Here is a 57671-nt window from a genome sequence, read left to right on the forward strand (position 1 = left end):
GGTTCCTGTGTATGCCTTCTGAATGGCAAACTGGCTTTCCATGCCTGCCACTGCGTCGGGAACTATTCCGCTGTCAAGTAAAGGTGAAAGGGCTGCATCCACTGCAATGATGTAGAAGGCCTCTCTGGCTGTTTTGGACCAGTCTATGGCATCAAGACCTTCTCCAGCACCAAGAACAAGAATTGGCTTTTCTACGGTTTTCTCGACATCTTCAAGAAGATAGGAATGTCCAAGTCTCCCTAAGTTTGAAACAAGATTCTTTGAAAAGAGCCTGCCGAATTTAACCAGAGTAATTCTGTTCTTCCAGAAGGTTCCGATTATATCCTGGATTGCAAGGGCAGTGTAGTCATATAGATCCTTTGAAAACTGAACTCCTGCACTGAAGTCCAGTCTGAGGCTTCTTTTGATTTTTCCTGTTGAAAGGCACTTTTTTATTTCTGTTTCTATGATGGAAGCGTTGTCAAGATTGAATATTTTTATGTCAGTCTCCGTCCACAGTGCTGATTTCCCAAGTTTCATCCTTGCAAGCTCTTCAAGCTTTGGATCTGCTTCAATGGCAATTATGCTGCAGTCTTCAGGAAGCTTTTCAAGAAGCTTATCAAGGCCGTGCCAGAGGAGAGGTGAGAATATTAATATAAGGGTTCCTGGAAGTATTTCTGTCTTTTCAATTAAAGACTCTACAGCCTTCGTCGGATTATATTTCGAATAGAGGAAACGACCTTTATATTCAACGGTGTTTAAAAACGAAAAGCCCTGGCTGGCACTAACCAGACGGGGCTCCTCATTTTGGATAAGATTTTCCAAATTGTTTCCTGACTAGCTTAGTTCTGTCTTCCGCTGCTCATCATTTCAAGGTAAGTTGGGAAGAAGTTGTCCACTACCTTGTCGCTAGACATGAGTGTGTTCTGCATGCTGCTCATATCTGCCTGATACATGGTTCCAAGGAGGTTCAATGCATTTTCTGCAACATCGTCATACTGGATTCCAGAACACTTTGCAACTACGACTGTGTTTCCAAGCACGAAAGGAGCGCTGATTTCGTCCATCTTGAGGGAGAACATGGTCTTGTATGCAGATGCGTTGTTTGCGATAGAAGCGATTTCTTCAACATCTGAAGTCTTGGCATAAATTTCTGTGTTTCCATAGTTCACTGGGAAAGCTGCTACATCCTTTTTTTCTACATTGAACTTGGCACATGCATTGTCGAAAGATGTGATGGCTGCTTCGGAAGTGAAGTCTGCAGCGAGCTTTGTAAAGTAATCTTCAATGACTGCCTTTTCATTCTGCTTCATGTACGAAAGAACTACATTTACTGTCTCTTCGTTGTCGAAGTCTGCAACGATCTTGTCGCCTGTAGCCTTGAAGATTGAATAACCACGCTTTGTTCTGATAACTTCGCTTATTGTGTCCTTTCCAAGTCCTGTGATCTTTGCAAGATCATCAGTGTTGTCGATGGCGCCTTCAACCTGATATGAATATCCGCCAGTCATAGTTCCGTCTGCAGAAGAGTAGTATTTCTGCGACTTTTCGCTTACGGCATCTTCAAATGTGATTTCGTTTGCGTTGATCTGCTTGAGGATAGCCTTTGCTTCTGATTCTTCATCCACTGTGATCACAGCAAGGTTGTACTTTGTGAACTTGTCTGCATTGTTCTTTCCGAATGCTGCTGCTTCAGATGCTGGATAATTCTCTGTGTTGAATGCAGCAACTTCGAATGAGTGCTTTTCTTCACCCATCTTAGCAAGGAACTGCTTTTCTGAATCGCTGTACTTTATTCCGTAAAGCTTGATTTTTTCCTGTCCGTCAACGCCGCTTGTTGCAAAAAGGTCGTTGATATAGCGGGAATATGTAAGCTGACCTTCTGCGTTTTTCTTAAGCTTGTCAAGATCTGCCTGTCCAACCTGGTTGTACATTCTCTGTGAAAAGTTTCCGTTTTCGTCTGTGAATGCAGGGAGGATTGCACGGTTGATTGCTTCCTTAGAAACAGTGAAGCCAGAATTCTTTACAGCACCTGTAACTGCATAGTCGAGAACTGTCTGTCTGAATGCCTGGCTGAGGATGTAGTAGTACATCTGGTCGTTAACCTGATAGCCTGCCGACTGATAGCTCTGAGCAAGGTTTGATGCTGCGTTGTAGAATCTTGAACCTGGTTCGTAAGAAATCTTCTGTCCGTTGTATGAGCCGAATGTGTTGATGTGGCGCTTATTGAAGAAAGATTCGAAGATTGCGCTGGCTCCAAATGGGAGGAAAACGAGGGCAGAGATGATGAGGATGATCACTGCACCGATCTTTGAACTTTCCTTCTTTGATTTTTTTTCTGGGAAATTGATTACTTCACTCATGGAATTAAATCGTCCTTTTATATATTTTTCTTTTTTGATGACCTTGAAAACAAAGATTTCAAAGACTACCTATTTTAACATTGTAGATTTACTGTGTCAATTTGATTTAGGTTGAATGTAAGGAATTGCCTTGTCTCCGTGCACCTATGAATGGATTCCCTCCACTGCGGTTTTTGCCAGCAGCTTTATGGACTCAAAAAGCACCTTCCGTGTCGTTCTGTCCGCTTCGGAAAGGTTTTTTATCAGTGTGAATATCTCGTCATGGCTCATGGACGAAAGCTGGGTGTTTGTCTTGATGCCCGTGTCCCTAAGGAAGCCGAATATGCTTTTGACGAAAACTTTCTTTTGATCCATGTTGAGCCTGTCTATCCATCCGTTGACAGTCTTTTCTATATATTTGCTTTCGCTGTTTGTGTCTTCCGCATATGTAAACCTTGGTCCATATATCTGCCAGCTGAAAGGGTCATGCTGCATAAGGCCTTTTTCCGTGCTTTTGACGGTCTTGTAGTCATCTCCGTGTGAAAAAAGCATTCCGACGATGGAAAGCTCAGGCACAAATGAATTGATTTTGTCTTCGATGGCTTTGAATTCCTGTGTTTGGAGGAATTCAGGACTGAATCCAGGTCCGTCATTGTTGTATACGGCGACAATCCTGTCCTTTGTTTCCCTGGAGGCTTTAGCCGCTGCATAGATCGCAAGGTTTCCTCCCTTTGAATGGCCACCGACAAACAGGGAGTTCCTTGTGGAGGACGCTATCTTTTCAAGGTAATCTAAGGCATCCTCCTGTGCGGGAACCTTTTCCATGCAGGCAAGATTGAAGTCTTCGTTCCAACCCACCATGGTATCGTCGGTTCCTCGTAAAGCGACGAAGCTTAAGCTGTCTGTGGAGAAGGTTATTGCCGAGAATTGCTCGGTCTTTTCAGGGATATATCTGTCGATGAAGGCAGAAAGATCTATGTCCCTGAAGCGCTGGCATGATGCGGCCTTTTCAAGAAGGGTCCAGGTCTTTGTGTTTATGAATGCTCCCTGCGTCTTTCTTTTGTCGGCGTCTGGCAGCAAGGAGAATTTCTTCGGAAGCTCCTTAAGTTGTATCTTATTTGAAAAATCAGAGGATACCACGGAATTGTAGTCAATATAACTCAACTGGCAGAAAATAAGTGCATCTATTTCGTTGATGGGACTGCTTTCAAAGCTGATGTCTCCGCGCCATTCGATGTAATCAAGCAAATCTGACATAAGGTAAATATACAGACAATAGATTTTTTTTTCAAATTTATGGTAAACTTCAGACCAACGAGAATACTATTTTGGAGTTACTATGAACTTGAAGAACCTTGAAAAGACACTTTCTGAGAATGAATATCCTGGACGCGGAATCGTTATCGGCAAGTCTGAAGACGGAAAATATGCTGTTTCTGCATACTGGATCATGGGTCGCAGTGAAAACAGCCGTAACCGTGTTTTTGTGGAAGATGGTGAAGGGCTTCGTACTCAGGCATTTGATGAATCAAAGATGGTTGATCCCCACCTTATCATTTACTGGCCTGTTCGTGTCCTTGGAAACAAGACGATCGTAACAAACGGTGACCAGACAGATACTATCAATGACGGACTCAAGGCTGGAAAGACTTTTGAACAGTCCCTTCTTTGCCGCGAATTTGAAGATGACGCTCCAAACTACACTCCACGTATTTCAGGTCTCATGGATGTTGAAGGCGGAAAGTTTGACTTTGCCATGTCCATCCTCAAGAGCGACAACGGCGATGGATCAAGATGCAATCGCTATACTTATGACTACAGCAACCCAAAGGAAGGGGTAGGACGCTACATCCATACATACATGGGAAACGGTTCTCCACTTCCAAGCTTTGAAGGCGAACCTGAGCTTGTTGAGCTTAAGGGAAACATCGATGAGCTTACAGACAGAATCTGGAACAACCTCAATGCAGACAACAAGGTTTCTCTTTTTGTTCGTTACATTGACATTGCGACAGGCAAGTATGAAAGCCGTATCGTAAACAGGAACAAGTAATTCCTCGATTGGATGAACTGTGTTTTGTAGGGCAGTCAGCTATAGGCCGACTGCTTTTTTTATTCACCTTTGTCCAGAAGGGCAAGCATCTTATGGAAGGCAGAATCTTCCTTCTTTAGTTCCCTGCTGCCTCTTGTGATGTTGCATAGGGAGATGTTGTATTTCTTTGCGATTTCCCGCTGGGTAGTTCCAGCACGAAGCTCCTTTACAAGACTCCATCTTTTTGAAAAGTCGCTCATCTCGGATTTCGTAAAAAGACATCCAAAAAAATCATATACAAGATCAGGATCCTGGCTTTTGACGATGAGTTTACAGATTTCCTTGATCTCTTCTTCCGGTGTAGGTTTGCTGTTGTTTTCCGCCATTGAATCCTCCTGATGTTACAACTTATAGAAACAGTATAAGACAAAAAGGGGAAAGTTGAAAGTGGAAAATGGAAAGTTGCGGATTTCCTTTAGCCAAGTAAAAGCCGGTCGTGTTTCTACGCAAGGCTCAAAAATGCGCGGAGTCAGGGTTCTGGTCAAACTGCGTTTCGCGACCCACGATGAATCTGAGGGCAAAGCCCAAAGCTTTATGAGACTGAAGGGGAGTGCCCTAGCAGGCTTGACCAGGTTCCAGACGGAAGCGCATTTTTGAAGATTACTACAAAAAAAAGACCGGCTGTTACGCCGGCCATGCCATTACTGACAACCAGGTGTCAATGGGTGGGAGGGGATAAAATTGAACACCTGGTACATTATATATCGGCCCTACCTCTGAAAATCTTGAATGGTTTTTTTTAGATTTTTTCAGTCTTCCACTTCGTTGACCAGTGCTTCCATGCTGATGGCGATGTTATAGCTTCTGCCGTTGGAAACTGTCACGGAGCGTACGATCTCGTAGTCGCCTACCATGAATTTTACCGTATGGTCTCCCTGCGTTGTGTGGAATGGTTCGACAGGAGCGGTGTATTCATCATCGTCAAAGAAGATTCTCGTTTTTTCTGGAGCCGCAAGACGGACTATGGGTTTTATGTCTCGGAAAGAAAGGTTGACTTCCGTTGTCTTTGCCTTTTCAACAGTTACGGTTCTCAGTTCATTCCTGTAGCTGTCGCTTACAATGCTTACGTTGTGGTTTCCTGTGTCTGTCAGAATTCCTTTCCCCGCCATTGCTTTTGAATCCACCTGCTTACCGTCAAGGAACACTGAGTAAGGATCAGCCTGTGTTCCCTCTGGAGAAACTGCCTTCAATGTTATTATCCCCTTGTCGATGAGTATGGGTTTTGCGGAAACGTTGAATTCGGCATTGAGAAGGGCGTCGCTTACACCTTTCATGACCAGCTGGAATCTCAGGAATATAAAACCGTCTCTTTTATCTGCGACGAAATCTGCCAGGTGGGAATAGACATCCTTCTTTATGGTGTTGTTCTTGTCCACGGGAACGAGGAGGTTGAGGCTAAGGCTGTCAAAGGTTCCTGTCTCGGCACGGACACCGTTGTAGTCTATGTTCTTTTCGGCAGGCTTTGGTGTCACCGAGGAATACAGTGACCATGCGACGCTATCCCTCCATTCAGCGACGACCTTGGGTACCTTTATGTTTATTTCTATGCCCTGGATGAACGTGGTGTCCTCTGGAAGGATGACCGCAATGCTGTCATTCACCGTTGCCTGGACGGTATTTTTGCTGAAGGAATCCTCCAGCGCTATGACTTTTGCTGCATGGGTACGGAAATTCTCTGCATGGACATAAGACAGGAGGACAAGTGCTCCGTATAGAATGAGGTTTCTTGAAATATCCTTAACTGGTTTCAGTCCAAGCATACTGAAAGTATAATCTTATTGTTTTTTCAAGACTACTTTAAAACCTGCAAAAGACAAAAAAATGTTGAAAAACATAGCTGTTTTTGCATGATTTTACATTTTTTTTACTTTTTTAAGTAGTTTTCAGGGTTCAGGAAGGAACCGTTCTGTGTGATTTCAAAGTGCAGGTGAGGTCCTGTCGTGAGGCCTGTCATTCCTACCGTCCCCAAGGTCTGTCCCGTTACCACCTTCTGATCTTTAATCACGTTGACCGTATCCATGTGGGCATAGAGGCTTTCCATTCCATTAGGGTGTCTTAGGATTACATAGTTTCCGTAGATAGGGTTTCCATTTACAGCCTGCTTGACAAATCCTTCCCGACAGGCAAGTATCCTTGATCCTCTGGCTGCAGCAAGGTCTATGCCTTTGTGCATTTTCCATTTTCCGCTTATGGGACTGACCCTCATCCCGTAGGCTGAAGTCATTATGCTTTTTTCAAGGGGCATGCTCATTCCTGGGTTTAGAAAATATGCCCTTAAGGACATGCTGAATTTCTTTTGCGGCAAGAAGTAGAATTCTCTTCCCTTGCAGCTCACCTTTACCGTCGTTTCCGTTATGTCTGAGGAATGTTCATTTGCAAGAAGGACTTCAAAGGAGTTGTCGGGCTCAAGGGGGATGTAGAGCCCGTCGCAGGATGGTAGAAGTATCGTTTTTCCTCCTATGGGTTCCTTGCTTTCCTGTATTGAATTTATGGTTGCCAATGTGTCCTGCCTTATGGAGCAGCGGGAAGCGACGGAAATAATGGAGTCGTCTTTTCGTGCTTTATATTTATAGAAAAAAACATCAGGCTCAATACCCTTGAAGTAGCATTTGTTTGCTGCCTGTATGTCCTGCTGGTATTGGTCAAAAAGGAAGTTTGATGACTTGAGTTCCTTTATCTCTGGATAGAAGGCATCCTGTGCCGATTCCGCTTTGTTCTGACCGTGGACTGGGCATAGTAGGAATGAGAATATCAATGCTAAGACAGCTAAGGATTTTTCTCTGTACACCATGGATTTAAACAAAAAAAACGGCTTCCGCATACAAGCACAGAAACCGTTTTTCTTTGGGACTATTTGAAGAATTACTCTTCAGCAATAGCTTCACAAGGACATGCACCTGCACATGCTCCGCAAGATACACAAGATTCTGCGTTGATTACGCGCTTGTCGTTTGCTTCGCTGATTGCGCCAGATGGACATTCACCTTCACATGCACCACAGTTGATACATGCATCTGAATTGATTTTGTAAGCCATAAATTTACCTCGAAAATAAGATACCATAAGTATAACATAATGGCCTCATTATTGCAAATTGCAAATTCTGAGGTAATTGTGGTAAAATCACTTGCGAAAACTGAAATATGTTCATAAATTCTAGCAATAACGTGCGAAATTTATTTTTTTACGGTTATTTATATTATAGGTATCTGTAAAGGGCACGTTGTGCATCAGATTCCGTATTTTTTTAGTGGGTAGGATATATATGGCAAAAACAGAAGAAAAAGCTCCTGTAGACATGTCTGAAAAGTTGAAGGCACTGGAAGCAGCCCGCCTTCAGATCGAAAAACAGTTTGGTACAGGCTCTCTCATGAAGCTTGGAACAAAGACTGATTCAACCGCAATCGATGTAGTTCCTTCTGGATCGATTCTTCTTGACGAGGCTCTCGGGGTAGGTGGATATCCTCGCGGACGCATCATCGAAATGTATGCTCCAGAAAGTTCAGGTAAGACCACACTTGCGCTCCATGCAGTCGCAGAGGCACAGAAGCTTGGTGGCATTGCGGCCTTTATCGATGCTGAGCATGCCCTTGATCCTGTATATGCAAAGAACCTTGGTGTAAACATCGATGAACTTTGGGTCTCTCAGCCAGATACAGGTGAACAGGCCCTCGAAATCTGTGAAAACCTTGTTCGTTCCGGGGCAGTGGACATCATCGTAATCGACTCTGTTGCGGCCCTTACGCCTCAGAAGGAAATCGAAGGTGAGATGGGTGACAGCGTAATGGGTGTTCAGGCACGCCTTATGTCGCAGGCTCTCCGTAAGCTTACTGCCATCGTTGGCAAGTCAAAGTGTATCGTTGTCTTCATCAACCAGATCCGCATGAAGATCGGCGTTATGTTCGGAAATCCTGAAACGACTACAGGTGGTAATGCACTTAAGTTCTATTCTTCCATCCGTCTTGAAATCCGCAGAATCGAGACAATCGATGGAAAAGGTGATGAGGAAGCTCTTGGTAACCGTGTCCGCTGTAAGATCGTAAAGAATAAGGTTGCTCCACCATTCCGCAAGGTTGAACTTGACATTTATTTCGGAAAGGGTGTGTCTGCATCCGCTTCCATACTTGACTCTGCCGTTAAGCACGGTCTCATCGACAAGCGTGGCGCATGGTATACACGCGGAGAAGAAAAGGTTGGACAGGGCAAGGAGAATGCCGTCAACTTCATCGAGTCAAATCCTCAGTATCGTATCGAGCTTGAGCAGACTATCCGTGAAAAGCTGTTCCCTGGACAGGTTCTCCGCACAAAGGAAGGAGAGGTTGTTACAAAGGAACAGATCGCCGCTTATGAACAGCAGATGCGCGAGAAGGGGGTAGGTCTTGGTGGCGCTGCTCCAGAGAAAACTGCGGAAATCGAAGCTGCAGCTCCTGAAACAGCACCTGCGACAGCACCAAAGGCGACTAAATCCAAGGCATCATCCCTTGCCAAAGCGGCTGCAGAAGACAAGCCGATGCCAGAGGAACTCTTCTAACCATATGTTTGTAGTTCTTGGTCTTGGTTCAAACAGATCCTTTGAATCTCATTCGTGTATGAGCCTTCTTTCTATGGCAATAGAGAGAATCGGCGGTTTTGTAGACAATCTATGTGTTTCTTCTGTCTATAGGACCGCTGCCATGTATGTTACAGACCAGGATGATTTCTACAACATGGTTGCTGCAGGTGATTTTCGGGGCTCCCCAAGGGAATTGCTGGACAAAATCCATGTTGTGGAATCAGAACTTGGACGCGACAGATCCAGGGAAATAAGAAATGGACCTCGTTCCATTGATATCGATATTGAGATCTTCGGGTCGGAGACTGTGGATGACGGTGATCTTGTCATTCCCCATGAACGATTGACTGAAAGGGCTTTTGTATTGAAACCTTTGCTCGAAATCCTTCAAATCACGGAAAAAGATGCCGATAAACTAAGTACGGATATACCATTTACCGTTGCTTTCCTTGAAAAAAAGCTTGCGGCACTGGGTGACCAGCGTATAGAAAAATTGTCCGTTTAATATTTCAAATACCTGCGGAGTCAGCATCATGGAAGAAGAAACACTTGTAGAAACACAGAAAAGAAAATTTGCAATAGGCGAAGTTTTTGACGGACCTCTTGATTTGCTTTGGAGCCTTATCCGCGAGAATAAGCTTAACATCAATGATATTCCTATTTCTGAAATCACAGAACAGTTCCTTGATTATCTGGACTATGCGGTGGAACTTGATCTTCATGATCTCAGCGATTTTTATCTTTGGGCAGCAAAGCTTTGCAGCATTAAGAGCCGTATGCTTCTTCCTGTTGAAGTTCGTATCAACGATGGAGACAGCATGGAAGATCCTCGTGCTGAACTTGTCGAGCAGCTTATTGAATACCAGAGATTCAAGAAGCTTTCAATGTTGATGGAAGAAAGGGAAGAGCAGAGCGAATGGAGCTTTGAACGCAAGAAAATTGAAAGAATACTTCCTTTTGGTGATGATGAGTCTCAGTGGAAGAAAATGGATACATGGTCACTTTTGGAAGATATGCAGAAGATTTTCCGCAACATTACAAATGTGAATCCTGACGGCTATGTGATCGAAAAGGATCTGGAAATTGCACCTAACGAAAAGATCGCCCTCATGCAGGAGCTTCTGGACAAGAACGGAACATGCATGTTTACGGAACTCATCACCCGCAAAGGTAATGAACTTGACGTAATTTGCGCATTTATGGCAATCTTGGAGGCCGTAAAACTGAAAATGGCAGACATTTATCAGAACAAAATGTTTGGAGATATTAAGATATGCAAGAAGGAAGCAGCGTAGACAAGGTTGAAAATGGAGAAATGAAGGCTGAATCTGAGGTTTCAGCTGGAACTCCAGTAGATAAAGCACCTGCTGATGAAAATACAAAGGCTGGAGATCCTGATCTTGGATTTGCTCCTGCTGAAGACAATAAAAATACAGAAGTAAAAACAGAAGAAGAATTCGAGGAAGAAGAAGATGAAGAGCTTGCTGCCCGCCGTGCAAACCTCAATCTTGATACTGAGACAGCATTGCTTGAGACAGTATTCTTCCTTGAAAGTGAACCACAGACAGTTGAGACTCTTTCAAAGATTACAAAGCTTGCAGTTCATGTTGTTGAAGAATGTCTTGACAGACTGAAGGAAAAATATACCAATGCTGACAGTGGAATCGAACTGTCCAAGATGCTTGGTGGCTGGATTCTTACTCCTAAAAGAGAATGCTTTGATTTTGTAAAGGAACGCTACGGCAAGAAGAATGAAGGCAAGCTTTCAAAATCAGCCATCGAAACACTTTCCATCATCGCCTATAGCCAGCCTATTACACGTGCGGAGATTGAAAGCATCCGCCATGTTAATGTTGACAATATGATGCGTGTTCTCATCGACAGAAAATTCATCTGTGAAAAAGGAAAAAAGGATATTCCTGGCAAGCCTACCATGTATGGAACTACAAATGAATTCTTGGAATTCTTCCATCTCCAGTCAATAGACGATCTGCCAAAGCTGGACGAAAACGAAAACGAGAGGTTCCTCAAACTTGCAAAGTAACAATAAAGCTACGATATTTCAGAAAAATCTCAATGCTCGGAATGCAGACAGAGAAGATATGCGTCTGCAGCAGTATATGGCACGCTGTGGAGTGGCTAGCCGACGTGCCAGTGAAGAAATCATAACCAGCGGACGCGTAACAGTTAATGGTCAGCTTGTGACTGCTTTGGGTACAAAGGTTACCTCAAAAGATACTGTTTGCGTTGATGGAAAAGAAATCTTTCTTGAGGAAACGAAGCGCTATATACTTCTCAATAAGCCAGCAGGGTATGTGGTTTCTTCGTCTGATGAAAAAGGTCGTCCTATCGCACTTGATCTCCTTAAGGAAAAATACAGTGAGAGGCTTTACAATGTAGGCCGACTGGACATGTTCTCCTGTGGCCTTATTCTCTATACAAACGATGGTGATTTCGCTGCCCGCCTTTCACATCCAAGTGCGGAACTGGAAAAGGAATATATTGTTGATACAAGTACACCCATGCCTCGGAACCTTGCTGAGGAATTCATGAAAGGTGTAAGGGTTGATGATGTTTTCTATAAATGCATAGATGCTCGTGAGCTTAATTCCCATAGGATGAGGATTGTCCTTGCCGAAGGAAAAAACCGTGAGATTCGCCGTGTCTTTGAAAGCCGTGAGGTTGGAATCAGAAGCCTCATGCGCATCCGTATCGGTTGTGTCGGTGTAGGTGATCTTCAGTACGGGCAGTTCCGTGAGCTTACGCAGGATGAAGTAAAGGCGTTGCTTAAGTTATGCAGGAATTAGTAAGAATTATCAGTGTTGATTGAGAGGAATAGAATATGGTAGTAGCTATTGACGGACCAGCAGGAACTGGGAAAAGTACAGTTGCACATAGGGTTGCCGAGGAACTTGACCTTACTTTCTTGAATAGCGGTAGTTTTTACCGTGCCCTTACATTGGCTGCAATTGAAGCTGGTGTAAATGTTGACGATTCGGATGCTGTGATGGAGCTTGCAAGAAAACAGCAGCTTGATTATGTTGATGCCCATCTTATCCTTAACGGTAAGGATGTTGATGATCAGCTCCATCAGGACAAGGTCGATGCAAACGTTTCAAAGGTTTCTTCGATCGTCCCTTTGCGTCACCTTGTAAACGACAGGATGCGGGAGATAGTCAAGTCCCTCAACATCATCTGTGAGGGCCGTGATATGACTACTGTCGTGTTTCCTCAGGCTGAATATAAATTCTACCTTGATGCAAGCATTGATGTTCAGGCACAGCGCCGTTTTGACCAGGGATGTTCAGGGCTTACTTTGGAAGAGGTCAAGGCATCCATCATAAAGCGTGATGAAATGGACAGAAACAAGGCTGAAGGCGCATTGAAGAGAGCAGACGATGCACAGTATATCGATACATCTGACTTGACGATAGACGATGTTTGTGCGATAATCGTTAGCAAAATTAAATCATAAAGGGTTTGCTATGGAAAAGGAAGTGGAAAAGAATGTATCTCAGGGCTCAGAGAGCATTCACTCACAATTAGAAGCATCATTAAACAAAATGGAGCCAGTTGAAGACGGTGCCAATGTAAAGGCTACTGTTGTTGCTGTTACAGATGACACAGTATTCGTAGACGTAGGTTGCAAGTCAGAAGGAAAGATTCCTGTATCTGAATTTGCAGGTGAATTGCCAAAGGAAGGCGATGTAATCACTGTTTACCTCGTTAGCCAGTTTGGTAAGAACGGACCAGTCGTTTCAAAGCAGAAGGCAGATGAAAAGCGCCTCTGGGAAGAATTTAAGGTAGCTGCAGAACAGAACACACCTGTTGACGGAACAATTTCTTCTGTTACAAAGGGTGGATATATGGTTAACCTTGGCGGTGGAATCAGTGCATTCCTTCCAATCAGCCAGGCTGACGCACAGAAGGTTGAAAAGGAAGACAAGCTTGTTGGCGTAAAGTCAAAGTTCTATGTTGTTCGCCTTTACAGCCAGGCAGGAAAGCGCAATGTAGTCGTTAACCGCCGCAAGTATCTTGAAGAACAGATCAACGTTAACCGCGACAAGTTCTTTGAATCAGTTAAGATCGGTGACTCTGTAAAGGGTGCTGTTAAGTCGTTCACAAGCTTCGGTGCATTCATCGATCTTGGTGGATTTGATGGTCTCCTTCATATCAATGATATGTCTTGGGGTCATGTTACACGTCCAAAGGATTTCGTAAAGAAGGGTCAGGAAATCGAACTTAAGGTTATCCGCCTTGATCCAGAGGGAAAGAGAATCAACCTTTCGCTCAAGCACTTTGCAGAAGATCCATGGGTACACTTCGAAGAGAAGTATCACCTCAATGATATCGTTGCGGGTAAGGTAACAAAGCTTACAGACTTCGGTGCATTCATCGAACTCGAAGAAGGAATCGAAGGTCTTGCACATATTTCTGAATTCAGCTGGACAAAGAAGATTTCAAAGCCATCTGACATGGTTAAGGAAGGCGATGAAGTTCAGTGTATGATCCTTGGATATGATATTCAGGAAGGTCGTGTATCACTTGGTCTCAAGCAGGTTACAGCTAATCCATGGGATTCTCTTGCTGACAAGTATCCTGTTGGAACAAAGGTTAACGGTAAGGTTGTAAAGATTACTAATTCAGGTGCTTTCGTTCAGCTTGAAGAAGGAATCGATGCTTTCCTCGCTGGAGAGGACCTTTCTTGGACAAAGAAGATCAAGCACCCAGGCAGCGAAATCAAGGCTGACCAGGAACTCGAAGTTATCGTTACAGAATGTGACGTTGAAAACCACAGAATCCGTGTAGGCGTTAAGCAGCTTACAGACAATCCTTGGAAGGCATTTGCTGCTGAATACAAGGTTGGCGGAACTCTCGAAGGTGAAGTTACATCTATCAACGACTTCGGTATCTTCGTAAAGGCTCCTAATGGAATCGAAGGTCTTGTAAACAAAGCAAACCTTAGCGATGACCGTGAAGTTCCATTTGAAGAAGCAGTTAAGAAGTACAATGTTGGTGACAAGGTAAACGTATACGTTGTTTCAATTGATGTTGAAAAGGAACGTGTTGCTTTCTCTGTAAAGGAATACAAGAGGGCACAGGACCGTGCTGAAATTTCACAGTACATGTCTTCAAGCAACGACGATGCTGCATATACAATTGGTGACAGCCTTAAGGATCAGCAGTAAAACTAACTGAAAGCAAAATTTCCAGGGCATGCTAAAAAGCATGCCCTGTTTACTTCTAGGGGAATGTTCCTTTTAGTGACCTATCCCTTAGTAATCAATTTCAATGATCATTCTATAGGGGTATTTACCGATGAGTGAACAGTTTATCACCCTTGACAGACTTAAAACTCTCGTCGAAAAATATTCTGTCGTTAACAGCAGTGTTTCTGATCCAGATATCCTTCTTAACTCTCTTCTTGAATCTGTTAAGCATCTAGTCAACTGTGAAGCTGCCTATCTTCTTCTCGCAAGGCGGGAAACCAACGATTTTGAATTTGGCATCTGCCTTGGAAAGAATAATTCTGAAGTAAGGAAACAGGTTGTTGATGGCAACAGCATTGCTGGTTGGGTGGCCAGGAACAATAAAACTGTTATTGTAAATGATGTTGCTTCTGATCCCAGGTTCAACAGGAAAATCCAGGAAAAGACCCAGTATATAATTCATAACCTGATCGGATTTCCTTTGACCATCGAAGGTGTCTGTTTTGGCGTCATTGAGTTGATGAACAAGCTTGATGACGAAGAATTCACCGAAGAAGATATTGCTCTTGTTGATATTTTTGGACATCAGGCTTCCATAGCCTATAAGAATGCTGTCAACCTTAAGAAAAGCAGGGATCAGCTTTCTCTTTTCAAGAATGCCTTTGAGGCTGGAAAAGAATATCATCCATTCATAGCAAAAAATCCTGTCATCATTTCTCTTATAGAAAGCATAAAGCAGGCATCGGCTATAAATTCATCGGTTTTGATAACTGGCGAAAGTGGTGTAGGAAAAGAACTTTTTGCAGAACAGGTTCATCTTCTTAGCAATCGAAAGGATAAACCTTTGGTTCGTGTGAGCTGTGCTTCTCTTAATCCAACATTGCTTGAGTCTGAGCTTTTTGGTCATGTTAAAGGTGCTTATACGGATGCCCATTCAGATACAAAGGGGCGTTTTGAGACTGCCAATGGAGGAACCTTGTTTCTTGATGAGATTGGCGAACTTCCATTGAATCTTCAGGCAAAGCTTCTGCGTGTACTTCAGGAAAAAAAATTCGAGCGTGTAGGTTCATCTGAGACCATCTGTGTCGATGTGCGCATCATTGCCGCTACAAACAGAGATCTGGAACAGATGATTACGGAAGGATCCTTCAGAAAAGACCTTTATTTTAGACTGAATGTTCTTCCAATTGCAGTTCCTCCTCTGAGAAACAGAAGGGATGAGATTCCAGACCTTGCCATGTACTTTGTAAATAAATCTGAAACCCATAAAGGATTTAAAGGATTTTCTGAGGAAGCTAAGAAGGCTATGCTTAAATACATGTGGCCTGGTAACATCCGTGAGCTTGAAAACACCATTGAACGTGCCTGTATTTTTGGAACCCCGCCTCTTATTAAAGTGGAGGATCTTCGTCTTCCTATGGATAATCCAGTGGAAGAAACTGATGGCAATGTACCTTCTGCAGGTGGAAGTTCCTATTATCCAAAAGAAAAGGTTTCTGCCATGCAGACTGCGATGGGGGAAGACAGGACGTTGAAGTCTGCCCTCAATCAGTTCAAGAAGGAATATCTTATTAAAATTCTCAATGAGACTGGATGGAACCAGACGGCAGCCGCAAAAATACTTGATATCCAGCGTACTTATGTATCAAAGTTGATGACAGAGCTTGGCATCAAGAAATAGGACAAAGAATTTCTGGTCTTGAAATAATAAGACCATTCATATATAATGTTTTAACTATTTGAAAACAAAAATGGAGTTGAAAATGACAGATACAAAGAAGGATTCAACAAATACTAAGCTTGAGAACTTTATCTTCAAAAATAGAAAGGCAATCATCGCAGTCGCATGTGTTGCAATCGTTGCTGCGGTTGTGGTATGCGTAGTTGTTGGTATCAGCGACGCTCAGACAAAAAAAGGACTTGATGCAATCGATCAGATTGAGTTTACATACACAGCAAAATCAATCAGCATTTCGGATTCTGAGATTTCGGCAAGACAGGATAAGGCAATTGCCGATGTTGCACCATTGTGCGAAAAGAATGGAATTGTTGGAGTTCGTGCCAACATGCTTGCTGCTGATGTTTATTATGCAAAGAAGGACTATTCTTCAGCACTCAATGCATATCTTGCTGCTGCTGACAAGGGAAAGAAAATCTATACTGCATCAATCTGTAAGTATAATGCTGCTGTTTGCTCTGAAGAACTTGGAAATAAGGAAGAAGCTGTAAAATATTTTGTTGCATCTGCAGAGGATAAGGATTTCTTGCTTTCAGCACACGCTCTTTTCAACGCCGCAAGAATCCAGGAATCTCTCGGTCTCCTTAATGAGGCTGCAGAAAACTATAAAAAGGTTGTAGACGGCTATAACAACGATACATGGGCAAGTCTTAGCCAAAGCAGAATCATCGATCTTCAGGCAAAGGGTAAGATCGACTGATAAGGTCTTTTTTGACTTGACAATAAGGAAAGCAGATATGTGCGGTGGTGTTTTATGAGAAAATTTTCTCCCGTTACAGTCTGCTTTTTTTTATGCTCATTTCTTTTTTGTGCCTGTGGCCTTGAGACCCTTTATTATCTTGATGAACCGAGAGTAAAGCATAGACCTGAAATAGGTGAAGACATCCAGAGAAATTATTTTGAATTCCAGACTGGCAATAATTCTGAGTATGAAGGTTCTGGTTCTGAATTCACTCTGTACGGTACTGAAATATATTACATGATTTTTGCCAATGAATTTGACTGTGAATCTTCAAGCAGCTCCATTCAGAATTCAAACAGTTCCAGTGATGTATCAGCGGCAGCAAACTACATAATCAATACAAAAAAATATATGCCTTTGGTTTCTCAGGAAAATTCCGATAGACCTATTGTTAAAGGCAACGATGTAAGCGTAAGGATCAATCTTCACAAAATATCCGATGATATATTGCAGGGCATATATTTCAACGGCAACAGCTATCATCCAAGAAGGTTTTATACAAACGGAACTAGGATGCTTGGATTTGAATTCAATAAAGATAAGAACACTGATGATAATCCACTTCCACAAAAATCGAATGAAGATGTATATTGGCCTGATGCGAGCACTCATAGTGATGGAGAATGGTTCATTGATGTCTGGGCTTTTACTTCTGGCAGGGACAACAGCTATACGCCATCCTACAGCAGGGCTGTGAATTTAGGAAAAATCAAAATCAGGGAATCCTATTTCGACTGAAATCGCATTTTCAAAGTTGTTCCTAAAAATTGCAATGTTTAGGGACTACAATTGGTCTGAACTTTTAAAATACCAACGAGCTGTTTCAGGTTTTACATTTTGATTTCAATTCCTAAGAAGTTCTTCTAGCCACCTTGCCGCTTCTTCCATTTTTTCCTTGAGCATGTAGGGTGGATTCATTATGAACATTCCGCTGCCATACAGGTGTGGACCTGCTTCTTCATTCATATCTTCAGGATTGCAGACTGTAAGCTCAACCTTAAAGCTTTCGCAAGGGTTTGTTCCAAGCTTCCCAAAATCTTCAAGTTCAGTAAGCATCTGGATGGTTTCATTTTTTCGGCGTGTAATCAAAGGATACCAAAGGGCAATGATGGCGGTATTCCACTTGCGGCGTGCTGTCTTGAGTGCTTCGATGACCTTTTTGTAATCCTCTCCATCCTCGTAGCTTGGGTCGCATATTATAAGCCCTCTCTTGATCAATGGAGGAGTAAGGGCTGTTACGGTCTTGTATGAATCCTGATCATGGATGTTAGGCGTTATGGAAGCCTTTGAAAGACCGCCTTCTACATGTAATGGCATGTCCATGTTGTTTTTAAGGTTTTCAATTGCCTGAGGATGTTTTTCTATAAGGTGTAGCTTGTCTCCTTTACGGGCATAGAGTCGCTCCAGTTCTGGACTTCCTGCATATAGTCCCTGGGCAAGATATGGAAGTTCTTTCTTAAGGTATATTCCAACAGCTTCTGGACAGCTTGTGAGTGTAAGGGAATTAAGATATTCGATACCTCTCTTTGCTTCACCAGTCTTTAGGAGACGTTCATCATTCAGGTCAAAGATTCCCGCTCCAGAATGGGTGTCGATCACAGTAAAAGGCTTCTCTTTTTTACAAAGTGATTCAAGGATCATGCATAGGCAGGAATGCTTGAGTATGTCTGCATGGTTTCCTGCGTGATATTCGTGCTGATAGCTTAACATAGATCTTCACATTCCTTTAGCCAGATGGCTGCGCTTGCATCGCTTGGCATTCTCCAGTCGCCACGGGGTGAAAGGTTTACGGTTCCGACCTTGGCACCATCTGGCATGCAGCTTCTCTTGAACTGCTGGGAGAAGAATCTTTTGTAAAATGACTTAAGCCATTTTAGTATTATTTCCTTTGTGTAGACAAGTTCAGTACCATCTGCCTTTTTACCTTCGAGGGCAACACAGGCAAGGTAGAATATTTTGCTTGGAGTGAATCCCCAGCGAAGGACATAGTAAAGGAAAAAGTCGTGGAGTTCATAAGGTCCTACAAGTTCTTCTGTTTTCTGGCTTATGGTTCCGTTTTCCGGAGGTAGAAGTTCAGGACTTACAGGAGTGTTCAGAATGTCGACCAGAACCTTTGAAAGTTCTCCATTTCCTCTTTCGAGAACGTCATCTGCAAACCAGGCAACAAGGTACCGTACAAGTGTTTTTGGTATGCTTGAATTTACTCCATACATGGACATATGGTCCCCGTTGTATGTGCACCATCCAAGGGCAAGCTCGCTTAAGTCGCCTGTTCCAATGACGATTCCGTTTGTCTTGTTGGCATAGTCCATGAGTATGTAGGTCCTTCCTCTTGCCTGACCGTTTTCATAGGTGATGTCGTGCACATTGATGTCGTGTCCTATGTCTGCGTAATGCTGGGTAACGGATTTCTTGATGTCTATTTCCCTTAGGGTAGCGCCGACTTTTTCTGCAAGCAGGCATGCGTTTTTATATGTCCTGTCCGTAGTTCCGAAAGCAGGCATCGTGATGGCATGGATGTTCTTGCGGTCCATGTTGCATTTGTCAAAGGCTCTGGCTGTAACGAGCAGTGCAAGGGTACTGTCCAGTCCTCCGCTTAAACCGATGACAGCACTTTTTGCGTGGATGTGGCGAAGTCTTTTTGCAAGACCTTCCGACTGCATTTCAATTACGGCAAGACAGCGCTCCTGTCTTTTGTTTTCATCAGAAGGAACAAATGGATGAGGATCTATAAAGTCATTGAGCTTTTCTTTTGATTTTGGACCTAGTTTATTATCATCAAATTCCGTGTAGACGATTCTATAGTCTCCGAAGGTCTGGTCTGCACCTTGAGTGAATGTAGTCGACTTGAGCCTGTCCTGCATTATCTTTTCAAGGTCAATGTCGGCAATAAAAAGCTTGTCGGTATCATTAAACAATGTACTTTCTGCTTTTACGGAACCGTTAAGGCAGATAAGATCATGTCCGCTGAAAACCATGTCAGTTGTGCTTTCATCATGTCCTGCATTAGCATAGATGTAGGCGCTGATGATTTTTGCTGAATGTGCCGAAACAAGCATTTTCCTGTAATAAGCCTTTCCTGCGACTTCATTGCCCGCACTCAGGTTTGTGATGATCGTTGCACCGTATAGGGCATGCCTTGTGGATGGTGCGAGTGGAACCCAAAGGTCCTCGCAGATTTCGCAGGCAATCTTTATCCTGCTGTCTTCCTTGTCCTGTATGATCAGGTCCGTTCCAAAAGGAATGGCTTCGAATCCTTTCCCCAGTGAAATTTCAGTCGTGCTTCTGTGCCAAGGTGTGAACCATCTGGCTTCGTAGAATTCTCCGTAGTTTGGAAGAAATGATTTAGGAATTATGGTAAGAATTTTCCCGTGATGTACAAAGGCTGCGCAGTTGTATCTGTCGCCTTCAAATGAAATTGGCAGTCCTATTGCGAAAAGAACATCTGTCGATTTTGTTTTCCTGCAGATTTCCTTAAGGGCTTCGATTGCCGAGTTTTCCAATGTCTGTTGCTGGAAAAGATCCTGGCAAGTATAGCCCGTTATGGAGAGCTCTGGAAAAACAAGCAACTTGACACCTTTCCCATGTGCCTTCTTGACGAGTTCAATTATTGAGTCTTTATTGCTGCAGGTATCTGCAACAGTAAGGGAAGGGCTTGTGCAGCCAACCCTGAAATAACCGTAATTCATACGGCAATTATACTGTTTAGATGCTATCTTGCAAAGTGAGAGACAATGTCATCCTTGCTTGCTGCAAGCAGGTCGTAAACATCAGGACGGAAGGCGTCTCTGTCTTCGTCGATCTTGCTCATTGCCGCCTGGTAATCTGCGGCAGTAGGATCCTCTCCTGTTGTAGGGAAGAAGTTCTGGCAGAATTCGATGGCGATGGCTGTCATCTGAGTATAAATATTGTTGATTGTTGTCTTGAGTCCATGTGGCATTCCACGACCGTCGTAGCGTTCATGATGATGCATGCAGATGTCGGATGCGGTCTTAACAAAGAATGCGACATTAGGGTTGGAGTTTACGGCTACAAGATCAGCGCCTGCGATGGTGTGAGTTGCAGGAATTTCATCTATGTCTGCCTGTGACACGACCTTGAATTTTTCCTGGTGGACAATGGCGCGGCCGATATCGTAGAAATATGCAGCCTGGCTTATGATCTCAATTCCCTCTGGCGTAAGGTCACGGGGAGCCTTGATTGCAAAGTAGTTTTCAAGAAGAATATGGACAATTTCGCTTACATGGATATAGAGCTCGTCGTTTTTCTTTTCTGACATAAGGTAAGTAAGATATACACGGCGGAGCTTCTCGGCATAGACAGCAGTCGCACGAAGTTCATTGTCTGTGATGGCTCCGTTTGTAGTGGTGCTGGCTGCAGCAGGTGTAGCATCTTTCTTTGCGTACAGTGCCTTGAGCTTTGTGAGTACCTGGTCCTTATCGTAAGGTTTTTTAAAGAAACCAGAGCATCCAAAGTTTGCTGCCTTGATGATATTGTTTTTCTGAGCTTCCGCAGAAATAAGGAGGATGTGCATGCCTGCGTGGCGTGATTTGTCCAAAAGACTGAGAACTTCAAATCCTCCAAGTCCAGGCATGTTTATGTCAAGGATGAGTCCATCTATTTTAAGGGTTGGATTGTTCAAAATTTCAAGGGCCTGATAGCCAGAACCTGCTTCAATTACATTGTAAAAAGATGCCAGAATGTTTTTAAGGATGGCGCGGTCAATTTCTGAATCATCAACGATAAGTAAAGTTGTCATATCTTCCCTCAGTCTTCAAATATAATGCGATATTTTCAAATTTCAACTTTTTGCGATGAATTTAGATACTTTCAAACAGTATAGCAGAGATTTTAGAGAATTAGTAGTAAAAATCTTAAAAAAATCTGAAAATTGACGAAATCAAACTTTAATAGCTAATGTTGTGGACTTTTTTGAAATTTGATATAGTAACTTACTTCTTTTTATATAGGAATTTTATATGTCAGACGATTTGTCAAAGATGAGAAACATCGGAATCATGGCTCATATTGATGCCGGAAATACAACTACAACAGAACGTATTCTTTATTACTCAGGAAAAATTCATAAAATCGGTGAAATCGATGATGGCGCCGCAACCATGGACTTCATGAAGCAGGAGCAGGAGCGCGGAATCACAATCGCTTCTGCTGCCATCACCACGGAATGGAAAGGCTACAAGATTAACATCATCGATACTCCGGGCCACGTTGACTTCACTGCAGAAGTTGAACGCTCCCTCCGTGTTCTTGACGGAGCAGTTGCCGTAATCTGTGCCGTAGGTCATGTTCAGCCTCAGACAGAAACAGTCTGGAGGCAGGCTGATGAATTCAATGTTCCTCGCATCTGTTTTGTAAACAAAATGGATAGAATCGGTGCGGACTTCTTTGAAGCAATGGCTGATGTAAAAACAAAATTCGGCTGTGAAACAGTTGCCCTTGAAGTTCCAATGGGAGCAGGACAGAACTTTGAAGGCGTCATCGATCTTTTTGAAATGAAAGAAATCCGCTGGAATGCGGAAGACGACGGCGAGACTTTTGAAGTTACTGATTTGAGCGATGCAAACAAGGCTCTTGCAGAAGAATGGCGCGAAAAGATGATCGATGCCATTGCTTCCGTTGATGATGATCTTGGAATGCTTTACCTTGAGGGCGAGACGATTACAAATGAACAGCTTAAGACTGCCTTGAGAAATGCTGTAATCGCAAGAAAGATAGTTCCTTTCCTATGTGGATCAAGCCGCCACAATCAGGGAATCCAGCCTTTGATGGATGCAATTACAGAATATCTTCCATGCCCAACAGACATTCCTCCTGCTAAGGGAATACAGATCAAGAAGCACGAGGAAACTGAAGTTGAGGTTCCTTGCGATCCTGATGCAAAGACTCCTATCGGCCTTGTATTTAAAATCCAGTACGATAGGGAAGCCGGAATTCTCTGCTTTGTGCGCATGTACTCAGGAAAGATCACTACAGGTTCACAGATATACAATGTAGCAAAAAAGAAGCGTGAGCGCGTCAACAGAATCCTGCGCGTTAATGCAAACCACATGGAACAGATGGACAGCGTGAGTGCAGGTGACATCGCCGTATTCGTTGGCCTTAAGCTTGCCCAGACCGGTGACACCATCGGCAGCGAAGGAATGCCAGTTCTTCTTGAAAGCGTAAACTTCCCGGAACCTGTCATTTCCATTGCCATTGAACCAGAAACTTTAAGTGACAGCGACAAGCTTAAGGAAACTCTTGAAATCCTTAGCCGCGAAGACCCGACATTCACATCCCGTGATGATGAGGAAACAGGTCAGCTTGTCATAAGCGGAATGGGTGAACTCCACCTTGACGTTCTTGTTACAAGAATCCGCGATGACTTTAAGGTTGCCTGCCGTGTAGGTGCTCCACAGGTTACTTACCGCGAAGCAGTTACAAGTTCTGCAGATTACACAGAAGAATACAGCCGCGTACTTGCAGGAAAGGAAAATGCCGCTGGCCTTACAGTTCATTGTGAACCTCGCGAAACTGGCAGCGGTAATCTGTATACATGTGAAGTCCATGACAACTCCATTCCTGATGAGATATATGATGCCATCCGCAGCAGCATGGAAGCCTGTTTCGCATCCGGAATCAAATGGGGATATCCTTGTACTGATACTGGAATCACAGTTACTGCAATCAAATACGATGAGGCGACTGCTTCTGAAGTTGCATTTTCAGCAGCTGCCGCTGAAGCCTTTGATAAGGTCTGCTGTTCCGCAAATCCTGAAATGCTTGAACCTGTCATGAACGTTGACATTGAAAGCCCAACTGAATTTGTTGGTGATGCCATGAGCCAGGTTACTCAGCGCGGTGGCATGATCCAGAGCATGGAAGACAAGGCTGGCGGTTCCGTTGTTCACGCACAGGCTCCAATGGCTAAGATGTTCGGATTTACAACAACCCTTCGTTCTGTAACCCAGGGACGTGCAAGTTTTGGCATGACATTCAGCCACTTCCAGAAAAAGACTAACTAAAAAAAATATACAAATCTACCAGGGAGGAAAAACATGAAAAAAACTGTTCTTTGTGTTACTGCCCTGGTAGAAACTTCTCCTCAGGCACTTCCTTTGGGAGCGGCCTGCATCTGTTCTTCAATAAATCATTCTAAAGAAACTAGGGATATTTTCTCTGCAAGACTCTTTGACTTTTCTCTTGAAGAGAAATATGACCTTGGAAAAATTGCATCGGATATTTGTGCAGACAAGAATCTTTTTGCCATTTGTTTCAGCGTCTATGTCTGGAATAGAAAAGTCCTTGAAGAATTAAATTCTATTGTAAAAAATCAGCGTCCAGAAATTGTTACCATGGCTGGTGGTCCTGAAGTAACAGCTAATCCTTTCAGCTTCAATTCCTTTGACTGGCTTACTGCAGGTGAAGGGGAATGTTCCGTTGTAAATCTTCTTGCTTCTCTTGATGCGGACAATGAAATTGACATTCAGGGAGTTTATAAAAGTGACGGGGAAAAATTTGTTGAATCCTATGCAGGAAAGGCCTTGCGTTCCATGCCTTGTCCTGTTGAAAACCTTTCTTCTCCATACCTTGACGGAACCCTTGATGTAAAAAAATATGGTGGGGCACTTTGGGAACTTGCCCGTGGCTGTCCTTTTAAATGTTCTTATTGTTACGAAAGCAAAGGGGAAAAGAAAATAAAATATTTCCCTATGGAACGCATTGAAAAGGAACTTGATTATTTTCAGCGCAACAAGGTTCCTCAGGTTTTTGTTCTTGATCCAACATACAATGCAAGCAAGCAGCGGGCCCTTGAAATGCTTAAGCTCATCAAGAAAAAGACGCCTGATACTTTTTACTATTTTGAGGCACGTGCGGAATTTATTGACCGTCAACTGGCAAAAGCATTTGCGGAAATTCCATGCAGCCTTCAGTTTGGACTTCAGAGTGCAGATGAAGAAGTCCTTAAAAAAGTAAACAGAACCTTTAACAAAAAAACTTTTCAGAAGAACATCGGTTTCCTCAATGAAACTGGAGCAATCTTTGGCTTTGACCTTATCTATGGTTTACCAGGTGATACTTTTAAAGGATTTAAAAGCAGCATAGATTTTGCATTGGGGCTTTATCCAAATAACCTTGAACTTTTCTGTCTTGCAGTTCTACCGGGGACAGACCTTGCAGATCAGGCAAAAGAATTAGGACTTACCTGGCAGAATGAGGCTCCTTATCTTGTTACTGATTCATCAAGCTTTCATTCTGAAGGACTCGAGAGAGCAAGAAGCCTTTCTTTGTGCATAAATTTTTTCTACAATGATGGTCGTGCTGTTCCTTGGTTTATGAATTTAATTCGTCCGTTGAGATTAAAGCCTTCGGAATTTTTTACAGAATTTGAAAAGTTCTGCTGGCAGAATGACATCGATTGCGAGTCAAATGATTTTGAAAAGATTACTCAGATTCAGATTGATTTTGTTTCCAAGATTTATAAGGACCGTCATCAGGAAAAGATGATCCCTGCAGCAAAGGATTTGATTTCAATGAACAACGCATTGAGTCTTGTTACTGCTGAAGGAAAGGAATCTGTGGTTGAACTTTCCTATCATCCAGACGATCTGATGTGTGAATACGGTACGGATATTGTTTTCTTTTCCCAAAATGCAGGACGTTACAGAAACCGCACAAAAGTTTTTGCCAATAAAAATGGACCTGACTGGCAGGTCCTTAAAAAATAGTTTCTAGTAGTTGTACCATCCGCTTGCTGTCTGGTCTGCCATCTGAAGCAGAAGTACAAGTGGGTTTTCAAGAAAGTTGGAATAGTTCATCATTTCAGTATCAGTTACATCACTGAATCCCATGTGGCGGCTTACGGCTTCGATTACATGACGCTTTTTTAAGTAACTTGGCATTGTTTCAAGCAAAAGTAGAACCGATTCGTTTCCGTGTCCAAGGTTTCTGTTTCCGTCCTTAACAGTAAAGTAAGGTGTCTTCTTCCAGTTTCCAAATATGTCCTTTGTGTTTCTGAAGCTTGTCTGGTAAAACCCTGCCTTGCAGAAGTCGTGTGCAATTGCTGAAACAAAAATGTCTTCTGCTGTAAACGAATATTTTTCTGCATGATTTGTCTTCATAAAATCAATGAAGAAGGCTCCCGTAAATTTAAGGGCCTGATATGCCACCTGAAGTGAATGAACGCAAAGTCCGCCGTCAAAGTTTCCGTGGAATCTTGTGGACGCTGGGGAAGTGTAGTATTCGTGTTGTTCCATCCACTGAAGGAAAGCTGCGCATTCTTCCTTGTTTTCAATGCATTTTTCTGCCATAGCTTTGATTGTGGCCTTGATTTTTTCAATGTCATAGCCTTCATTTGTTATTGGCATGTTGTTTTCATATATTGAAATAAGGTCGTTTACATCGCATAAAAGTTTTTCAAATTCTTCTTTGTTCATCTATTTAACTCCATTTTAGATAAATATAGTTTAAAAGAACTGTTTAAGCAATTTATGTAATGGAGCTTGTTTGAATTTTTTTTGCCTATATGATAAATTGGTATATAAAATTTGGAGAATTCTATGTCTTTGTCTGATTTGTATAGAAAAGATTTTAATATATTCAAGGCCCCTGAAAACGAAGGTGTCATTTACCTTGATAATGCTGCAACTGCTCAGCGTCCACAGTGCGTCATTGATGCAATTTCTGACTTTTATAATAAGGACAATGCCAATCCTTTGCGCGGTCTTTACGGTTTAAGTGTCCGTGCCACAGATGATTATGAAAATTCAAGGGCTGTTGTAGGACAGTTCATCAATTCTTCCCGTGCTGAAGAAATCATTTTTACACGCAATGCTTCTGAAAGCCTTAACCTTGTTGCATATACTTATGGAATGCAGAATGTAAAGGAAGGTGATGAAATCGTCATCAGCTGTATGGAACATCATTCCAACATCCTTCCTTGGCAGATGGTTTGCAAGGCAAAGAATGCGAAGCTTGTTTGGCTTGAATGTGATGATCAGGCAGTCATTTCAAAGGAAGAATACGAAAGCAAGATTACTTCAAGGACAAAGATTGTTTCCATTGCCCATGTAAGCAATGTATTTGGAATTACAAATCCTGTAAAGGAGATTGCTGAATATGCCCACAAGGTTAACCCTGAATGCATAGTTGTTGTTGACGGTGCCCAGAGTACTCCTCACATGAAGGTTGATGTTCAGGCATTGGGGGCAGACTTCCTTGCCTTCAGCGGTCATAAGCTTTGCGGTCCTATGGGGATCGGTGCCCTTTACGGACGAATGGAGCTTCTTGAAAAGATGCAGCCTTTTTTACGCGGTGGAGAAATGATTGAATATGTTACCCGCGAGGATGCAACATATGCGGAAGTTCCTCACAAGTTTGAAGCAGGTACTGTAAACGCAAGCGGTGCTGTAGGACTTGCTGCTGCAATCAAATATATTGAATCCATTGGCCTTGAAAAAATTGAGGAGAATGACAACAACCTTGCAAAGATCATCATGGAAGGCCTTGCAGAGAATCCTTTTGTTCATGTGATAGGAAACAAGGATTACAGAAAGCACTGCGGTATTGTTACGTTTACAATTGATGGTGTTCATCCTCATGACATTTCATCGATTTTGGATTCTGAAAAAATTGCAATCCGTGCAGGACATCACTGTGCTCAGCCTTTGATGCAGAAACTTGGAGTCGGATCAACAGCAAGAGCCAGCTGCTATTTCTACAACACAGAGGAAGAATGCCGCAAGTTTGTAGAAAAAGTTGGACAGGTCCGCAAATGGATGGGATATAAGTAATTTATAATTAAGAATTAATAATTATGAATTAATAATTATGAATTATGAATTATGAATTATGAATTGTGAATTATGAATTGGAGTAAATATGGATCTTAAAGCACTTTATCAGGAAATACTGAACGAACATAATCTTAACCCAAATAACCGTGGTGAAACTGCAGATGCAAACTTTGTTTTACGCGGTGTAAACCCAAGCTGCGGTGACGACATTACACTTAACCTTAAGGTTGATGACAATGGAATCATTACAGGCGGAACTTTCGCAGGTTCTGGCTGTGCCATAAGCCAGGCAAGCGTTGACATGATGCTTGACAATGTTATCGGTAAATCAAAGGAAGAAGCCCTTCGACTTGCATCACTTTTCATGGACATGATCAAGGGAAAGGCAGAAGGCGATGCTTTGGAAGATCTTGATGAAGCCGCAAGCCTTCAGAATATCAGTACCATGCCTGCCCGTGTAAAATGTGCTGTTCTTGGGTGGCACACAATGGAAGAAATGCTTAAGAACGGAAAAACAGAAGCAAAGGGAACAGCAGAACACTGTTCTACAGAAGGAATGTAATATGAATCCAAATATAACAAGAGTATTGCTAAAGCCAAAAGAGGATAGGGAAATCAATCAGGGCTTCCCTTGGGTTTTTGACAACGAGATTGCTTCTGTAAAATACAATGCAAAGGACGGAACAGGTGTAAAGACTTCTTCCCTTGCAGAATGTGATGTTGACGACGGTACAGTTGTAGAAGTATGTACAAATGCCGGTGGATTCCTGGGTACAGGTGTAATCAACAGAAAGTCTAAGATTACAATCCGTATTTTCAGCCGTGAACATGCCGATCAGATTATGGCAGATACCTATGCTTACTGGGACAAGGTAATTCGCAATGCCGTAAATATCCGCAAGTTGAATTTTACAGAAAACGACAGCTATCGCCTTGTTTTCGGCGAGGCTGATTTTGTTCCTGGTCTCATCTGTGAACGCTATGTTGACGACGGAAATGTTTACATCGTAATTCAGTTCCTTGCCCTTGCCTGTGAAGTATTCCGTAAGGAAATTCTCAAGGCTATTGAAAATGCCTGCAAGCCTTATGCAATTTTTGAAAGAAGTGATGCCGGTGTTCGCGAAAAGGAAGGCCTTGAAGAACGCTCTGGTTGGATTGGAAGACATGGAAAGGAAGTCATTACAATCGTTGAAAACGGAATCCAGATTGAAGTTGACATTGCCCGCGGTCAGAAAACAGGTTACTTCCTTGATCAGAAATTCAACCGCGCCCGTGTTGCTGAATTCTGCCGCGGGAAAAAAGTTCTTGATACATTTACACATACAGGTGCCTTTGGTCTTAATGCTTTCAAAGCCGGAGCCAGGGATGTTACAAGCGTAGATATTTCAGAAGACGCAGTAGAGCTTGTTAAGCGAAACATTAAGAACAATGGTGCAGAAAAGGTTGTAAAGGCTGTCTGTGCAGATGTTTTTGATGTTCTCAAAAAGTATGAGACAGAAGGCGAAAAGTTTGATGTAATCATACTTGATCCACCTGCTTTTACAAAGAAGGCAAAGGCCATAGAAAAGGCTTACGGCGGATACAAGGAAATAAACCTTCGTGCCATGAGAATCCTTAATGAAGGCGGAATCCTTGTTACATGTTCATGCTCCCATTACTTTGATGAAAATACTTTCTATGACATGATAATGCATGCCGCAAAGGACAGCCATAGAAGGGTACAGGTTCTGGAAAAGCGAGGTGCTGCTCCTGATCATCCTGTTCTTCTTGGATATCCAAAAAGCGAATACCTTAAGTGTGCCATATGCAGGGTTCTGTAAATACAGTTGTGCTTCTTGGACCTACAGCCGTCGGCAAAACTTGGCTTGGGGTTCAGCTTGCACGACATTTTGGATGGGAAATCATCTCCGCTGATTCAAGACAGGTTTACAAAGGCCTTGATCTTGGCAGCGGAAAGGATATCAACGAATATTCGGAAGGTGGGTCTCCCGTTCCATATCATCTCATTGACATTACGACTCTTGCAAGCGAATACAATGTCTTTAACTTTCAGCAGGACTTCTATAGTATTTTTTCTGAAAAACAAAAACGAAATGAGATGTCTTTCATCGTCGGTGGAACAGGCATGTACATTGATTCCGTTGTCCGTGACTATGAATTGATTCCTGTTCCTGAAAATCCAGAACTTCACAAGCAGCTTTTGGATACTCCCCTGGAAGAACTTGCAAAACAGTTGCTTTCTTTAAAACCAGACCTTCACAATAAAAGCGACCTTGTTCTTAAAGATCGTGTTGTAAAGGCATTGGAAATCGAATTGTTTAAAAGATCTCCTGAAGGAAAGGCAGTCCTTGAGGAAAAGAATTCCCGTCCAAAGGTAAAGCCTTTTGTCATCGGGACTACAATTAACCGCAATGAACTTCACAGTAACATAGAAAAGAGACTCTTTGAAAGAATCGATCAAGGAATGATTGAGGAAGTTGAAAAGCTTCACGAGGAATATTCCTGGGAACGCCTTGAAAAACTTGGACTTGAATACAGGTATGTAAGTTTTTTTCTTGAAGGAAAGATTCAGTCTAAAAAAGAAATGGCAGACGAGCTTTATCATGCCATCTGCCAGTTTGCCAAACGCCAGGAAACCTGGTTCCGCGGAATGGAAAGAAAAGGTGTAGAAATTCACTGGCTGCCTGAAGATAATGATAAGCAGGTTAAGCTTAAGGCTGCCTTGGATTTACTTTCTTAATAGTAATCTCGATTGCATCGCAATCGAGGGGCGAAAGTTAGCTCCGCAGTAAGTAACTTTTTAAGCAAACGCTTTCGCCCTAGATGTTTGCTGCCATTCTGTCTTCTGCAGTTTCAATCTTTGTAAGATATCCAGTTCTGATGCATGACTCGAACAATGACTTTGAGATGAAGTCTGTTGTGATGTCATCGTATCCGTCTTTGTCGCGAACGATTCTAACCACATAACCGTCTTCTGTTTCCTTGATGATTGTCATGTAGTCGCCTGAATTACCGATGCTTTTAAGTGTGTAGTATGCCATATTTTACCCCTCTGACAGGAAACCTGTTCTGAAACATGTCCCCAAAATATTAGCTTTTATTCCATAGGTCACTTAATAACCTTATACTTTATTTTCGGTATTTAAGTTGGATTGTTTAGTTTTTTTTCCCTTTAAGTTAAAATGTTGGCATTATGTATTTTGATGCTCATTTCCATCTTGTTCCCGCTGTTGAACAATGCGGTTTAGAAAAACTTCTGGAATTCTATAGATCCGAAAACCATGCAATTACCTGTGCCCATAGCGTGGATGAATTTGAAAAGCAGGATTCCTTTATAAGGGACAATAATCTTGAAGGAGTGATTCTTCAATCTTTTGGTATACATCCGCAGCTTCCATTGGTTTCCAATGCAGAATATCTTGAAGGATTGCTGAAAGAAAAGCGTATAAAATTAATTGGTGAAACTGGACTCGATTTTTTCAATGAGGAATTGAAATGCAAAAAAACTGAACAGATGGAAGCATTTCACATTTGCCTTGAACTTGGCCTAAAGTATAATGTTCCCCTTGTAATTCATAACCGGAAGGCCTTGGACTTGATGTTCACGGAAATAAAAAGCATTTCAAAACTTCCTTTGGTTCTTTTTCATTCCTTTGCCTTTTCAACTCGGGAAGCACTAAACATCCTTAAGCGTAATGTAAATGGTGTGTTTTCTTTTTCAAAACAGATTCTTAATGGCAACAAAAAATCAATTTCATGCCTCGAGGAGCTTCCTATGGATAGGCTCTTTATGGAAACCGATGCTCCTTTTCAGACCTTAAAGGGAGAGGAATTTACTTTGATATCGGATATAAAAAGGGTTTATGAAGAAGGAGCTAGGATAAAAAAAATGTCCCTTGAAGCTTTCATGGAAGAAACAGGGGACAATTCTAAAAAACTATTTTTTTGTTTTTGAAACCTTTGCCTTTTCTGCGGACTTAGTTTCTTTTTTTGTCCTTGTCTTCTTAACATCCTTTTCTACAGGCTTTGCCTTTGCCCTTGTTGCCGAAGCTTTCTTTTCCGTCGTCTTAACGGCTGGCTTTTTAGCTGGCGTTTTCTTGACTGCCGACCTTGTTGTTTTTACAGCCTTCTTTTTTGCTTCAATGGCAGTAGATTTTGCTTCAGTTGCATGCGGCACTTTATCTTCCTCAGGCTCTATGTTTATTATCCTGCGGTTTGCTTTTCTTGATTCGATGAAATATGGAATCCAAATTCCGCATAGCACATATGTATTGAAGGCGATGACTGAGAGCAACAGGAAAATGACAAACCAATCTCCGCATCTTGAATAGATTGTAGCCTTTCTTTCGTATATTGGAATGGAGTAGGCAAGTGATCCTTCTTCAAATAAAGGAAGGTCTGCAAGGATTTTTCCTGCAGGATCCAATACGACCGTGTAACCTGAATTTGCGCAGCGTACAAGGGTTGTCCTGAATTCTGTCGCAAGGTAGCTTGCTACGATGAAATGCTGTATTTCTGATGATCTTGTCTTTGACCACGAGTCGTTGGTAATGTTTAGGAAAACCTCACTGCCCATGGTGTAAAGATTTCTGCAGATGTTAGGAAAAGCATCCTCAAAGCATATGGGGGTCGTAAAGCTTATGAAAGTATCGGGATTTTGAGCGGCTCCGTTTATGTACTTGTTTGTTTTATCTGCATTTGAAAGGCCTGAGCTGTCTAATTCAATGGTCTCAAAAACCTTATGTCCTGTATTCAAAGGTGGAAGATCTGACATGTATGACTTAAGTGGAACCTTGAAAAGAACATACTGAAAGCCTGAAGTAAAGGTTGAATTGAATCCGACAAGATTTGTCATAAGGGCATGCATGATGGGATTGTCATAGTATGGAATTTTTTCCGCAAATGGGACCAGCTGAATTTTGCTGTAAAATCCTGAATAGGTGCCTTCCCTGTCAAAAAGGATAGCGCTGTTTGCAAACTGTCTTTTTCTGTGGTTTACTTTTGTTGCACCGCCGATTAGGAAAGGAACCTGTTTGCTTCTGATGAAATCTGAAAGGGATTCATCTTCTGGGAAACGGGAATAGAAATACCTTGCTCCTGGAAAATTTTTAGCAAGGACTCCTTCGCTCCAGACAACAAGGTCGGTTTCCTTTCCTTCATTTAGAAAACTGTCGATTCCCTGCAGCGTAAGTTTTTTTGAAATCTCTATGGATTCCTTGTCACCTGATTCCCAAGGGTCTACATTCTGCTGGACAAGGACTGCATTGAAATATTTTTCAGGAATCCTAGGTAGAAGATATTGGAATATTCCGTAAACTCCAGAAAGGGTAAACAATGCTACCGTAAAGCAAAGTGCCTGCCTGTAATTTTCAATGGCCTTCTGTTGTGCGCCTGAAGAAATAAGGTTGATTCCTTCTGCAAAAAGGGATGAGAACACTGCGTAGATGAACGATATTCCATAGACACCAGTTACATCGGCAATCTGGGTGAACAGTTTCCAGCTGTATGCAGCCATTGAAAGGGTTCCCCAGGGGTATCCCATGGCTCCAACGGATTTTTCGTATTCAAAAAGTACCCATATCGCTGAAAACCATAGCATCCTTTTGAATGGTAAATAACAATCTGTTCCAGATCTTTCTTTTAGCTCATGGTTTCTATCAAAGTTTGCTGGCAGTGCATAGGCAAGGACTCCCATAAGCCCACCTTGAAAGGCTGTTCCTGCTGCGCTTGCGCCGAGGGTAAAGGCTGCAAAACCATGGAAGTTGGCAAGCCAATAGCTTGAAATCAGATGAACGGTGAGAACCTGTATGAAAAATATAACAAAAGATTCTTTGTAGGACTTGCTTTTATAAAGAGCGATGTAAAGCGGTGCCAGACAGAAAAGGGCAAGAAAAGGTGAACCATAAGGTATAAATTCGTTTGCGATCGCAAAGCCCTCTATGACACCGGAAAATACAGCATAAAAAACTTGTAAAACCGTAAGATTCATTGTATTATTTTAGTAGTATATATAGAAAATTTCAACATTTTCCATATTGAAAAAAGTGGGGAGGGCCCATCACAATGAATAAAATCCTTAGTGATAATGTTCTATGCGATAAGGTTATTGAAGAACATAAAAGAGAATACGGCAAGAAGCCCGATGTAATAGCGCAGGCGCCTGGACGGTTTCATCTATGCGGTGAGCATTCATGGATGTTCAGGGACAAGACACTTTCTATGGCGGTGAATCTTCCTGTTTATGTTTCTGGTTCACTTCGCGATGATACCACATTCAAATTCAATTTTGTTCAGCTTGAAGAAAAGAAGCATGCGAATCTTTCTTCACTCAAGTTAAAAAAAGAAGATAAATGGGCAAATTCCGTAAAATCTGTTCTTTACGGTTTTACCAGTGGGAATTTCAGCCTTAAGGGAATTGACTTTACAATCTACACCGACATACTTCCATCGGCAGGTTTCGGAATCACGACAGCAATAAAGATAGCTTCAGCCTGGGTAATCAAAGAACTTTGTGGATTAAAATGCAATCAGGATCAGATGCTCATGGTTCTGGACAGGGCAAACCGCAACTACTATGGAACGGACAATCACTGTGCAGATACATATTCCGCAATCTTTTCAAAGGAAGACAGTCTTGTCCTTACGGACTATGCGGAAAAATCATGGGATATCGTTCCCTTTAAGTTCAAGGACAAGACCATCATCCTTACAGATGCAAGTGTTCCTCGCATCGTAACCTGGAATGAGGACAGTCTTATGCAGCCAGAAAATGTTCTTCTGCTGGGAGAGCTCAAGGCTCGCAAGGTAAATGTCTATGGCGGTTGGCAGTATGAGGAAAGTCCTGCAGAGCTCAATGAAGTCCTCGGAGTGGTCAATGAGGATACGAAAAGAAGACTGGGCTGCATCATGAGGGAGCATAAATGTGTCCTTGACTGCATCTCTGGAATCCAGAAGGATGATTTTGCGTCTTTTGCCCGTGCCGTCAACAGAAGCCACGACAATATGAAGGATTATGAAATTTCCTGTCCTGAAATCGACTGGATAATAAAGCGGGTTAGGAACCTTGATGAAAATCCTGATGACCTTAGAACACCTGTAAACTGTGGAAGGATCACAGGAAAGGGGTTTGGCCGTGGAATCTATGCGGTGCTCAGAAACGAGGATGTGGATAAGTATAAGGAGCGTCTTGCAGAATACGAACGCATCTTTGGCTTTTCTGCCCGTTGCTATGAAGTTAAGCCTTGCAGAGGAGTTCACCTTATATGAGAATTCTTCTTGCCAATGATGATGGAATCCATGCACCTGGGATTGCTGCCTTGGCTAAAAGGTTCAGCATGGAGCATGAGGTTTTCATTGTAGCACCAAGCTCCAACAGATCTGGGGCTTCATCTTCCATAACAGTTGCCGTTCCTCTTGCATTGGAAAAAAGTGAATCAGAAGATTTACCTTCAAAGGTAGCCTACGGACTTGCTGGTTCTCCTGTTGACTGTGTTCTCTGTGGAATAAACGGAGAGCATATTCCAGATGTGGATGTGGTAATCTCTGGAATCAATGATGGTCCAAATGTTGGGACCGATGTTATTTTCTCAGGGACCTGTGGGGCGGCGAGATATGCTAGCATGATGGGAATTCCTGGAATAGCCTTGAGCGTTGACTGCAATTCCTATAGGGATCCAGATGATAAAAGCGATGACCTTTACTATGATTCCATGGCGGATTTTGCCTGCAAGAATCTTTCTAAGCTGATTGGGCTTTGTGGAGAAAGAAAAAAGTACGGAGATCGGTATATCTACGATTGCTTTGTGAACGTCAATTCTCCGTGCCTTAAGGAATACAAAGGTGTCAGGTTTACGACCCCTTGCTTGAGGCGTTATTTTGACAGGATCGTTCTTGAAAAGAATTCCGACGGCAATATGGTTTCCAAGTGTATTGGAGAGGCAAAGGTCTTTAGCCATGGCGATGAGACAGCTGATTTCAGGGCGACTGAAAGCGGTTATGTTTCCGTTAGCGCGGTCTACACGGAAGTTGCAGCCATGGACTTGAGAGGAATGGAAAATAGTTTTATTCTATAATAGAATATTCAAAGAAATACTTGAGTCTGTTATTTTTGGGTGGGAAAAATATGGCAGAGAATGTTTTAAACGAAGGTCTTTTACTCTATAAAAGCGGGGACTATTCCAACGCCCTGGCTTATTTCATTTCATTGCCTGACGATTGTGGCGCAAATCCAATCGACCTTGCATATTATCTTGGACTCTGCTATTCAAAGCTTAAGCGCTATGATGATGCTCTTCTTTACCTCGAGCAGGTTGTGACGGATTCCAATGATAAGAAGACTCTTTCTGAAAAAGAGCAGGACAGGGTTCTTCAGTGTCGATATCTTCTTGCCGTTCTTTACTGTCTTAGCGGTCGAAAAAAGCTTGCTGATTTTGAACTGAACAAACTTCTGGACATAGGATATAAGCCTGCTTCTGTTTATGCTTCCCTTGCTTATATTGCATGGGAGCAGGGGAATTCTGGCTTGAGCTGTGAATATTATGAAAAGTCGCTTTCCTACGATGGGTCAAATCCTACAGCCCTTAATGGCATGGGATATGTGCTTGCCTGCGAGGGTGCCGATCTTACAAAGGCATTGAGCTGCTGCAAAAAGGCACTTGATATCCTGCCCGATAGTGCAGCCTGCCTGGACAGTCTTGGTTGGGTGTATTATAAAATGGGACTTTATTCAGAAGCAAAGAAATATCTTGAGCGCGCAAGAAAAGAAGACAACAGCAATACCATCATCATGGATCATCTTTCAGAACTTGCCAACGCTGAACAACTTTAAATTAGGAATAGGATTTATTTGACATGAAAAAAATATCAGCCATATTCACTTCGATCTTGCTTGTCGTTGTGGCATCCTTTGCTCAGGTCAATCTCAAGGATACTGCAAGGGAAGAAAACCAGAAGACAAGAACTGCAAATTCCGGTTTTGCAGAAGAAGAATTCCGCCGTGGTGTCCAGAGCTACTACAGAGGTGCTTTCAATGAAAGCATCATGGAATTTGAAAAAGCACTTTCCTATCTTCCTGGAGAACCTCTTATTCTTGACTGGCTTGGAAAGGCATATTACAGGGCGGGAATTGAAGGGGCTGCCCTTCAGCAGTGGAACTATGCGTTGGATTCAGGCTATGGTGGAATCCTTCTTCAAAACAGGGTTGAGGTTGTAAGCAATCGTCGCGTCACAGAAAGTGAATACGGTTTTACACAGCGTTACACTGAATCTGGTTCATATCCAAATACGAGCGGTAATAATCTCATTTACAGTCAGCCAGTTTCATCTCTTGCCAATTCTGATGGTTCCATCTGGGTTGTCGCATATGGTTCAAATGAAATCCTCAGGTTCAACGCAAATGGAATCGTCGTAAAAAAAAGCGGTGGACCTATCAACGGCTTTGACCGCCCTATGGACATCATAAGGCTTAAGGACGGAAATCTTGCAGTAAGTGAAAGTGCAGGAGACAGAATCTCCATCCTCAATCCCGATGGAGGTTTCATAAAATATGTCGGAAGCAAGGGACGTAAGATAGGTCAGCTTGTTGGACCTCAGTATCTTGCGGAGGATGAATTTGGAAATATCTATGTAACTGAATTCGGCAACAACCGAGTGTCTGTCTTTGATTCAGAAGGTAACGGACTTCTTTTCTTTGGTGGCAAGACATCTGATTTTCCAGGCTTTAAGTCGCCTACAGGTATTGCTGTTGTTGATGGCAGGATCCTTGTTGCCGACAGTGTACTTGGTGGAATTTATGAATTCGACAGAGCTGGAAACTATACAGGAGTCTTTGTCAATGATAAGACTTTCGCACGTCCTGAAAGCCTTAAACAGTGGGGTACGCATCTTCTTGTTACTGATAAAAACAAAGTCTTTGCTGTAGATGTATCTGACGGTTCCGTTTATGAAAATTCTGTAGTTGGAAAAGGCAGAAACATGCTTACAAGTGCGGCAAGTGACAGAAACGGTAACATCATAGTGACTGACTTTAAGGCAAATGAGATCTATGTCATGTCAAAGATGACTGAACTTGTCGGTGGATTCTATGTCCAGTTTGAAAGGGTCATTGCTGATAAATTTCCTGAGGTTACGGTCGAGGTTCGTGTTGAAAACAGAAGACGCCAACCTGTCATCGGTCTTGAACGCTCAAACTTTTTCATGACGGAAGGAAAGAAGCCTGTTGAATTTGAGCTTGTTGGACAGGCCAACAATAATGATGTTGTTGATATAACTGTTCTTATTGATAGAAGTGTTTCCATGAAGACTTATGAAGAACGGCTCAATGCTGCTGTTCGTGAGATAACTGCATCGATGAATGGAAAGGGAACTGTAAGGGTTGTCAGCGCAGGAGCTGTTCCTGTGCAGGAATTTACTGGTAACCCAGCACAGCTTGCAGATTTTTCTGCAAAGGCGCTCAAGTGTCCATACTCTGATAATGTTGCGGCTGATCTTGCCGTCAGACTTGCATCCAACGGTCTTATAAATGGTGAAAAGAAAAGAGGAATCGTGTTCATCACTGCTGGTGAATCCGACAACCTCACATATACACAATACAGTCTTTCGGATCTTACTACATATATGAATAACAATGCGATTTCATTCAGTACGATTCAGCTTACACAGACTGCCTTGTCGGATGAAACCACATACATCACAAGTGATACAGCAGGAACAAGTTATTTCATCTACCGTCCAGAGGGACTTTCCAATGTCATTTCTGATATTGTAGGTCTCCCTTCTGGGCTTTATCAGTTGAAGTATACCTCTGGCCTTTCTACGGAATATGGAAGAAAATATCTTCCTGTCGAAATAGAGACATACCTGCTCAACCGTTCTGGTCGTGATGAAACTGGATATTTCGCACCGCTTCAGTGATATAGAATCTAATTTTTAGTTTCATCGTTTTTAGTACCAAGGTTTCTTCTTTCAATATCTATGAGCCTTGCCTTCCTTAGCTTGAGGGCAGGGTTTTTATTTTCCATGTTGAATATGGCTTGCTCTACCTTTGCTTTTTTTGCATCGCCAAAATCAAAAAGGAATCCCTGTGTCGGTTCACTGGACTTTTCGACATTTGAGACGCAGACTCCAAGAAGTCTTATCCCTTTGCTCCTGTCATATTTTTTTTCAAGAAGCCTTCTGCATCTTTCATAAAGGTCATCCGCGTTGGTCACTGGATTTTCTGATGTTTCCTGTATTGAGACTGTCTTGAAATCCTCGTATCTTATTTTTATTGAAATGGTCCGTGACCTTACGTTTTCCGCATGCATCCTCCAGATCAGCTGGTTTGCAAGATCCATGATTGCGGTTTCTATTACATAGAGATCCGTAAGGTCATAGATAAAGGTTGTCTCTGCACTTAGTGAATGGTTTTTTGGATCGTCTCCAAAGATCATATCCTTGTTGCCACGGACTGCATTGTAAAGAAAAGTTCCTGTGGATTCGCCAAAAAGGGTTACAAGCAATGGTTGCGAGGTTTTGTAGATGTCTTTTGTAGTTGTTATTCCGCAAGCCTTCATTCTTTCCAGTGTCTTTGATCCTGCTCCCCATAGCTTGTCCAGTGGAAGCGAAAGCATAAAGTCTGTTTCTTTTCCTTTGGGAATCAGGGTAATTCCGTCTGGTTTATTATATCCAGATGCAATCTTTGCTATGTACATTGTGTAGGCGATACCAACGCTGACAGTGAGTCCAGTTTCCTTTCTGACTCTTTCCTTGATTTTCTTAGCGGTTTCCAAAGGCGTGCCGAATATGTGTTCCGTTCCAGTGATGTCGATAAAGGCTTCATCAATGGATATTTGGATCACAGTAGGAGAAAAGTCTCCGAATATGTTCATTATTTTGTCTGAGATTTCACTGTATCTTTTGTAGTTGCCTCTTGTATAGATTCCGTTAGGACATAGCTGAACTGCCTTGAAGGTAGGCATGGCGGAATGGACTCCGTATTTTCGCGCTTCATAAGAGGCAGTTGAAACTACTGATCTTCTGTCCCCAGGAAGTCCTCCGACGATCACTGGTTTTCCACGATATTCAGGATGGTCCAGCTGTTCCACAGAGGCAAAAAAAGCGTCCAGGTCAACGTGAAGGTAAACCTTGTCAAATTGCTTTTCCATCGCTCATTTTTCCTGTAATGTCCAATTCCTTTGTTTCATGGATTGCATTGAATTCATCCGTCAGAATGTAGAAGTCCATTTTTGCGTGGATCGGTACTCCGTAGTCGGCGCTGAAAATCAATGACAGTGTTCCTTCAACGCCGTCAGGAATTTCAATTTCCGCTTCTGTTGTAGAAATCATAGTGTAGTTGAAGTTGCATTCATAGAGAGGATTTGAGTCTGCGCTGAGTGTCACCATACACCTTAGGATTCTTCTATCTTCTCCACATGATATGTCTATTCTGTGCGTAACAAGGTCAAAATTGTCCGTAGTTGAATAGAAGTAGTCTAGTTCTTTCCCAGTGCCGTTCTGTGTCGAGATGATTCTGTGGTTGCCTTCCTTTGAAGTTTTTTTTGCGATGAACATTGTGCCTGAAATGAAGGAAGCAAAAAGCAAGGTCGGGCAGATGATTGAGACGGCGATTGCATATAAGATGTTGTTGATTTTATTGCCGCCACTTGTCCTATCCTTCAAATTGAACAGGAGTATGCATCTTATCCATTGGAATGCTATAGGAATAAGAAGAAGTGAGAACAGCAGGTGTCTAGCATATGTGGATGTAAAAAGTTCGGAAAGCCTGTCTTGCCTTATGTTCATGAAAATACTTGTCGAGGGCTGCAGGAATAGTGCGACCATCATGAGGAGTACGATGACCGAGATTGTACGCCTGTTTGTTTTTCTTGCCATCAAAGCAATGATGTATTCAAGGATGAAAACAAACATGAGGGAAAGGTCAATGAATGCAAAGATAAAGATGTTGAGGGCGCAGAGTATTAGTATCTGAAATGATATGGATGCAAGTGAAATCCTGAATTTATAGTAATGCTGTATTGTAGAAACTATGAATAGACAGCATAGCGAAAAGATCATTTTCAGCGAAAAGTATAGCAAGGGGGAGGATCTCGCTGCGGTGAAGACCCACTGGAAAACGGTCAGGAACAACGCAGAAAGAAGAAGGTATGCAGGGGCAAGAAACCAGGTTCTTGAAAGATCTTTGAATATGGCGATGTTTCTTGCGTTCTGTGCAAAGGATGAAAAGCATACCGTTACCAGGGCTATGATGGCAAAGGTAAGATAGATTACGGCAAGGAGAGATTCATTTATCCAGATGGAAAATGTCCTTGCTGAAATCACGTTGTAAAGAGTGTTGCCACCTTGTTTTCTTGATGTGATTATTTCTTTTTCCAACACATCAAGTATGTTCAGATCCGACAGGCTGTGTCCCAGGGGAAATGCTGTGCTGATGATTTCATTTTTATTGAAGGCAGCAAGACGTCTGTTTTTTTTAAAGAGATCACTTTTGCTTAGATAAAGTATGCTTTGCTGCACGCTTACATATTTTTGATTTGCCTGAAAGGCCCTTTGTACTGAACGGACGATCCACATTGGAGAGATGTGTCCAGCACCAGTGGTTTCGATCTGAGATGAGAAAAAATCCTCATCGTTGATTATAAAGGCACAGATGTTGTTTGTTTCATATAACCTGTCTGAATAATAGTCGCTTGCGCAGGGAACTTCTTTTTTTGTTTCGAGTATTACCTTTTCATCGTCGCTTGTCAGAAGAATAGTACATGCATATGGGAGCTTGTTTTCCCTTGTCTTTTCAATGAATGAAACGATGAAGTCTGGATCCTTTATGAAAAAATCCTGGGTAAAAGAAAAAATTACCTGGTCGATGGTGTCTTCTGCTGGCTGTATGCCTTCTTCTTCCACTGCAGGAATTTCTACCGTTATGTTCGAAGGGAATAGACCCATGTATTCTGGAACGATTGTGCTTTTCTGGGCTTCGATGCCTTTCCCCAAAAGGTAGTTTTCTGTATAGGTGGAACGTTCGTATCTTGAGAAACTATTTTCTGAATAACAGGGCAGTCCACAAAGGATGGAAATTAAGGATGTTATAAGGACTACCTGAATTGGATTTCTCATATTCTATGATTTTACTGTAATCAACTGGAAAATGCAATTTATAGAGGTTTCCTTGGCTGTTAGATCAAGTTTGTTTATGAAGCAGTAAAAAAATCCCGTTTTTTTTCATATGGTTTACATTTGCCACTTGTTGATGTATAATTTACCATGTAGGTGGGGTGCTTTAAAAGCAAAGGAGCTTAACATAGAATGTGTGCGGAAAAAAAGAAATTCATACTCGATTTACCGCTTAAAGTAATTCTTACAGAGGAAGGAACTTCTCATTTTCTCAGTCATAAAAAGCAGCTTCTGAACCTTAAGCTTGCCGACAATCGTTCTGCACACGGAGTAAGCATGGAGCATTTTTCTCCAGGTTCCCTCCAGAACATGATTCTTCTTGACTATATTTCAAAGATGGAAATTTCCATGCCTGAATTTGTTTCTCATCGTCAGGAAGTAATGGACCTTTCAAAGCTTATAGTTTTTTCAATTTTATATAAGCAGTTTGACCGTGAAATCTATGGACAGATAATTCAGTGTGAGTGTGTCCGTCTTTATAACCGCTCTCATCCTTCTGCGTTGATTGATGAGAAAACACAGATTCCAGAAAAACAGTTGAGGGCAACCCTTGCCATGAAGGATTCCTTGATTCAGGCTGCAAGAAAGACAATCCTTGATCCAGTCTGGAAAAGCATCATGGCAAACAATGAATATTCTCCAGAAGAAAAGAATGTGTTCCTTCTTATGACGGAAAAATTCCTTAACCGCCTTAGCCTTATGAACTGGTATATCATCATCAAGTTCTACAAGGAAGATGGTTTTACGGAAATTCTTTCGATCCTTAGACAGCAGCTGGCAAATTACATGACAAAATCCAAGGTCGCAGAATATATTTCCGTAATGGTGATGGAACTTGCGCTTAATAATGAAAACAACAATGTCAAAAAGGCTGCCAAGTATCTTTATCAGGGAATTGATAATGCCGATACATTGATTTTTGATCCTAAGGTTCGTTCTGAAATTGTCAAGGAACTTCAGCGTAGACATGAGCTTGTATTTATCTCATGGACTCTCGGTGGTGGATCAATGTCCATCGGTAAGCAGGGCCTTCTACAGATTACATTGTTCAATAAGGACGATGAGTTCCAGGAAGTAAAGGAAAGCATTGAAAGCAAGATGGCGTCCAACAACAAGAAAAAATCCCTTATTGATTTCTATCGTCAGATGCCAGAAGGACAGGAAGGTACAGATCTTGGTCTTTACTATCTTTCTTATCTTGAAGATGCCTGTAAAAAAGTAAACATCAAGTTTGAATCTCTTGTTAACCAGTCATCTGCTAGTGACCTTACAATCATCAACTTGAAATTCAACTTTTAAAGAATGAGTAGCTTTCCCAAAAGACTGAGCCCTTTTTTTCTCTTCCTTATTGTTTTTTTCTTTTCCTGTGCAAATGATAATCCTGAATCTTCATTCGTTGACTACAGGGTTGTCTATGATTTCAGTGACAATGAAGTTTCTCCTGAGTTGAAACTTTCTGTTTTTGTTTCTGTTGAAAGCAATGTCCGTATGGGCTCATCATTGAAGCTGATACATGAGGACAGTGGTCTTGAATGGAAATGCAGTTCCCGTTGTCTTAACAAAATCGATATGAACAGCAATAAGTGGATTGGAAGCACAAACTTCATACCTGTTAAAAATGATTCATTTCCCAAAGGAAACTATAAGGTGATTTATGAGGATATGGCAGAAAGGGAATGCGATGTTTCTTTCAATATGCTTTATCCTGATGGTATACTTGAATGTACTGCAAAGGACATTCCCACCGTGTTCAAGACTCCAGCTGTAAAAAAAATAGCTGTTTATTCCAATGAAGATGTACTGCTGTATTTTGGCGAAGAACCTTCTCATTGGAGAACGGGAGAAGATATCATTATGGAATACAAAAATGCATGGTGCACCAGGACATGCTATACACTGAACAAGGATTCGGTGTATTGCCTTATGCCTCCTGTTGAACTTGGCAATAAAAATTATGTAAAAGAATCTAATAGAGAGGAAAATTAATGCCCGACAACGTCAATGAAAAAATGGACATGAATGAAGACTATCCGGCGGATGGTGAGAAATCGATTTTCAAAAGACCTATCAAGACTTTCGTCATACGCGCAGGAAGAATGACTGGCAGCGAACGCAGATGCTATGATGAGCTTCACCATGTATGGTGCATTCCATTTGAGCACAAGACCCTTAACTACACTGAAATTTTCAGCAATACAAATCCTGTCATTATGGAAATTGGTTTTGGAATGGGAACTGCTACAGCAATGATCGCAGAGAACAATCCAGATACAAACTATCTTGGAAGCGAAGTTCATGTTCCTGGTGTAGGCAAGCTTCTCGGTGAAATAAAAAACAAGAACCTTAAGAACCTTTATATCATTGATCATGACGCCTTGGAAATCCTTGAGACAATGATTCCTGACAATTCTCTGGCAGGCTTCCATATTTTCTTTCCTGATCCTTGGCCTAAGAAAAAGCATCATAAAAGAAGAATGCTTCAGCGTCCTAGGACAGACCTACTTGCAAGAAAGCTTGCTCCTGGAGGCTATCTTTATTTTGCAACAGACTGGCAGGAATATGCTGAAAGTGCCCTTGAAGAATTGAAGCTTACTGAAGGCATTCATAATAAGTACGACGGTTTTGCTCCCCATCAGGAATGGAGACCGCGCACTAAGTTTGAGCAGAAAGGAATTGATGCAGGACGTGATATTTACGAGCTGTATTTCATAAAAGACGAAGAGGAGTAGGACAATATGGATCTTTTTGATATTGAAGCTGCCGCAAAAGAAAGCGATAAGGCCGTAAAGGAAGCCAGGAAAAAGAAGGATTTCCTTGATCGTATCAAAGAGCTTGAAAAACTTATTGTCCGATATCAGGATTCCTACTACAACGGAGAAAGTGAAATATCCGATGCTGAATTCGATAAGCTTTGGGATGAACTTAAGTCACTTGATCCTTCAAATCCTATACTCCATAAGGTTGGTGCTGACAGCGGAAACTTTGCCAAGGTTCCCCACATAATGCCTATGGGCAGTCAGGAAAAAGCTGCGACTCCAGAGGAATTCAAGGAATGGGCGACTAAGCATTCCTATGGTGAATACCTTATTGAATATAAACTAGATGGTGCAAGTCTTGAACTGCAATATAACGGAGGAAAACTTCTCCGTGCCGTTACAAGAGGTGACGGTGTTATGGGCGATGTCATTACTGACAATGCTGTTAAAATGCACGGTGTCGTCAAAGAGCTTTCTGTTGATTTTACTGGCGGTATTCGCGGTGAAGTCATAATGACACATCAGGTACATAAGGAACTTTATTCCGACAAGGCAAACTGCCGCAATGCTGCCAATGGGCTTATGAAACGCAAGGATGGAGAGGGAAGCGAAAACCTTAACCTTATTGTCTATGATGTATGGGCAACGGACGGAGAACAGCCTTTCAAGGATGAAGAAGGAAAACTACAGTTTCTTAGGGACAATGGATTTGATGTTGTTCCCCTTGAGATTGTCAATACAGCAGATGAAGTAATTGGCTATCGCGAAAAGGTAATGGAAAAACGCAAAAACCTTGATTATGATATAGATGGTCTTGTCATCAAGGAGCGTGCCGTTGACCACGAGGATGCCAGCCGTGACAGACCTGAGCGACAGATTGCTTTTAAATTCAGTCTTGAGGAAGCTGTTTCTGTTCTTCGTGAGGTTGAATGGGGGGAGACAGGTGCTACATATACTCCCGTTGCTATTTTTGATCCTGTTGAACTTAATGGAACTACTGTAAAGAGAGCGTCCCTTGTAAATACTAATCTTATCAATTCCCTGGAACTTAAAATCGGTAGCCATGTTGTGGTCGTAAAGCGTGGTGAAATCATCCCTAAGATCATAAGTGTTGTTCCTGCACTTTCAAATGAAAAACTTGAGGATATCAAGATTCCAAACAGATGCAATACATGTGGAACAGAACTTGTCGATGAAGGCACAAGACTTTATTGTCCTAACAGGAACTGTGGGAAAAAGGTCCTTCATCAGCTTTTGAAGTGGGTTTCTGTTGTCGATATTCGTGATCTTGGGGAAACCCTTGTAACGGAACTTTTCAATTCTGGAAAAGTGAGATCCATTTCTGACATATATCGCCTTACCGTTGAAGACCTTACTCCTTATTTCCTTGATGAGGAAAGTCTTAAGGCTGGAAAGAAGTCCTTAGGCGCGGAGAAGGTTTTTGCTTCAATCCAGTCCCATAGGAAGGTTTCACTGGCAAAGTTCATTGCTGGTTTTGACATTGAAGGAATCGGTGAAACTGTTGTGGAAACATTGATGCAATCTGGTTACTCAACATTGGATAAGATGATTTCTGCCAGTGAACCAGAAATTGCTTCGGTCTATCGTTTTGCGGAAATTCTTGCACATACTTTTGTAAGCGGCATTCAGGATAACAAGGATGAGATGCTTTCGCTTGTTGAGGACGGAGTCATAAACCTGGTACAGGGTGAAAACGCAGGAAACCTTTCAGGTCTTTCCTTCTGTTTTACAGGGGAACTTAAATCACTTAAAAGAGCTGATGCCCAGAATCTTGTAAAGGAAAAGGGCGGTTCAGTCAAATCTTCTGTAGTAAAGGGACTGAGCTATCTTGTTACCAATGATACTACAAGTGGCTCCTCTAAAAACAAAAAGGCAGCCGAGCTCGGCGTGCCTATTATCAATGAGGAAGAATTTCTTAAGCTAGTTCAATAGGAATCAGCTTTTTTTCTTTCCAAGGTAAGCTTCCTTGACACTTTCGTTTTCAAGGAGTTCCCTGCCGCTTCCAGAAAGAACAATGTTACCTGTTTCAAGTACATATGCAAGGTCTGCTGTCTTAAGTGCCATGTTGGCATTCTGTTCGATAAGAAGAATCGTAACGCCAGCCTTGTTTACTTCCTTGATGATGGTGAAGATGTCCTGAACGACCAAAGGTGCGAGACCAAGGGAAGGTTCGTCCATCATCATTAGTTTAGGACGGCTCATCAAGGCACGGCCTACGGCAAGCATCTGCTGTTCTCCACCAGAAAGTGTACCTGCATACTGCCAGCTTCTTTCCTTTAGACGTGGAAAAAGTGAGTAGACCCATTCGATGTCCTTTTCGATTTCTTTCTTGTCTTTTCTAAGATATGCACCGATCTTGAGGTTTTCGGCAACTGTAAGGTCTGTGAATACCTTGCGTCCCTCTGGAACAAGGGCAATTCCTTCGCCTACAGTCTTATAGACTTTGTTTCCAACGATGTTGTTTCCAAGAAATTCAATTGAACCTGAATCAGGAGTGACAATACCTGCTATGGTCTTGAGCAATGTGGATTTTCCTGCTCCGTTTGCTCCGATGAGAGTAACGATCTTTCCTTCTGGTACTTCCAGGCTTACATTCTGGAGTGCCTTGATTCCACCATATGATACGTTAAGGTTGTTTATTTTAAGCATTCCGTGTTCCCCTTATGATACTTTTTCTTCGCCAAGGTAGGCAGAGATTACTACAGGATCGTTCTGGACTTCCTGTGGCGTTCCCTTTGAAATGAGAGCGCCGAAATTAAGGACGTAAATTCTGTCTGAAATGTTCATTACAAGATCCATGTGGTGTTCTATCATGAATACGGTCAGCTTGAAATCATCTCTGATCTTGTAGATGAAATCAGTAAGTTCCTGTGTTTCCTGAGGGTTCATACCCGCTGCAGGTTCGTCGAGCAAAAGCAATGATGGATTTGTTGCAAGGGCTCTGGCAATTTCAAGACGGCGCTGAAGTCCGTATGGAAGTGAAGTACATTTTTCATTGCGTACGTCATAGAGTCCAAGGATGTTTAAAAGTTCTTCAGTTTCCTGTTTCTGTGCTTTTTCTTCCTGTGCATTCAATCTGAAGGTTGCTGTGAAAACGTTGCTTGTTCTACGACAGTGTTTTGCGATAAGGACATTGTCAAAGACGCTCTGACTTTTCCAAAGACGGATGTTCTGGAATGTTCGTGCAATGCCAAGCTTTGTAATCTTGTCTGGAGTAGGTTCAAGATGACCTCTGTAAAGTCCATTGTTCTGACCTGAGTAGAGTTTCTTCATCTTGCCCTGTGGATGGTTTTCAATGATCTTTTCACCGTTGAAAAAAACAGCTCCGTTTGTAGGGGCATAGACACCAGTTACGACATTGAAGGCTGTTGTCTTTCCTGCACCGTTTGGTCCAATGAGAGACACGATCTCGTTTTTGTTTACTTCAAGAGAAAGATTGTTTACTGCCACAACACCACCAAACTGCATTGTGACATTTTCCATGCTAAGTACATTATCTGACATTTCTATTCTCCCGTCTTGGCTTCTGCCAGTTTCTTGTTTTTTCTGTTGAAAAGTCCCTTGAAGAACTTGATTATACCAGCAAGATTGAATTCATTTTCACCCATGATTCCCTTCTGATAGAAAAGTACGATAGCCATGATTATCACGCTGAATACAACTTTTCTGAATCCTGGTTTCATGAATCCAAGATGAAGTCCGCCTACGAATACATTGGAGTTGTCAAGGAAACGAAGCCACCATTCAGAACATGCAATGAATAGGAAGCTTGAAATGCAGCTTCCAGTTACTGAACCCATTCCACCGATAACGACGATGAGAAGGATTTCGTAGGTCATTGCCGATTTGAACTGGTTTGCCTGGATTGTGGTCTGGAACATGGCAAGCAGTGCACCTGAAATTCCTGCAAAGAAAGAGCTGATCACAAATGCAAGACGTTTATGATGTGCAAGATTTATTCCCATTGCTTCTGCCGCAACTTCGTCATCGCGGATTGCTTTGAATGCACGGCCATAGGTGGAATTGATGAGAAGAACGATCATAGCTATGCATACTGCTGCGACTGCAAAAGGGAAGAGGGTTGAGCGGAATACTGGGTAACGGCGAAGGAGATTTGAACCGTTTGTGATGACTCCAAGTTTGTCCCACTGGAAAAGGGCACGGATGATTTCTGCAAATCCAAGAGTTGCGATCGCCAGGTAGTCTGACTTAAGACGAAGAACAGGAAGCCCAATGAGGAAAGCAATGAAAGCTGCTATAAGTCCTGCAAGTATCATCGCCGCAAACAATGGTATTGTAAACTGGATGAGACCGCCGTCAAAGTACTGATAGACCTGTGCGCGGGAAGCCACAGGAATTGTGAAAATTGCATAGGTGTATGCGCCAAGAAGCATGAAGCCTGCCTGTCCCAAGGAGAACAGTCCAGTAAAGCCGTTGAGAAGGTTCATGCTGACTGCAACCAAAGCATAGATGGCGCCTTTCTTGAGAACTGTAAACAGCATTGAAGTTCTTGGAAGAACCTGCTCAAGAACGGCTACTGCCACAAAAAGCAGTGCCAGAAGACCAAAGCTTATGAATGTATTCTGGTTTTTCTTGATATCGATCATTTGCCTGTCTCCTTATACTTTGTCCGTCTGTTTTTCGCCAAAGAGTCCTGTTGGCATGAACATCAGGACGATGATAAGAAGAACAAAGGTAAAGGCATCGCTGAATGTTGTCCAGCCAAGACCCTTGATGATGTTCTCGCAGATACCGATGACGAATGCACCTATGACGGCACCAGGAATCGAGCCGATTCCTCCGAAAACTGCGGCGACAAATGCCTTTAATCCAGGCATACCACCTGCAGTAGGAGTGACTCCTGTGTAGTTTGAAAAGAAAAGAAGGGATCCCGCAGCGGCAAGAACGGATCCGATGATGAAAGTTGTGCTTATTACTCGGTTGATTCTGATTCCCATGAGATGGGATGTTTCAAAATCCTTTGAAACCGCACGCATTGCCATTCCGATTTTTGTATATTTGATGAGCATTACAAGGGAAACTACAAGGATGACTGTAAGGAATGGTGTGATCACTGTTACACGCTTTGTCATTGCCGAAGCAATCTGAATAGGATCAGAAATCCAAGGAATCGGTGGATAATACTTTGTAAGACCACCTGTTATGTAAAGAGCGATGTTCTGGAGGAGATATGACATACCGATGGCAGAAATCATGATTGACATGCGAGGTGCTTTTCTCAAAGGCTTATACGCAACTCGCTCAATTGTGAAACCAAGAAGGGAAGTCAAGATGATGGTGAATGGAATCGAAATGTACAAAGGCATGCATGTGTACATATAGACCATGATGAGACCTGATGCCATAAAAACATCACCGTGGGCAAAGTTGATCAGGCGAAGAATACCGTAAACCATCGTGTACCCAATGGCAATGAGGGCATATTGTCCGCCAGTTGAAATACCTGCAAGGATATACGGCAAGTTAGCGTTGAAAAAATCCATTTTTTTCTCCAAGAATTTTTATTGGTTATCAATAATGGCTGAAGTCATTAAGCTATGGTTGCTGACCAATAAAATTCATTGCGAGCCTTGAATTACAAAGCTCGCAACGAACATTATTCATGAAATGAATAGATTAGTTGATCTTCTGAATAGCAACGAATTCCCATGAAGCATCGCTATTGTTTGCGTGCTTGATGTATGCACCGTCACGCTTTGCATCACCTGTTGCATCGAATTCGATGAGACCTGTGATACCTGTGTAGCTTACATTTGGAAGTGCCTTCATGATGTCTTCGCCCTTTGTAGAACCAGCAGCCTTGATAGCTTCGAGTGCAACATTGTATGCGTCGTAAGCCATAACAGGGTTTGCGGCAACGATATCGTTTCCACCGTTGTCTGTAAGGTATTCATTCTTTGAATTGATCCATGAGCGGAAGTCCTTTACAAAGTCTGCAACCTTTGCATCTGTAGAACCTTCTGCGAAGAATGTTGTTACGTTGATGTCAACGTTTGTTCCCTTTGCTGCATTGAGGATAACGTTGGAATGCCATGTATCGCCAGCGAGGATTGGCATGCCAAGCTTCTGTGTGTTTGCCTGTTCGATGATGAGGGCTGCAGCTTCTGTAGAAACTGGAGAGCAGAATACGTCTGCACCCATGTTCTTTGCATTTGTTACATATGCTGCAAAGTCGCTTGTTCCTTCTGGGAATGTTTCGTAAACAACTTCTCCACCAAGCTTCTTGAAACCTTCGATGAAGTAGTTTGCAAGACCAACCGAGTAGTCGTCACCAAGCTTTGCAAGAACATAAGCCTTCTTTGCATTGAACTTGTCGTGTGCAAGAGATGCAAGAACTGTTCCCTGGAATGGATCGAGGAAGCAGATGCGGAAGTAGTGGTTGTTGCCGAGAGTAACCTGTGGGTTTGTACATGTGATGCCGATGGCAGGGATACCTGCAGAAAGGAATGTGTCGCTGGCTGCGATTGAAACACCTGAACCGTATGAGCCAAGAACGATTGAAACGCCCTTTGAAACAAGTTCAGAAGCGGCTGTAACAGCCTTGTCGTTTGAAGATTCATTGTCTACGCGTACGAGTTCTACTTTGTATTCCTTTCCAGCAATTGTAACTGTTGGAATCTTTTCGTTTGCATAGATGGCACCGAGAGTTTCCTGCTTTCCACCTGCACCGTTGTCTCCAGATGCTGGTTCGTAGATACCGATCTTGACTGTAGCTGCCTTTGATCCGCCACATCCAGTAAGAGCAAAAGCCATAACAGCGGCTGCCATTGCCATTACAATCTTTTTCATAATTAACTCCTTATGTAGAAAAAAGATAACGTATTATACTATATACTAGATATTTTATTGAATAACTAATTGTAAAAATGCGAATTTAATTGCCTGCAACTTCAGATGTAAAATTAGACAGGAAAAAGTCTGGACTGACTGCTTCCATATTCAATCTCACTTCCCAATGCAGGTGAGGTCCTGTTGCGAGACCTGTCGCCCCAGAATAACCTATGAGGGAACCTGCCTTTACTGTATCTCCTTCCTTTACCTTCATTTCATTCATGTGGTAGTAAAGGGTGTATAGACCTGGAAGATGCTCTATGACGACGCTCCATCCTGTTGAAATTCTGTCTTCCGCCATGACTACCTTTCCATCGGCTGCGGAACGTACTTCAGTTCCTGTAGGCACTCCGTAATCTATGCCAAGATGAAGGCTTGTCGATGATTTTCCTGTTGTGTATTCAAAGACCCTTCTGTCACCAAAGTATGATGTACGTCGTGTTGATTCAACTGGGGGAACGAATGCTTTTGTAGTATAGACATTCTGTGGATTGGTGGTCTCAAGAATTGAATTCAGCTTGGAAATCTGTTCCATTCGTTTTGTGCTGGTGTCCGTCTTAATTGCCGTGTTGGAGTCGTTTAGCTTGATCGTCTCTGAGATAAAGGACTTGTTTGTCAGACTGAATGGAAGGCTGAATTCCTTTGTCTCGTTGAGTATTTTGTAGGTAATCTTGAGTGAGCATTTATTTTCCTTTGTCCACCATGAGGAAAGTGGAAGACCTGTAAGCATTGTCTTGTTTGCTTTTGATGCTTTCCCAAGTGAATAGAAATCTGAGGATCGGACGCTTTTCCCGTCTACAAGAAGCTCTAGTTTTGCTTCTGCCGTTGATATGTCGGACTTTATGTTTTTAGCCCTGGCAATCTTCATTCGGACAAACACAGCATCACCTGGAGCAGCGGATTCATTGTAGTTAAGGGAAATGTTGTAGTTTTCTCCGCTGAAGGCTGCCTGTCGTGCATAGGCGAGTGAAACAAAAGACAGAAATAATGCAGAAATAAATGTTGCGATCTTTTTCATAGGCTTTTCCTTAGTTCCTTGATGTTTAATTGAAGAGATTCTGTACCGTTGAATACATTTCTTTCCACTCCAAATAGAATGTCAACCTTGTCTCCAACCTCAATCTCATTGTGTAGAAGATTTCCTGCACCCCAGTACATGGCTGGCCATTTTGTCTTGCCGCAGTCCAGGGTAAGCTTAAGGTGAGTCTTGTCGGTCTTGCCGACAATCTGTGCGGACATTATTGGAAGATTTCTGGACATAAAAAGAATGTTCTCGTTTTCATTTCCGTATGGCTCAAATCTATCGACTATGTTTATGAGTTCAGGCGTCATGAAGTCTGCAGGTACCTCTGCGTCTATCGATTGCCGTGATTCCTCTTCTGGAAGAAGCGTAATGCTTGAGGCGTTTTCTTTTATCATTGAAAGATATTTTTCAAGGTTTTTTCGTTCAAGTGAAAATCCTGCCGCAAAGTCGTGGCCTCCGTGGCTGATGAAAATGTCCTTCATGTTCTCAAGAAATTCGGTCACATCAAAACCCCTGCAGCTTCGCATGGAACCGACAACGACATCACCAACGGTAGACATTACGATGGCTGGAATTCCAAACTGTTCGACATAACGGGAAGCTAGTATTCCTGAGACTCCCTTGAAGATCGATTCATCAAACACGACGCAAAGCTTTCCGCTATAGTTTTCAATTGAACTCTGTGCCTGCTGGATGGTGGCATTTTCCGCTTCGTTGGTCAATGTCTTTCTTTCTTCGTTGAGCTCAATTATTTTCTTTGCCATCTGTTCCCTAAGGACAGGGTCTTCTGAAGTGAAAAGTTCCGTGGCGATTCCAGCATGTCCAAGTCGACCCGCTGCGTTAAGCTTTGGATCAATGGACCAACCGATGTCCTTTGAAGTGATACGCTTGCCAAGAAGATTTATCTGCGAAAGAAGTTCGATCAAGCCTTTTCGTGCTCTTCCTGCGTTGAGATATTCAATGCCCTTGCGTACAAAAATCCTGTTCTCATCAACCAATGGCATAATGTCCGCAATGGCTGCAAGGGCAACCAGTTGAAGTTCCTTTTCCTCTGAAGAAACGAATGTTGGGTTTTCTTTTTTAAGGCTTTGCTGGACATAGGTTACAAAGATGTTGTAGAAGCCTCCAATTTCAGTAGGCAGATGATCTCCGTATTTAGCGATCTTTGAAAGGGTCTTGATTTTATCAAGGTTTGAATTGCGAAGGGAAGGAAAGAATCTAGAGATTTCATCCTGCATGCCAAGCATGTTGAATTCAGCTCCGTTTCCGAAAGCCTGTTTAAGGAGCATGGATGTTTCCTTTACGTTCCAGCAGAGTATCAACTGGCCTTGAAGATATTTTGGAAGCTTTGTGTCCGAGATTGATTTTTCTCCAGGGACAATAGTTTCAGTGAGTCTTCCCATGGGCACAAGATTTCTTACTTTTATGCATTCGATCACAAGGTTGTCATCTTCCGTTCTGGCATTGAGCAGTGCTACATCGGTTTTATACCATTTGCTTTTTGCAAAACGGAGTGCGCTTGCAAGCTTATAGGTGAGGGCACATCCTGAAATTTCCTGAAACGGATAACCGCTTCCTTCTGTCTTGGCATCCAGGATGATGGCGGGAGATGGAAGCGTTCCCTGTGGATTGTGGTGGTCCGTTACGATTACATCGATTCCCTTGTCCTGTGCATAGGCAACTTCATCTACGTTTGCAATTCCGCAGTCAACAGTAATTATTAAAGATCCGTATTGGGAAGCAAAGTCATCTATCGCTTCAATGGAAAGACCGTAGGCATCGTCTCCTTCAGGAACCCGATACTGAACATCCACTCCCATGGAAATCAGACATTCATATAGGACCGTTGTCGCTGTCACGCCGTCAACATCGCGGTCACCAAAAATCAGTACTTTCTCGCTATTTCCGTTTTCATCTTTTTCTGCCGCCGCCAGAATCCTGTCCACCGCGTCTTCCATTCCGTTGAAAAGAAAAGGATTGTGCTGATAGCGAAGGTCATCTTCAAGGAAATAAAAAATGTCGCGTCCATTAGTTATTCCGCGTCTTATAAGTATGCTTGCAGTGATTGCATCGACACCGTATTTATGCTGAATCGCTTCAACATCGGATTTTAGCACGTTAGTCTTGTTCCAGTTCAAATTTTTACCTTATATATGAAAATAAATATTTACAATAGAGTCATATAGATTATACAGGAATATCAAAGAAATTACAAAATTCCAGCACCACTTTCCAAGGTCTCTAGCTTTGTTCCACAGGATTTTTCTATCATGTGGTAAAGAAGCCTTTTTAGCCTGTATGCAGATTCCGCAGGGAGAATCAGTTCCCGTACCTTTCCTGGCGACAGTTCGTTGATGGCTGCAAGATAGGTGATTGAATGAATGTCGGTCGTAAAAAGGTTTGCTTCATGCTGAATTCTTCCGTCGCTATATGGAAGGCAATCTCCACATACAAAACCGTTATGGCTTTCTACATATGAAGATTCATGCTCCTTTGACAATAAAGAATTTCCACAGGATGAGCATTCCCTTACGTCAGGCTGAATCCCAAGTAAACCTAAATATCTCCAAAGGAACCTGAGCATTCCAAGACGGGCTTCATCTTCATTTACGGCATCTATTCCATCTAAAAGGGCGGAAAGAAGAATGTATGCCTTTTGAGGATCTCCAGCACATTTTGTCTTAAGGACGATCTCAGCACCAAGAGAGGCTGCCCAGGACTTGTAGAGGTTTTCCCTCAGTGACATATGGATTTTTTTTGCGTCAAAGTCAACTATTTTAACAGAATGTTTTATATTGTCTGTGTAGAGATAAAGGTTTCCTCTGTTAAAGGGTTGAACCATGGATCGAAGCCTGCTTTTAGGACCGCCATATAACACGCAGTTAATTATTCCATGATCTGGTGTAAGGATTGTAACGATGCGGTTCTGTTCTCCCTGTTCCTTCAATGAGAAAATGATTCCCTGTGTTTCCCTGTTCCTGTCACCCATAGGTATAATTTAGAACGAATCCGAAATTTTTGCAAATAACAACGTAACGATGGGGACAGACCCCTGACGAAAGCTTTATTCCCTAGAAGCCTATGGCTTTATTAACTTTCGTCACAAGAATTGCGGAGGCGATTCTTGAACACTGGGGACAGAGCGTTTGATGCTCTAGAAGTCGAAATTTTCCTCGTTGAGTTTATTTTTTTCTTTCAATATAATGCCTATTATGAACGTTTTTGACGGTGATAAAATATGTATTCAGGGTGCCCGCGAGCACAATCTTAAGAATATTTCAGTTGAAATCCCACGCAACAAGCTGGTTGCTGTTTCTGGTCTTTCAGGTTCAGGAAAGTCTTCCCTTGCTTTTGATACTCTCTTTGCAGAAGGTCAGCGCCGATATATGGAAAGCCTTTCTTCCTATGCCCGCCAGTTTCTTGGACGTATGGACAAGCCTGATGTTGACCTTATAACAGGCCTTAGCCCTGCAATTTCCATTGAACAGAAAACGACCCACAAGAATCCAAGATCTACCGTTGGAACCGTCACTGAAATATATGACTATTACCGCCTTCTTTTTTCCCGCATTGGAAAGGCTCATTGCCCTGAATGTGGAAGGGAGATCAAGGAACAGTCTGTTGATCAGATCATCGATACGATTCTTTCCTGGAGTGAAGGAACTAAATTGACTTTGCTTGCCCCAGTGATCAGAGGAAAAAAAGGAGAGCATCAAAAGATCATAGACGATGCAAAGAAAAGTGGTTTTGTCCGTGCCCGCATAGATGGCCTTATGGTTGAACTTGAAGATTCCATTAAGTTGGACAAACAAAAAAAACACACCATTGAAATCGTTGTTGACCGTATTGTCCTAAAATCTGATATAAGGAAGCGTCTAGCAGATTCAGTTGAGACTGCCCTTAATTCATCAGCGGGAATCGTCATTGCATTGCGCCGAGTCAACAAGGGGGATGATGCGTACAAGGAAGTCTGTGAGGCACTTGACCTTAAGGGGACAAAGTATGACCGTGATGCAGATTACATAGAAGAAGAAGTTTTCTTCAGCCAGAAAAATGCCTGTCCTGACTGCGGTATTTCAGTACCTGAGCTTCAGCCAAGACTGTTTTCCTTCAACAATCCTTTTGGGGCCTGTCCTGACTGCACTGGTTTAGGAGAGAAGATGGAATTCGATATGGATCTTATTTGTCCTGACAGAAACCTTAGCTTCAATGAATATGCCTACGGACCATTTAATCCAGAAAGCAACTGGAACAGCGCTTTGTTTGGGGCTGTTTTTGATGACATCGGCTTTGATATGAATTCCCCTGTAAAGGAAATGAATAAAAAGCAGATGGACATTGTCTGGAATGGAACAGGAGATCGTGCCTTAAAATGGGTCTACCAGAAGCAGAGTGGCGAGGGCATGAGCACATACAACAGACCTTGGCCTGGAATTTTTTCTGAGCTTCGTCGCCGCTATGCGGAAGCATGGGGTGATAATGCCCGTGAAAACCTTGAAAAATTCATGTCCCATAAGGAATGCAAAAGCTGCTCTGGTAAAAGACTTCGCAGGGAAGCACTTGGTGTCACTGTCGGTGGAATGAACATCTGGGATCTTACCGAGCTTTCGGTTAGTGATACCATTCAATTCTTTGAAAACCTTAAGCTTACTGAAACAGAAAAAAAGATTGCAGCCCAGGTCCTCAAAGAAATTACAAGCAGACTTTCATTCCTAAAGAATGTTGGCCTTGACTACCTTACATTGCAGAGAAGCGCAGCAACCCTTTCTGGAGGGGAAGCACAGCGAATTCGTCTTTCCACACAGATCGGTTCAGGTCTTACAGGAGTCATGTATATTCTTGACGAGCCTTCCATAGGACTTCATCAGAGGGACAACCAGAGACTCATAGATTCCCTTACTTATCTTCGAGATCTTGGCAACACGGTCATAGTGGTTGAGCATGATGAACAGACCTTGCTTACTGCCGACTGGCTTGTGGATATTGGTCCTGGTGCAGGTGTCCACGGTGGAACGGTCATGGCATCTGATACCCCAGAAAATGTCATGAGAAATCCAGACAGCATCACAGGAAAATATCTTGCAGGTCTTATAAGGATGCCTATTCCCAAAAAACGCAGGGTAGGCAACGGCAAGATGATTTCAATTCAGGGAGTGACGGAGCATAACCTTAAGAACATTTCATGTGATATTCCATTAGGAACATTCACTTGCATTACAGGTGTATCGGGCAGTGGGAAATCAACTCTTCTCAACGATGTGTTCTTTCCTGCCGCCAGCAATAGGATCATGAAAAGTGAGCTTGCCGTAGGTGACTACAAGAAAATTTCAGGACTTGAAAATATCGACAAAATCATCAACATAGACCAAAGTCCTATCGGTCGCACACCACGAAGCAATCC

The 57671-nt window shown here is 42.5% G+C and carries 50 protein-coding genes (2 of these 50 cut by a window edge); 27 read left to right on the top strand and 23 right to left on the bottom strand.

Going from position 1 to position 57671, the window contains the following annotated elements; genetic code table 11:
* From ACKI39_RS01055 to ACKI39_RS01065, 3 genes are all read right to left on the bottom strand, one after another.
* On the bottom strand, positions 1–804 hold the 5' end (the start) of the coding sequence (locus tag ACKI39_RS01055; RefSeq protein WP_407396781.1) for a 6-hydroxymethylpterin diphosphokinase MptE-like protein. The gene continues 846 nt to the left of window position 1, outside the view; the window shows 804 of its 1650 coding nt (coding positions 1–804); it begins with the start codon at positions 802–804; its stop codon lies off the left edge, out of view.
* Positions 805–821: 17 nt separating this feature from the next.
* The gene (locus tag ACKI39_RS01060) at positions 822–2342 is read right to left on the bottom strand and encodes a SurA N-terminal domain-containing protein (RefSeq protein WP_407396783.1); all 1521 of its coding nucleotides are present in this window, start codon (positions 2340–2342) and stop codon (positions 822–824) included.
* A gap of 144 nt (positions 2343–2486) precedes the next feature.
* Positions 2487–3578, bottom strand: a complete 1092-nt coding sequence (locus ACKI39_RS01065; protein WP_407396785.1) for an Mbeg1-like protein — start codon at positions 3576–3578, stop codon at positions 2487–2489.
* 82 nt (positions 3579–3660) lie between these two features.
* Here ACKI39_RS01065 and ACKI39_RS01070 point away from each other — a divergent pair, with 82 nt between their 5' ends.
* Positions 3661–4374 carry an IMP cyclohydrolase gene (locus tag ACKI39_RS01070; protein ID WP_407396787.1) on the top strand — a complete coding sequence of 238 codons (714 nt, stop codon included), beginning with the start codon at positions 3661–3663 and terminating at the stop codon, positions 4372–4374.
* 59 nt (positions 4375–4433) lie between these two features.
* Here ACKI39_RS01070 and ACKI39_RS01075 read toward each other — a convergent pair whose 3' ends face one another.
* The 4 genes from ACKI39_RS01075 to ACKI39_RS01090 form a co-directional block, all read right to left on the bottom strand.
* The gene (locus tag ACKI39_RS01075) at positions 4434–4739 is read right to left on the bottom strand and encodes a Trp family transcriptional regulator (RefSeq protein WP_407396789.1); all 306 of its coding nucleotides are present in this window, start codon (positions 4737–4739) and stop codon (positions 4434–4436) included.
* Between the two features lie 423 nt (positions 4740–5162).
* Positions 5163–6173: a hypothetical protein gene (locus ACKI39_RS01080; RefSeq protein WP_407396791.1), complete on the bottom strand. Its 1011-nt coding sequence runs from the start codon at positions 6171–6173 to the stop codon at positions 5163–5165.
* Between the two features lie 104 nt (positions 6174–6277).
* Complete coding sequence (locus ACKI39_RS01085; protein WP_407396793.1) at positions 6278–7216, bottom strand: M23 family metallopeptidase; 939 nt, start codon at positions 7214–7216, stop codon at positions 6278–6280.
* 59 nt (positions 7217–7275) lie between these two features.
* Positions 7276–7449 (bottom strand): ferredoxin family protein, encoded by a 174-nt coding sequence (locus tag ACKI39_RS01090; protein WP_407396795.1) that lies wholly within the window; start codon positions 7447–7449, stop codon positions 7276–7278.
* A 229-nt stretch (positions 7450–7678) separates the two neighbouring features.
* Between ACKI39_RS01090 and recA the strand changes: the two genes are divergently transcribed.
* The 10 genes from recA to ACKI39_RS01140 all read left to right on the top strand — a co-directional run bounded on the left by recA (position 7679) and on the right by ACKI39_RS01140 (position 17393).
* The gene (recA, locus tag ACKI39_RS01095) at positions 7679–8944 is read left to right on the top strand and encodes a recombinase RecA (RefSeq protein ID WP_407396797.1); all 1266 of its coding nucleotides are present in this window, start codon (positions 7679–7681) and stop codon (positions 8942–8944) included.
* Positions 8945–8948: 4 nt separating this feature from the next.
* Entirely contained in the window at positions 8949–9470 is a 522-nt protein-coding gene (gene folK / locus ACKI39_RS01100) for a 2-amino-4-hydroxy-6-hydroxymethyldihydropteridine diphosphokinase (RefSeq protein ID WP_407396799.1), read from the top strand.
* A gap of 28 nt (positions 9471–9498) precedes the next feature.
* Complete coding sequence (locus ACKI39_RS01105; protein WP_407396800.1) at positions 9499–10260, top strand: segregation and condensation protein A; 762 nt, start codon at positions 9499–9501, stop codon at positions 10258–10260.
* 230 nt (positions 10261–10490) lie between these two features.
* Positions 10491–11009 carry an SMC-Scp complex subunit ScpB gene (gene scpB, locus ACKI39_RS01110; RefSeq protein ID WP_407397016.1) on the top strand — a complete coding sequence of 173 codons (519 nt, stop codon included), beginning with the start codon at positions 10491–10493 and terminating at the stop codon, positions 11007–11009.
* A gap of 58 nt (positions 11010–11067) precedes the next feature.
* The gene (locus ACKI39_RS01115; RefSeq protein ID WP_407396802.1) at positions 11068–11772 is read left to right on the top strand and encodes a pseudouridine synthase; all 705 of its coding nucleotides are present in this window, start codon (positions 11068–11070) and stop codon (positions 11770–11772) included.
* Between the two features lie 35 nt (positions 11773–11807).
* Positions 11808–12440: a (d)CMP kinase gene (cmk, locus tag ACKI39_RS01120; RefSeq protein ID WP_407396804.1), complete on the top strand. Its 633-nt coding sequence runs from the start codon at positions 11808–11810 to the stop codon at positions 12438–12440.
* A 10-nt stretch (positions 12441–12450) separates the two neighbouring features.
* Positions 12451–14154 (top strand): 30S ribosomal protein S1, encoded by a 1704-nt coding sequence (rpsA, locus tag ACKI39_RS01125; protein ID WP_407396806.1) that lies wholly within the window; start codon positions 12451–12453, stop codon positions 14152–14154.
* 130 nt (positions 14155–14284) lie between these two features.
* Entirely contained in the window at positions 14285–15856 is a 1572-nt protein-coding gene (locus tag ACKI39_RS01130; RefSeq protein WP_407396809.1) for a sigma-54-dependent Fis family transcriptional regulator, read from the top strand.
* A gap of 82 nt (positions 15857–15938) precedes the next feature.
* Positions 15939–16613: a tetratricopeptide repeat protein gene (locus ACKI39_RS01135; protein ID WP_407396811.1), complete on the top strand. Its 675-nt coding sequence runs from the start codon at positions 15939–15941 to the stop codon at positions 16611–16613.
* Between the two features lie 54 nt (positions 16614–16667).
* A complete protein-coding gene (locus tag ACKI39_RS01140) occupies positions 16668–17393 on the top strand; it encodes a hypothetical protein (RefSeq protein ID WP_407396813.1) in 726 nt (241 codons plus the stop codon).
* Positions 17394–17498: 105 nt separating this feature from the next.
* On the opposite strand, the gene rlmJ is transcribed toward ACKI39_RS01140, so the two are convergent.
* The 3 genes from rlmJ to ACKI39_RS01155 are packed head-to-tail and all read right to left on the bottom strand — an operon-like array spanning position 17499 to position 21414.
* The gene (rlmJ, locus tag ACKI39_RS01145) at positions 17499–18365 is read right to left on the bottom strand and encodes a 23S rRNA (adenine(2030)-N(6))-methyltransferase RlmJ (RefSeq protein ID WP_407396815.1); all 867 of its coding nucleotides are present in this window, start codon (positions 18363–18365) and stop codon (positions 17499–17501) included.
* Positions 18359–20344: an NAD(+) synthase gene (locus ACKI39_RS01150; protein ID WP_407396817.1), complete on the bottom strand. Its 1986-nt coding sequence runs from the start codon at positions 20342–20344 to the stop codon at positions 18359–18361. The genes rlmJ and ACKI39_RS01150 overlap by 7 nt, the downstream gene beginning before the upstream one ends.
* A gap of 23 nt (positions 20345–20367) precedes the next feature.
* On the bottom strand, positions 20368–21414 hold the full coding sequence (locus ACKI39_RS01155; RefSeq protein WP_407396819.1) for a response regulator: 1047 nt from the start codon (positions 21412–21414) through the stop codon (positions 20368–20370).
* A gap of 220 nt (positions 21415–21634) precedes the next feature.
* Between ACKI39_RS01155 and fusA the strand changes: the two genes are divergently transcribed.
* Positions 21635–23680 carry an elongation factor G gene (gene fusA, locus ACKI39_RS01160; protein ID WP_407396821.1) on the top strand — a complete coding sequence of 682 codons (2046 nt, stop codon included), beginning with the start codon at positions 21635–21637 and terminating at the stop codon, positions 23678–23680.
* A gap of 33 nt (positions 23681–23713) precedes the next feature.
* Complete coding sequence (locus tag ACKI39_RS01165) at positions 23714–25384, top strand: B12-binding domain-containing radical SAM protein (protein WP_407396823.1); 1671 nt, start codon at positions 23714–23716, stop codon at positions 25382–25384.
* A gap of 3 nt (positions 25385–25387) precedes the next feature.
* On the opposite strand, the gene ACKI39_RS01170 is transcribed toward ACKI39_RS01165, so the two are convergent.
* Positions 25388–26092 (bottom strand): hypothetical protein, encoded by a 705-nt coding sequence (locus tag ACKI39_RS01170; protein ID WP_407396825.1) that lies wholly within the window; start codon positions 26090–26092, stop codon positions 25388–25390.
* Positions 26093–26215: 123 nt separating this feature from the next.
* On the opposite strand from ACKI39_RS01170, the gene ACKI39_RS01175 reads away from it, so the two are divergent.
* The 4 genes from ACKI39_RS01175 to miaA all read left to right on the top strand — a co-directional run bounded on the left by ACKI39_RS01175 (position 26216) and on the right by miaA (position 30191).
* A complete protein-coding gene (locus ACKI39_RS01175) occupies positions 26216–27448 on the top strand; it encodes an aminotransferase class V-fold PLP-dependent enzyme (protein ID WP_407396827.1) in 1233 nt (410 codons plus the stop codon).
* An 88-nt stretch (positions 27449–27536) separates the two neighbouring features.
* A complete protein-coding gene (gene sufU / locus ACKI39_RS01180) occupies positions 27537–28013 on the top strand; it encodes a Fe-S cluster assembly sulfur transfer protein SufU (RefSeq protein ID WP_318690357.1) in 477 nt (158 codons plus the stop codon).
* Between the two features lies 1 nt (position 28014).
* Positions 28015–29271 carry a class I SAM-dependent rRNA methyltransferase gene (locus ACKI39_RS01185; protein ID WP_407396830.1) on the top strand — a complete coding sequence of 419 codons (1257 nt, stop codon included), beginning with the start codon at positions 28015–28017 and terminating at the stop codon, positions 29269–29271.
* Positions 29256–30191, top strand: a complete 936-nt coding sequence (gene miaA / locus ACKI39_RS01190) for a tRNA (adenosine(37)-N6)-dimethylallyltransferase MiaA (RefSeq protein WP_407396832.1) — start codon at positions 29256–29258, stop codon at positions 30189–30191. Before ACKI39_RS01185 ends, miaA begins: the two co-directional genes overlap by 16 nt.
* A 79-nt stretch (positions 30192–30270) precedes the next feature.
* Here the strand turns inward: miaA and ACKI39_RS01195 are convergent, their stop codons facing one another.
* Positions 30271–30492, bottom strand: a complete 222-nt coding sequence (locus tag ACKI39_RS01195; protein ID WP_318690360.1) for a hypothetical protein — start codon at positions 30490–30492, stop codon at positions 30271–30273.
* A gap of 152 nt (positions 30493–30644) precedes the next feature.
* Between ACKI39_RS01195 and ACKI39_RS01200 the strand changes: the two genes are divergently transcribed.
* Positions 30645–31406 (top strand): TatD family hydrolase, encoded by a 762-nt coding sequence (locus ACKI39_RS01200; RefSeq protein ID WP_407396834.1) that lies wholly within the window; start codon positions 30645–30647, stop codon positions 31404–31406.
* Here ACKI39_RS01200 and lnt read toward each other — a convergent pair.
* Entirely contained in the window at positions 31389–33440 is a 2052-nt protein-coding gene (gene lnt, locus ACKI39_RS01205) for an apolipoprotein N-acyltransferase (RefSeq protein WP_407396836.1), read from the bottom strand. The genes ACKI39_RS01200 and lnt overlap by 18 nt on opposite strands.
* A gap of 74 nt (positions 33441–33514) precedes the next feature.
* Here lnt and ACKI39_RS01210 point away from each other — a divergent pair, with 74 nt between their 5' ends.
* From ACKI39_RS01210 to ACKI39_RS01225, 4 genes are read left to right on the top strand one after another with little or no spacing between them, the layout of a single operon-like run.
* Positions 33515–34717: a galactokinase gene (locus tag ACKI39_RS01210; protein WP_407396838.1), complete on the top strand. Its 1203-nt coding sequence runs from the start codon at positions 33515–33517 to the stop codon at positions 34715–34717.
* Positions 34714–35523, top strand: a complete 810-nt coding sequence (surE, locus tag ACKI39_RS01215) for a 5'/3'-nucleotidase SurE (RefSeq protein WP_407396840.1) — start codon at positions 34714–34716, stop codon at positions 35521–35523. Before ACKI39_RS01210 ends, surE begins: the two co-directional genes overlap by 4 nt.
* A 50-nt stretch (positions 35524–35573) precedes the next feature.
* Positions 35574–36278 carry a tetratricopeptide repeat protein gene (locus tag ACKI39_RS01220; RefSeq protein ID WP_407396842.1) on the top strand — a complete coding sequence of 235 codons (705 nt, stop codon included), beginning with the start codon at positions 35574–35576 and terminating at the stop codon, positions 36276–36278.
* A 23-nt stretch (positions 36279–36301) separates the two neighbouring features.
* Entirely contained in the window at positions 36302–38362 is a 2061-nt protein-coding gene (locus ACKI39_RS01225) for a hypothetical protein (protein WP_407396844.1), read from the top strand.
* 8 nt (positions 38363–38370) lie between these two features.
* On the opposite strand, the gene dinB is transcribed toward ACKI39_RS01225, so the two are convergent.
* Positions 38371–39594, bottom strand: a complete 1224-nt coding sequence (dinB, locus tag ACKI39_RS01230; protein ID WP_407396847.1) for a DNA polymerase IV — start codon at positions 39592–39594, stop codon at positions 38371–38373.
* Positions 39578–41560 carry an LTA synthase family protein gene (locus ACKI39_RS01235; protein WP_407396849.1) on the bottom strand — a complete coding sequence of 661 codons (1983 nt, stop codon included), beginning with the start codon at positions 41558–41560 and terminating at the stop codon, positions 39578–39580. Before ACKI39_RS01235 ends, dinB begins: the two co-directional genes overlap by 17 nt.
* A gap of 189 nt (positions 41561–41749) precedes the next feature.
* Here ACKI39_RS01235 and ACKI39_RS01240 point away from each other — a divergent pair, with 189 nt between their 5' ends.
* From ACKI39_RS01240 to ligA, 4 genes are read left to right on the top strand one after another with little or no spacing between them, the layout of a single operon-like run.
* Positions 41750–42916, top strand: a complete 1167-nt coding sequence (locus tag ACKI39_RS01240; protein ID WP_407396851.1) for a DUF8084 family protein — start codon at positions 41750–41752, stop codon at positions 42914–42916.
* A gap of 3 nt (positions 42917–42919) precedes the next feature.
* Entirely contained in the window at positions 42920–43603 is a 684-nt protein-coding gene (locus tag ACKI39_RS01245; protein ID WP_407396853.1) for a hypothetical protein, read from the top strand.
* Positions 43603–44346, top strand: coding sequence for a tRNA (guanosine(46)-N7)-methyltransferase TrmB (gene trmB / locus ACKI39_RS01250; protein ID WP_407396855.1), 744 nt, complete (start codon positions 43603–43605; stop codon positions 44344–44346). Before ACKI39_RS01245 ends, trmB begins: the two co-directional genes overlap by 1 nt.
* 6 nt (positions 44347–44352) lie before the next feature.
* A complete protein-coding gene (gene ligA / locus ACKI39_RS01255) occupies positions 44353–46326 on the top strand; it encodes an NAD-dependent DNA ligase LigA (RefSeq protein WP_407396857.1) in 1974 nt (657 codons plus the stop codon).
* A gap of 3 nt (positions 46327–46329) precedes the next feature.
* Here ligA and ACKI39_RS01260 read toward each other — a convergent pair whose 3' ends face one another.
* From ACKI39_RS01260 to recO, 8 genes are all read right to left on the bottom strand, one after another.
* Positions 46330–47043, bottom strand: a complete 714-nt coding sequence (locus ACKI39_RS01260) for an ABC transporter ATP-binding protein (protein ID WP_407396859.1) — start codon at positions 47041–47043, stop codon at positions 46330–46332.
* Positions 47044–47055: 12 nt separating this feature from the next.
* Positions 47056–47898, bottom strand: coding sequence for an ABC transporter ATP-binding protein (locus tag ACKI39_RS01265; protein ID WP_407396861.1), 843 nt, complete (start codon positions 47896–47898; stop codon positions 47056–47058).
* A gap of 2 nt (positions 47899–47900) precedes the next feature.
* A complete protein-coding gene (locus tag ACKI39_RS01270) occupies positions 47901–49001 on the bottom strand; it encodes a branched-chain amino acid ABC transporter permease (RefSeq protein WP_407396863.1) in 1101 nt (366 codons plus the stop codon).
* Between the two features lie 12 nt (positions 49002–49013).
* A complete protein-coding gene (locus ACKI39_RS01275; protein WP_407396865.1) occupies positions 49014–49898 on the bottom strand; it encodes a branched-chain amino acid ABC transporter permease in 885 nt (294 codons plus the stop codon).
* Between the two features lie 133 nt (positions 49899–50031).
* Positions 50032–51204, bottom strand: coding sequence for an ABC transporter substrate-binding protein (locus ACKI39_RS01280; protein WP_407396867.1), 1173 nt, complete (start codon positions 51202–51204; stop codon positions 50032–50034).
* Positions 51205–51289: 85 nt separating this feature from the next.
* Positions 51290–52264, bottom strand: a complete 975-nt coding sequence (locus ACKI39_RS01285; protein WP_407396869.1) for a M23 family metallopeptidase — start codon at positions 52262–52264, stop codon at positions 51290–51292.
* The gene (gene recJ, locus ACKI39_RS01290) at positions 52261–54408 is read right to left on the bottom strand and encodes a single-stranded-DNA-specific exonuclease RecJ (protein WP_407396871.1); all 2148 of its coding nucleotides are present in this window, start codon (positions 54406–54408) and stop codon (positions 52261–52263) included. Before recJ ends, ACKI39_RS01285 begins: the two co-directional genes overlap by 4 nt.
* Before the next feature lie 71 nt (positions 54409–54479).
* Positions 54480–55259 carry a DNA repair protein RecO gene (gene recO, locus ACKI39_RS01295; protein ID WP_407396873.1) on the bottom strand — a complete coding sequence of 260 codons (780 nt, stop codon included), beginning with the start codon at positions 55257–55259 and terminating at the stop codon, positions 54480–54482.
* Positions 55260–55482: 223 nt separating this feature from the next.
* Here recO and uvrA point away from each other — a divergent pair, with 223 nt between their 5' ends.
* Positions 55483–57671, top strand: partial view of an excinuclease ABC subunit UvrA gene (gene uvrA, locus ACKI39_RS01300; protein ID WP_407396875.1) — the 5' portion only. Its footprint extends 763 nt past the window's final position; the window shows 2189 of its 2952 coding nt (coding positions 1–2189); it begins with the start codon at positions 55483–55485; its stop codon lies beyond the right edge, outside the window.

This window comes from Treponema sp., assembly GCF_045641405.1.
Lineage (GTDB): Bacteria > Spirochaetota > Spirochaetia > Treponematales > Treponemataceae > Treponema_D.

What these genes read in the sequence shown, in the direction of transcription:
- ACKI39_RS01060 (WP_407396783.1), bottom strand. Translation starts at nt 2,342, where the DNA reads ATGAGTGAAGTAATCAATTTCCCAGAAAAAAAATCAAAGAAGGAAAGT.
- ACKI39_RS01065 (WP_407396785.1), bottom strand. Translation starts at nt 3,578, where the DNA reads ATGTCAGATTTGCTTGATTACATCGAATGGCGCGGAGACATCAGCTTT.
- ACKI39_RS01070 (WP_407396787.1), top strand. Translation starts at nt 3,661, where the DNA reads ATGAACTTGAAGAACCTTGAAAAGACACTTTCTGAGAATGAATATCCT.
- ACKI39_RS01075 (WP_407396789.1), bottom strand. Translation starts at nt 4,739, where the DNA reads ATGGCGGAAAACAACAGCAAACCTACACCGGAAGAAGAGATCAAGGAA.
- ACKI39_RS01080 (WP_407396791.1), bottom strand. Translation starts at nt 6,173, where the DNA reads ATGCTTGGACTGAAACCAGTTAAGGATATTTCAAGAAACCTCATTCTA.
- ACKI39_RS01090 (WP_407396795.1), bottom strand. Translation starts at nt 7,449, where the DNA reads ATGGCTTACAAAATCAATTCAGATGCATGTATCAACTGTGGTGCATGT.
- recA (WP_407396797.1), top strand. Translation starts at nt 7,679, where the DNA reads ATGGCAAAAACAGAAGAAAAAGCTCCTGTAGACATGTCTGAAAAGTTG.
- folK (WP_407396799.1), top strand. Translation starts at nt 8,949, where the DNA reads ATGTTTGTAGTTCTTGGTCTTGGTTCAAACAGATCCTTTGAATCTCAT.
- ACKI39_RS01105 (WP_407396800.1), top strand. Translation starts at nt 9,499, where the DNA reads ATGGAAGAAGAAACACTTGTAGAAACACAGAAAAGAAAATTTGCAATA.
- ACKI39_RS01115 (WP_407396802.1), top strand. Translation starts at nt 11,068, where the DNA reads ATGCGTCTGCAGCAGTATATGGCACGCTGTGGAGTGGCTAGCCGACGT.
- cmk (WP_407396804.1), top strand. Translation starts at nt 11,808, where the DNA reads ATGGTAGTAGCTATTGACGGACCAGCAGGAACTGGGAAAAGTACAGTT.
- rpsA (WP_407396806.1), top strand. Translation starts at nt 12,451, where the DNA reads ATGGAAAAGGAAGTGGAAAAGAATGTATCTCAGGGCTCAGAGAGCATT.
- ACKI39_RS01130 (WP_407396809.1), top strand. Translation starts at nt 14,285, where the DNA reads ATGAGTGAACAGTTTATCACCCTTGACAGACTTAAAACTCTCGTCGAA.
- ACKI39_RS01135 (WP_407396811.1), top strand. Translation starts at nt 15,939, where the DNA reads ATGACAGATACAAAGAAGGATTCAACAAATACTAAGCTTGAGAACTTT.
- ACKI39_RS01140 (WP_407396813.1), top strand. Translation starts at nt 16,668, where the DNA reads ATGAGAAAATTTTCTCCCGTTACAGTCTGCTTTTTTTTATGCTCATTT.
- rlmJ (WP_407396815.1), bottom strand. Translation starts at nt 18,365, where the DNA reads ATGTTAAGCTATCAGCACGAATATCACGCAGGAAACCATGCAGACATA.
- ACKI39_RS01150 (WP_407396817.1), bottom strand. Translation starts at nt 20,344, where the DNA reads ATGAATTACGGTTATTTCAGGGTTGGCTGCACAAGCCCTTCCCTTACT.
- ACKI39_RS01155 (WP_407396819.1), bottom strand. Translation starts at nt 21,414, where the DNA reads ATGACAACTTTACTTATCGTTGATGATTCAGAAATTGACCGCGCCATC.
- fusA (WP_407396821.1), top strand. Translation starts at nt 21,635, where the DNA reads ATGTCAGACGATTTGTCAAAGATGAGAAACATCGGAATCATGGCTCAT.
- ACKI39_RS01165 (WP_407396823.1), top strand. Translation starts at nt 23,714, where the DNA reads ATGAAAAAAACTGTTCTTTGTGTTACTGCCCTGGTAGAAACTTCTCCT.
- ACKI39_RS01170 (WP_407396825.1), bottom strand. Translation starts at nt 26,092, where the DNA reads ATGAACAAAGAAGAATTTGAAAAACTTTTATGCGATGTAAACGACCTT.
- ACKI39_RS01175 (WP_407396827.1), top strand. Translation starts at nt 26,216, where the DNA reads ATGTCTTTGTCTGATTTGTATAGAAAAGATTTTAATATATTCAAGGCC.
- sufU (WP_318690357.1), top strand. Translation starts at nt 27,537, where the DNA reads ATGGATCTTAAAGCACTTTATCAGGAAATACTGAACGAACATAATCTT.
- ACKI39_RS01185 (WP_407396830.1), top strand. Translation starts at nt 28,015, where the DNA reads ATGAATCCAAATATAACAAGAGTATTGCTAAAGCCAAAAGAGGATAGG.
- miaA (WP_407396832.1), top strand. Translation starts at nt 29,256, where the DNA reads ATGCAGGGTTCTGTAAATACAGTTGTGCTTCTTGGACCTACAGCCGTC.
- ACKI39_RS01195 (WP_318690360.1), bottom strand. Translation starts at nt 30,492, where the DNA reads ATGGCATACTACACACTTAAAAGCATCGGTAATTCAGGCGACTACATG.
- ACKI39_RS01200 (WP_407396834.1), top strand. Translation starts at nt 30,645, where the DNA reads ATGTATTTTGATGCTCATTTCCATCTTGTTCCCGCTGTTGAACAATGC.
- lnt (WP_407396836.1), bottom strand. Translation starts at nt 33,440, where the DNA reads ATGAATCTTACGGTTTTACAAGTTTTTTATGCTGTATTTTCCGGTGTC.
- ACKI39_RS01210 (WP_407396838.1), top strand. Translation starts at nt 33,515, where the DNA reads ATGAATAAAATCCTTAGTGATAATGTTCTATGCGATAAGGTTATTGAA.
- surE (WP_407396840.1), top strand. Translation starts at nt 34,714, where the DNA reads ATGAGAATTCTTCTTGCCAATGATGATGGAATCCATGCACCTGGGATT.
- ACKI39_RS01220 (WP_407396842.1), top strand. Translation starts at nt 35,574, where the DNA reads ATGGCAGAGAATGTTTTAAACGAAGGTCTTTTACTCTATAAAAGCGGG.
- ACKI39_RS01225 (WP_407396844.1), top strand. Translation starts at nt 36,302, where the DNA reads ATGAAAAAAATATCAGCCATATTCACTTCGATCTTGCTTGTCGTTGTG.
- dinB (WP_407396847.1), bottom strand. Translation starts at nt 39,594, where the DNA reads ATGGAAAAGCAATTTGACAAGGTTTACCTTCACGTTGACCTGGACGCT.
- ACKI39_RS01235 (WP_407396849.1), bottom strand. Translation starts at nt 41,560, where the DNA reads ATGAGAAATCCAATTCAGGTAGTCCTTATAACATCCTTAATTTCCATC.
- ACKI39_RS01240 (WP_407396851.1), top strand. Translation starts at nt 41,750, where the DNA reads ATGTGTGCGGAAAAAAAGAAATTCATACTCGATTTACCGCTTAAAGTA.
- ACKI39_RS01245 (WP_407396853.1), top strand. Translation starts at nt 42,920, where the DNA reads ATGAGTAGCTTTCCCAAAAGACTGAGCCCTTTTTTTCTCTTCCTTATT.
- trmB (WP_407396855.1), top strand. Translation starts at nt 43,603, where the DNA reads ATGCCCGACAACGTCAATGAAAAAATGGACATGAATGAAGACTATCCG.
- ligA (WP_407396857.1), top strand. Translation starts at nt 44,353, where the DNA reads ATGGATCTTTTTGATATTGAAGCTGCCGCAAAAGAAAGCGATAAGGCC.
- ACKI39_RS01260 (WP_407396859.1), bottom strand. Translation starts at nt 47,043, where the DNA reads ATGCTTAAAATAAACAACCTTAACGTATCATATGGTGGAATCAAGGCA.
- ACKI39_RS01265 (WP_407396861.1), bottom strand. Translation starts at nt 47,898, where the DNA reads ATGTCAGATAATGTACTTAGCATGGAAAATGTCACAATGCAGTTTGGT.
- ACKI39_RS01270 (WP_407396863.1), bottom strand. Translation starts at nt 49,001, where the DNA reads ATGATCGATATCAAGAAAAACCAGAATACATTCATAAGCTTTGGTCTT.
- ACKI39_RS01275 (WP_407396865.1), bottom strand. Translation starts at nt 49,898, where the DNA reads ATGGATTTTTTCAACGCTAACTTGCCGTATATCCTTGCAGGTATTTCA.
- ACKI39_RS01280 (WP_407396867.1), bottom strand. Translation starts at nt 51,204, where the DNA reads ATGAAAAAGATTGTAATGGCAATGGCAGCCGCTGTTATGGCTTTTGCT.
- ACKI39_RS01285 (WP_407396869.1), bottom strand. Translation starts at nt 52,264, where the DNA reads ATGAAAAAGATCGCAACATTTATTTCTGCATTATTTCTGTCTTTTGTT.
- recO (WP_407396873.1), bottom strand. Translation starts at nt 55,259, where the DNA reads ATGGGTGACAGGAACAGGGAAACACAGGGAATCATTTTCTCATTGAAG.